At 70.7% G+C, this 54,905-nt stretch carries 56 protein-coding genes and 4 pseudogenes (1 of these 60 running past the window's edge); 20 read left to right on the top strand and 40 right to left on the bottom strand.

Annotated elements, in window-relative coordinates:
• From ACFWY5_RS34960 to ACFWY5_RS34930, 7 genes are all read right to left on the bottom strand, one after another.
• Positions 1–385: the 5' portion of a DNA-binding response regulator gene (locus ACFWY5_RS34960; protein WP_379615874.1), read on the bottom strand. The gene continues 275 nt to the left of window position 1, outside the view; 385 of the gene's 660 nt are visible here — the first part of the coding sequence; it begins with the start codon at positions 383–385; the stop codon falls past the left edge of the window.
• Positions 355–1,476, bottom strand: a complete 1,122-nt coding sequence (locus tag ACFWY5_RS34955; protein WP_379637015.1) for a hypothetical protein — start codon at positions 1,474–1,476, stop codon at positions 355–357. Before ACFWY5_RS34955 ends, ACFWY5_RS34960 begins: the two co-directional genes overlap by 31 nt.
• Positions 1,469–2,545 carry a sensor histidine kinase gene (locus tag ACFWY5_RS34950; RefSeq protein ID WP_379637013.1) on the bottom strand — a complete coding sequence of 359 codons (1,077 nt, stop codon included), beginning with the start codon at positions 2,543–2,545 and terminating at the stop codon, positions 1,469–1,471. The genes ACFWY5_RS34955 and ACFWY5_RS34950 overlap by 8 nt, the downstream gene beginning before the upstream one ends.
• Before the next feature lie 277 nt (positions 2,546–2,822).
• The gene (locus ACFWY5_RS34945; protein ID WP_379637011.1) at positions 2,823–3,929 is read right to left on the bottom strand and encodes a winged helix DNA-binding domain-containing protein; all 1,107 of its coding nucleotides are present in this window, start codon (positions 3,927–3,929) and stop codon (positions 2,823–2,825) included.
• Between the two features lie 81 nt (positions 3,930–4,010).
• A complete protein-coding gene (locus ACFWY5_RS34940; protein WP_379637009.1) occupies positions 4,011–4,319 on the bottom strand; it encodes an Atu4866 domain-containing protein in 309 nt (102 codons plus the stop codon).
• A 32-nt stretch (positions 4,320–4,351) separates the two neighbouring features.
• Positions 4,352–5,278 (bottom strand): amidohydrolase family protein, encoded by a 927-nt coding sequence (locus ACFWY5_RS34935; RefSeq protein WP_379637007.1) that lies wholly within the window; start codon positions 5,276–5,278, stop codon positions 4,352–4,354.
• 166 nt (positions 5,279–5,444) lie between these two features.
• Entirely contained in the window at positions 5,445–6,290 is an 846-nt protein-coding gene (locus ACFWY5_RS34930; protein ID WP_379637005.1) for a helix-turn-helix transcriptional regulator, read from the bottom strand.
• 129 nt (positions 6,291–6,419) lie between these two features.
• Between ACFWY5_RS34930 and ACFWY5_RS34925 the strand changes: the two genes are divergently transcribed.
• From ACFWY5_RS34925 to ACFWY5_RS34910, 4 genes are all read left to right on the top strand, one after another.
• On the top strand, positions 6,420–7,247 hold the full coding sequence (locus ACFWY5_RS34925) for a helix-turn-helix domain-containing protein (protein ID WP_379637003.1): 828 nt from the start codon (positions 6,420–6,422) through the stop codon (positions 7,245–7,247).
• A gap of 163 nt (positions 7,248–7,410) precedes the next feature.
• Positions 7,411–8,040, top strand: coding sequence for a helix-turn-helix domain-containing protein (locus ACFWY5_RS34920; protein ID WP_379637001.1), 630 nt, complete (start codon positions 7,411–7,413; stop codon positions 8,038–8,040).
• A 156-nt stretch (positions 8,041–8,196) separates the two neighbouring features.
• Positions 8,197–8,415, top strand: coding sequence for a hypothetical protein (locus ACFWY5_RS34915; protein WP_379615856.1), 219 nt, complete (start codon positions 8,197–8,199; stop codon positions 8,413–8,415).
• A gap of 13 nt (positions 8,416–8,428) precedes the next feature.
• The gene (locus ACFWY5_RS34910) at positions 8,429–8,695 is read left to right on the top strand and encodes a hypothetical protein (protein ID WP_379636999.1); all 267 of its coding nucleotides are present in this window, start codon (positions 8,429–8,431) and stop codon (positions 8,693–8,695) included.
• Positions 8,696–8,743: 48 nt separating this feature from the next.
• Here ACFWY5_RS34910 and ACFWY5_RS34905 read toward each other — a convergent pair whose 3' ends face one another.
• Positions 8,744–9,352 carry a TetR/AcrR family transcriptional regulator gene (locus ACFWY5_RS34905; protein ID WP_379615852.1) on the bottom strand — a complete coding sequence of 203 codons (609 nt, stop codon included), beginning with the start codon at positions 9,350–9,352 and terminating at the stop codon, positions 8,744–8,746.
• A gap of 122 nt (positions 9,353–9,474) precedes the next feature.
• Here ACFWY5_RS34905 and ACFWY5_RS34900 point away from each other — a divergent pair, with 122 nt between their 5' ends.
• A complete protein-coding gene (locus ACFWY5_RS34900) occupies positions 9,475–10,131 on the top strand; it encodes a hypothetical protein (protein ID WP_379636997.1) in 657 nt (218 codons plus the stop codon).
• 44 nt (positions 10,132–10,175) lie between these two features.
• Positions 10,176–10,793: a stage II sporulation protein M gene (locus tag ACFWY5_RS34895; RefSeq protein WP_379636993.1), complete on the top strand. Its 618-nt coding sequence runs from the start codon at positions 10,176–10,178 to the stop codon at positions 10,791–10,793.
• A 40-nt stretch (positions 10,794–10,833) separates the two neighbouring features.
• On the opposite strand, the gene ACFWY5_RS34890 is transcribed toward ACFWY5_RS34895, so the two are convergent.
• Both ACFWY5_RS34890 and ACFWY5_RS34885 read right to left on the bottom strand, forming a co-directional pair.
• Positions 10,834–11,325, bottom strand: coding sequence for an SRPBCC family protein (locus tag ACFWY5_RS34890; RefSeq protein WP_379636991.1), 492 nt, complete (start codon positions 11,323–11,325; stop codon positions 10,834–10,836).
• A 115-nt stretch (positions 11,326–11,440) separates the two neighbouring features.
• A complete protein-coding gene (locus ACFWY5_RS34885; RefSeq protein WP_379636989.1) occupies positions 11,441–12,457 on the bottom strand; it encodes an alcohol dehydrogenase in 1,017 nt (338 codons plus the stop codon).
• Between the two features lie 168 nt (positions 12,458–12,625).
• On the opposite strand from ACFWY5_RS34885, the gene ACFWY5_RS34880 reads away from it, so the two are divergent.
• Positions 12,626–13,312: a TetR/AcrR family transcriptional regulator gene (locus ACFWY5_RS34880; RefSeq protein ID WP_379636987.1), complete on the top strand. Its 687-nt coding sequence runs from the start codon at positions 12,626–12,628 to the stop codon at positions 13,310–13,312.
• 1 nt (position 13,313) lies between these two features.
• Here the strand turns inward: ACFWY5_RS34880 and ACFWY5_RS34875 are convergent, their stop codons facing one another.
• The 10 genes from ACFWY5_RS34875 to ACFWY5_RS34830 are packed head-to-tail and all read right to left on the bottom strand — an operon-like array spanning position 13,314 to position 24,337.
• A complete protein-coding gene (locus ACFWY5_RS34875; protein ID WP_379636985.1) occupies positions 13,314–14,009 on the bottom strand; it encodes a class II aldolase/adducin family protein in 696 nt (231 codons plus the stop codon).
• Entirely contained in the window at positions 14,006–14,758 is a 753-nt protein-coding gene (locus tag ACFWY5_RS34870; RefSeq protein ID WP_379636983.1) for an SDR family NAD(P)-dependent oxidoreductase, read from the bottom strand. The genes ACFWY5_RS34875 and ACFWY5_RS34870 overlap by 4 nt, the downstream gene beginning before the upstream one ends.
• Positions 14,755–15,036: a hypothetical protein gene (locus ACFWY5_RS34865; RefSeq protein WP_379615836.1), complete on the bottom strand. Its 282-nt coding sequence runs from the start codon at positions 15,034–15,036 to the stop codon at positions 14,755–14,757. Before ACFWY5_RS34865 ends, ACFWY5_RS34870 begins: the two co-directional genes overlap by 4 nt.
• Complete coding sequence (locus ACFWY5_RS34860; protein ID WP_379636981.1) at positions 15,033–17,027, bottom strand: hydantoinase B/oxoprolinase family protein; 1,995 nt, start codon at positions 17,025–17,027, stop codon at positions 15,033–15,035. The genes ACFWY5_RS34865 and ACFWY5_RS34860 overlap by 4 nt, the downstream gene beginning before the upstream one ends.
• Positions 17,027–19,132 (bottom strand): hydantoinase/oxoprolinase family protein, encoded by a 2,106-nt coding sequence (locus tag ACFWY5_RS34855; protein WP_379636979.1) that lies wholly within the window; start codon positions 19,130–19,132, stop codon positions 17,027–17,029. The genes ACFWY5_RS34860 and ACFWY5_RS34855 overlap by 1 nt, the downstream gene beginning before the upstream one ends.
• Positions 19,133–19,148: 16 nt before the next feature.
• Positions 19,149–20,612 (bottom strand): aldehyde dehydrogenase family protein, encoded by a 1,464-nt coding sequence (locus tag ACFWY5_RS34850; RefSeq protein ID WP_379636977.1) that lies wholly within the window; start codon positions 20,610–20,612, stop codon positions 19,149–19,151.
• Entirely contained in the window at positions 20,605–21,816 is a 1,212-nt protein-coding gene (locus tag ACFWY5_RS34845) for an FAD-dependent monooxygenase (protein WP_379615828.1), read from the bottom strand. The genes ACFWY5_RS34850 and ACFWY5_RS34845 overlap by 8 nt, the downstream gene beginning before the upstream one ends.
• Positions 21,817–21,828: 12 nt before the next feature.
• Complete coding sequence (locus ACFWY5_RS34840; RefSeq protein ID WP_379615826.1) at positions 21,829–22,395, bottom strand: maleylpyruvate isomerase N-terminal domain-containing protein; 567 nt, start codon at positions 22,393–22,395, stop codon at positions 21,829–21,831.
• On the bottom strand, positions 22,392–23,222 hold the full coding sequence (locus tag ACFWY5_RS34835) for a fumarylacetoacetate hydrolase family protein (RefSeq protein ID WP_379636975.1): 831 nt from the start codon (positions 23,220–23,222) through the stop codon (positions 22,392–22,394). Before ACFWY5_RS34835 ends, ACFWY5_RS34840 begins: the two co-directional genes overlap by 4 nt.
• A complete protein-coding gene (locus ACFWY5_RS34830) occupies positions 23,219–24,337 on the bottom strand; it encodes a cupin domain-containing protein (protein WP_379615822.1) in 1,119 nt (372 codons plus the stop codon). The genes ACFWY5_RS34835 and ACFWY5_RS34830 overlap by 4 nt, the downstream gene beginning before the upstream one ends.
• Before the next feature lie 48 nt (positions 24,338–24,385).
• Here ACFWY5_RS34830 and ACFWY5_RS34825 point away from each other — a divergent pair, with 48 nt between their 5' ends.
• From ACFWY5_RS34825 to ACFWY5_RS34810, 4 genes are all read left to right on the top strand, one after another.
• On the top strand, positions 24,386–25,180 hold the full coding sequence (locus ACFWY5_RS34825) for an IclR family transcriptional regulator (RefSeq protein ID WP_379636973.1): 795 nt from the start codon (positions 24,386–24,388) through the stop codon (positions 25,178–25,180).
• 50 nt (positions 25,181–25,230) lie between these two features.
• Positions 25,231–25,644: an NUDIX domain-containing protein gene (locus ACFWY5_RS34820; RefSeq protein ID WP_379636971.1), complete on the top strand. Its 414-nt coding sequence runs from the start codon at positions 25,231–25,233 to the stop codon at positions 25,642–25,644.
• Positions 25,645–25,650: 6 nt separating this feature from the next.
• Positions 25,651–25,821, top strand: coding sequence for a hypothetical protein (locus ACFWY5_RS34815; RefSeq protein ID WP_379636969.1), 171 nt, complete (start codon positions 25,651–25,653; stop codon positions 25,819–25,821).
• Between the two features lie 104 nt (positions 25,822–25,925).
• Positions 25,926–28,706, top strand: a complete 2,781-nt coding sequence (locus ACFWY5_RS34810) for a BTAD domain-containing putative transcriptional regulator (RefSeq protein WP_379636967.1) — start codon at positions 25,926–25,928, stop codon at positions 28,704–28,706.
• Positions 28,707–28,837: 131 nt separating this feature from the next.
• On the opposite strand, the gene ACFWY5_RS34805 is transcribed toward ACFWY5_RS34810, so the two are convergent.
• Genes ACFWY5_RS34805 through ACFWY5_RS34795 form a run of 3 tightly spaced genes read right to left on the bottom strand, consistent with a single transcriptional unit; the run spans position 28,838 to position 31,908 of the window.
• Entirely contained in the window at positions 28,838–30,628 is a 1,791-nt protein-coding gene (locus ACFWY5_RS34805) for an FtsX-like permease family protein (protein ID WP_379615810.1), read from the bottom strand.
• A gap of 6 nt (positions 30,629–30,634) precedes the next feature.
• Positions 30,635–31,375: an ABC transporter ATP-binding protein gene (locus ACFWY5_RS34800; protein ID WP_379615808.1), complete on the bottom strand. Its 741-nt coding sequence runs from the start codon at positions 31,373–31,375 to the stop codon at positions 30,635–30,637.
• A complete protein-coding gene (locus ACFWY5_RS34795) occupies positions 31,372–31,908 on the bottom strand; it encodes a PadR family transcriptional regulator (RefSeq protein WP_379615806.1) in 537 nt (178 codons plus the stop codon). Before ACFWY5_RS34795 ends, ACFWY5_RS34800 begins: the two co-directional genes overlap by 4 nt.
• Before the next feature lie 275 nt (positions 31,909–32,183).
• Here ACFWY5_RS34795 and ACFWY5_RS34790 point away from each other — a divergent pair, with 275 nt between their 5' ends.
• Both ACFWY5_RS34790 and ACFWY5_RS34785 read left to right on the top strand, forming a co-directional pair.
• On the top strand, positions 32,184–32,861 hold the full coding sequence (locus ACFWY5_RS34790) for a TetR/AcrR family transcriptional regulator (RefSeq protein WP_379636965.1): 678 nt from the start codon (positions 32,184–32,186) through the stop codon (positions 32,859–32,861).
• A 68-nt stretch (positions 32,862–32,929) separates the two neighbouring features.
• Complete coding sequence (locus ACFWY5_RS34785; RefSeq protein WP_379636963.1) at positions 32,930–33,739, top strand: alpha/beta fold hydrolase; 810 nt, start codon at positions 32,930–32,932, stop codon at positions 33,737–33,739.
• Positions 33,740–34,020: 281 nt separating this feature from the next.
• On the opposite strand, the gene ACFWY5_RS34780 is transcribed toward ACFWY5_RS34785, so the two are convergent.
• Positions 34,021–35,259 carry a serine hydrolase domain-containing protein gene (locus ACFWY5_RS34780; protein WP_379625859.1) on the bottom strand — a complete coding sequence of 413 codons (1,239 nt, stop codon included), beginning with the start codon at positions 35,257–35,259 and terminating at the stop codon, positions 34,021–34,023.
• A 42-nt stretch (positions 35,260–35,301) separates the two neighbouring features.
• Positions 35,302–35,583: a hypothetical protein gene (locus tag ACFWY5_RS34775; protein ID WP_379636961.1), complete on the bottom strand. Its 282-nt coding sequence runs from the start codon at positions 35,581–35,583 to the stop codon at positions 35,302–35,304.
• Positions 35,584–35,868: 285 nt separating this feature from the next.
• Between ACFWY5_RS34775 and ACFWY5_RS34770 the strand changes: the two genes are divergently transcribed.
• Positions 35,869–36,597 (top strand): helix-turn-helix domain-containing protein, encoded by a 729-nt coding sequence (locus tag ACFWY5_RS34770; protein WP_379636959.1) that lies wholly within the window; start codon positions 35,869–35,871, stop codon positions 36,595–36,597.
• A gap of 182 nt (positions 36,598–36,779) precedes the next feature.
• Here the strand turns inward: ACFWY5_RS34770 and ACFWY5_RS34765 are convergent.
• The 4 genes and pseudogenes from ACFWY5_RS34765 to ACFWY5_RS34750 form a co-directional block, all read right to left on the bottom strand.
• A pseudogene (locus ACFWY5_RS34765) lies at positions 36,780–37,223 on the bottom strand (cation:proton antiporter); the annotation flags it as partial.
• 59 nt (positions 37,224–37,282) lie between these two features.
• Positions 37,283–37,768: a GbsR/MarR family transcriptional regulator gene (locus tag ACFWY5_RS34760; protein WP_379636957.1), complete on the bottom strand. Its 486-nt coding sequence runs from the start codon at positions 37,766–37,768 to the stop codon at positions 37,283–37,285.
• 338 nt (positions 37,769–38,106) lie between these two features.
• On the bottom strand, positions 38,107–38,523 hold the full coding sequence (locus ACFWY5_RS34755; RefSeq protein ID WP_379636955.1) for a hypothetical protein: 417 nt from the start codon (positions 38,521–38,523) through the stop codon (positions 38,107–38,109).
• Positions 38,520–38,615: pseudogene (locus ACFWY5_RS34750) on the bottom strand (response regulator transcription factor); the annotation flags it as partial. The pseudogene ACFWY5_RS34750 and the gene ACFWY5_RS34755, both read right to left, overlap by 4 nt.
• A gap of 175 nt (positions 38,616–38,790) precedes the next feature.
• Here ACFWY5_RS34750 and ACFWY5_RS34745 point away from each other — a divergent pair.
• Together ACFWY5_RS34745 and ACFWY5_RS34740 are read left to right on the top strand one after the other, a co-directional pair.
• Positions 38,791–40,116 carry a S41 family peptidase gene (locus ACFWY5_RS34745; RefSeq protein WP_379636953.1) on the top strand — a complete coding sequence of 442 codons (1,326 nt, stop codon included), beginning with the start codon at positions 38,791–38,793 and terminating at the stop codon, positions 40,114–40,116.
• Positions 40,117–40,228: 112 nt separating this feature from the next.
• Positions 40,229–40,648 (top strand): annotated as a pseudogene (locus ACFWY5_RS34740) (MarC family protein); the annotation flags it as partial.
• A gap of 21 nt (positions 40,649–40,669) precedes the next feature.
• Here ACFWY5_RS34740 and ACFWY5_RS34735 read toward each other — a convergent pair.
• From ACFWY5_RS34735 to ACFWY5_RS34715, 5 genes are all read right to left on the bottom strand, one after another.
• A complete protein-coding gene (locus tag ACFWY5_RS34735; protein WP_379636951.1) occupies positions 40,670–41,218 on the bottom strand; it encodes a hypothetical protein in 549 nt (182 codons plus the stop codon).
• Positions 41,219–41,425: 207 nt separating this feature from the next.
• Positions 41,426–42,229 (bottom strand): hypothetical protein, encoded by an 804-nt coding sequence (locus ACFWY5_RS34730; RefSeq protein WP_379636949.1) that lies wholly within the window; start codon positions 42,227–42,229, stop codon positions 41,426–41,428.
• Between the two features lie 27 nt (positions 42,230–42,256).
• Positions 42,257–42,430: a hypothetical protein gene (locus tag ACFWY5_RS34725; RefSeq protein WP_379636947.1), complete on the bottom strand. Its 174-nt coding sequence runs from the start codon at positions 42,428–42,430 to the stop codon at positions 42,257–42,259.
• Positions 42,431–42,584: 154 nt separating this feature from the next.
• Positions 42,585–43,553, bottom strand: a complete 969-nt coding sequence (locus tag ACFWY5_RS34720; RefSeq protein ID WP_379636945.1) for a DUF1648 domain-containing protein — start codon at positions 43,551–43,553, stop codon at positions 42,585–42,587.
• Positions 43,554–43,849: 296 nt separating this feature from the next.
• Positions 43,850–44,131 (bottom strand): hypothetical protein, encoded by a 282-nt coding sequence (locus tag ACFWY5_RS34715; protein WP_379636943.1) that lies wholly within the window; start codon positions 44,129–44,131, stop codon positions 43,850–43,852.
• A gap of 243 nt (positions 44,132–44,374) precedes the next feature.
• Between ACFWY5_RS34715 and ACFWY5_RS34710 the strand changes: the two genes are divergently transcribed.
• From ACFWY5_RS34710 to ACFWY5_RS34700, 3 genes are all read left to right on the top strand, one after another.
• Positions 44,375–45,565: an NAD(P)/FAD-dependent oxidoreductase gene (locus ACFWY5_RS34710; protein WP_379636941.1), complete on the top strand. Its 1,191-nt coding sequence runs from the start codon at positions 44,375–44,377 to the stop codon at positions 45,563–45,565.
• Positions 45,566–46,068: 503 nt separating this feature from the next.
• Entirely contained in the window at positions 46,069–46,569 is a 501-nt protein-coding gene (locus tag ACFWY5_RS34705) for a hypothetical protein (RefSeq protein WP_379636939.1), read from the top strand.
• Between the two features lie 151 nt (positions 46,570–46,720).
• Complete coding sequence (locus ACFWY5_RS34700; protein ID WP_379637168.1) at positions 46,721–47,287, top strand: DUF6603 domain-containing protein; 567 nt, start codon at positions 46,721–46,723, stop codon at positions 47,285–47,287.
• A gap of 32 nt (positions 47,288–47,319) precedes the next feature.
• On the opposite strand, the gene ACFWY5_RS34695 is transcribed toward ACFWY5_RS34700, so the two are convergent.
• The 5 genes and pseudogenes from ACFWY5_RS34695 to ACFWY5_RS34675 all read right to left on the bottom strand — a co-directional run bounded on the left by ACFWY5_RS34695 (position 47,320) and on the right by ACFWY5_RS34675 (position 53,156).
• Complete coding sequence (locus tag ACFWY5_RS34695; RefSeq protein WP_379636938.1) at positions 47,320–48,267, bottom strand: adenosine deaminase; 948 nt, start codon at positions 48,265–48,267, stop codon at positions 47,320–47,322.
• A gap of 73 nt (positions 48,268–48,340) precedes the next feature.
• Positions 48,341–49,246 (bottom strand): annotated as a pseudogene (locus ACFWY5_RS34690) (RNA polymerase sigma factor); the annotation flags it as partial.
• A 308-nt stretch (positions 49,247–49,554) separates the two neighbouring features.
• Positions 49,555–50,640, bottom strand: a complete 1,086-nt coding sequence (locus ACFWY5_RS34685) for a winged helix DNA-binding domain-containing protein (protein WP_379625829.1) — start codon at positions 50,638–50,640, stop codon at positions 49,555–49,557.
• Positions 50,641–50,671: 31 nt separating this feature from the next.
• Positions 50,672–52,087: a wax ester/triacylglycerol synthase family O-acyltransferase gene (locus ACFWY5_RS34680; RefSeq protein ID WP_379625827.1), complete on the bottom strand. Its 1,416-nt coding sequence runs from the start codon at positions 52,085–52,087 to the stop codon at positions 50,672–50,674.
• 25 nt (positions 52,088–52,112) lie between these two features.
• Positions 52,113–53,156, bottom strand: coding sequence for a winged helix DNA-binding domain-containing protein (locus ACFWY5_RS34675; RefSeq protein WP_379636937.1), 1,044 nt, complete (start codon positions 53,154–53,156; stop codon positions 52,113–52,115).
• A gap of 9 nt (positions 53,157–53,165) precedes the next feature.
• Here ACFWY5_RS34675 and ACFWY5_RS34670 point away from each other — a divergent pair, with 9 nt between their 5' ends.
• On the top strand, positions 53,166–54,395 hold the full coding sequence (locus tag ACFWY5_RS34670; protein ID WP_379636935.1) for a cysteine desulfurase-like protein: 1,230 nt from the start codon (positions 53,166–53,168) through the stop codon (positions 54,393–54,395).
• Here ACFWY5_RS34670 and ACFWY5_RS34665 read toward each other — a convergent pair.
• On the bottom strand, positions 54,367–54,905 hold a 539-nt coding region (locus ACFWY5_RS34665), incomplete at its 5' end, for an alpha/beta fold hydrolase (RefSeq protein ID WP_379636933.1). The genes ACFWY5_RS34670 and ACFWY5_RS34665 overlap by 29 nt on opposite strands.

The raw sequence follows: 54,905 nt of genomic DNA, 5'->3' as shown, positions 1-54,905 counted from the left end.
ACGGCCGCCCGTGGGCGGCGGCGACCGTGGCCGCGACCAGATGCTCCTTGCCCTCGGCCTTGGTCAGAAACGTGAAAGCGCCGAGGTCCAAGCAGGTCAGCGCGGTGTTCTCGTCCTCGCGCATGGTGTATACGATGACCTGCCTGCCGTCGTCGGCAAGGCGCCTCAGCTCGTCGTAGGCCGGCTGCGGCCCGGAAAGCTGGAGATCGAACACGACGACCGCGGCGGAGTCGCCCGGCGGCGTCCAGGCGACCTCCGCACCGGCTCCGGCGGCGACCACGTCGATCGGCGGCGTCGCCGCGGCGAACCATGCCTGTGCCCCGGCCACCACCACCGGATGGTCCTCGACCAGAGTCACCGTGATCGCCAGCTCGTCTCCACCCACGCTCGACCCTCCGATTCCACATGATGAACCTGTACTCGCCCCGGCCGGTGAGCCGGCCGCGCGTAATCCTTCGCGTCGCCGACGGCGCTGACCCGGACCCGGTCAGACGCGCGGACCAGGGTGACCCGCGCGTCGGCGGTGACCGCGGCCAGCATGGCCGACACCGGCTCGATCAGCTCGCGCCTGACCTCCTTCGGCGGTGTCCGGGGCGCGCCCCGGACGGCGAACCGCACCGCGACCCCGCGGCGCTCGGCGACCGCGATCACCGCCCGCAGTTCGTGCGCCAGCGGATCGGGCACGTCGTCGCTCTCGGCGAACAGCCGGCGCATCTTGGCCGCTTCGTGCACGCTCCGACGCCGGACGTCCGGATCGCCGGGATCGAGCGAGCCGTATCCGAGCCCGGCCAGCAGCGGGACCAGCGTGGGCAGCAGCGCCGCGTACCGCTGCCGGTGATCGCGGTGCCGGTGCTCGGCCGCCTCCTCCTCCGTCCGGATCAGCTCCTCCTGCGCCGCGGCTTTCCGCGCCCGCACGGAGATCCGCTGTACGGCGTGGCCCAGCAGCCCGAGCGCCAGCTGGAACCCGTACACCGACACCGCGGCCACGGCCATCGCCGCCCAGGTCCTGAGGTCGGGCATCCCGGGCGCCGCCATCTTGACCACGGTCAGGCCAAGGACCGTGGCGAGGAACGCGGCCAGGAAGCGCAGGCGAAGGTCGAACAGCAGCAGCACGCCGTGCCAGCCGGTCAGCCCGAAGTACCAGTCGGCCGGCTCCAGGTGGCTGCCCGGCGGAGCGGATCCGGCCGCCGCGGCGGCGGCGAGCAGCGCCAGGCCCACCCCGGCCGCGCGGGCCCCGTGCGGGATACGCCCGCCGCGGGCCAGGAAGACGGCGGCGCCGGCGGCCACGACAACGAACAGGACGAATGCCGTGACCTGCGGCCAGAGCAGGCTGTAGCGGGAGCCGTTCCGCAAGAGCTCAGGCAGGGACAGGCTGAACTGCACGGTCACCGCGACCGCCAGCACGGAGATCCGCACGCCGCGCAGCAGCCGATCTTCGATCTGCGTGGCGAGCCGGTCGATGCTCTCCTCAGCCATCGCCCTCCACCGGCCACATCCAGCGGAGCGTGGTGCCCTCGCCGACCCGCGAGATCACCGTCGCCCGGCCACCGGCGTCGGCCATCCGGCCCACGATCGAACCGGAGATGCCGCGCCGGTGCGGCCCCACGTCATCGGGTACGAAGCCGCGGCCACGGTCACGCACCTCGACGATCACCGTGCCGTGCTCGTCTAGTCCGGCGCGCAACGACGCCTCCGCGACGCCCGCGTGCCGCGCCACGTTGGTCAGCGCCTCGCGGACGCCGTGAAAGATCGCGAGCGCGGGCCGGGCGGGCAGCGGCGGCATGGCGTCGGGCCTGCCCCGGACCAGAACGTCGTCGTGACGTGCCGCGGTGGTGAGAAGGGCCGCCAGGTCGACTGGGCCGGCGCCCGCCTCGGGTACGCCGGCGATCGCCTCCAGGTCGTGGCGTGCCCGCTCGGCCACCTCCGCTTCGCCGTACCCCTCGGCGACCATCAACAGCGTCGTGCTCGCGGTGTCGTGCAGCGTCACCAGGTACTCACGCTCGGCCGCCCGCCTGGCCGCCGCGACGGCGGCCTGCCTGCGGCGGGCGGCGATCCGCGCGCTCAACCGGTCCGCCACCCGCGCCTGAGACCTGACCAGCAGATAGGACAACCGTGACAGGATGATCTCGACCAGCACCCGCACGCCCGGCAACACGGCCGGCGCCCACACGCCGGACTGCGCGGCGAATCCCGCGACGTAGGACCCGAGCCCCAGCATGGCCAGCGCGATGCCGACCCGCGGCCTGCTCGGCCACTCATACGACGAGGTCACGGCGGTGATCGAGATCAGCGCCAGCGTCCACCCACCGGCGTACCCCGGACCGGCCAGCGCCTGCGCGGCCCCGATCGCGACGAGTACCACCGCATCCATCGCGATGACACCCCCGGCCCATCCCGGGGTACGGCGCCCAAGGGCGACCAGGCGGAAGACGGACCAGGCGAGCACGACCGCCGCCACCGCGAGCGCCAGCGGCCGTCGTTCGGCCGGTACCTCCAGCACCCCGAACACCGCGCAGGCGGCGCTCACCGCCGAGCGCAGCCACACCGCGTACCGGATCGCCGTCCGGTTCAGCTCCCGCTCGGCCGGACCCGCCTGCCCGGCCGGTGACTCATCCCCGCGCCCCGGCTTCCCGCCCGGACGCGGTCCACGCAGGACCCCGATGCGGCGATACCCCCACTTCTCACCAAATAACCGAACATCACCCGTGTGTGGCAGCCTACCGACGCCACAGCAACGTCTCGAAGGCCCGCTCCATGCGGCAGGCGCCACCCTGTGTTGTGGTGGTACGGCAGGGTGCCGGCCGATCGCTGCGGGACCGGGCTCACAGCAGTCTCGCCGAGACGACGGCGCGTGCGCCCAGGAACGCGCCCAGCTCGTCGGCCGCGGCCTGCAGCGCGGCGCGCTCAGCGGCGTCGAACGGCCGGTACAGCACCGCCTCGACCATGACGGCGCCGCCCCGAACCGTGCGCTTCCACCGGCCGGCCACCTGCGTGTCGACCACGACGACGCCGTTCGGCAAGGCCGGCCTGTCCGGTGCCGCCGGCGTCAGGCCGCCGAGGTCGAGCAGGTACTTGCTCTGCCGGTAGCCGACGATGTACTCGTCGTAGGCCTGCAGCAGCCGCACCTCCGGGGACGCGGCAGGCACGGGGTCGTGGCCCGGCGCGGACCAGTAGGTGACGCCGTCGGCGTCGGTGCTTTCCAGCGCCTCGCCGACCAGCGACAGCCCGGTCGCGATGTCGGCGCGCGTGAGGCTCGACCACCACGCCAGGTCCTTCGCCGTCGCCGGACCGTGGCTGGCGAAGAACCGGCGCACCAACTCGGCCAGCGCCGCCTCACGCTCCAGGCTCGCCGCCCGCGGAGCCCGCTCCTCGAACAGCGCGTACGTATGCAGCGCGCCCCGCAGCGGACCGCTGCAGATCACCCGCTCCAGCTCGGCGTGGATGAGGATGTAGCCGAGCCGGAATCCCCGCGCGACGATGCCGTGGCGGGCGAGCAACGCCGCGATCTCCGTGCGGGTCAGATGGTTCCCGCCGGCGACGGCATCGGCGATCAGGTCCGCGGTACGGCGCAGCAACGGGCCGTCGAGCTCGCCTCGCCGGTAGGCATAGCCGTTGAGCGCGTGCACCCGCGGCGCCGTCAGCTCCAGCAGCCAGCGCAGGTCGGCGCGGGCCACGAAGTGCCACGTCGGCCGCAACACGTGCGTCCGCAGGATCGCCCCGTCATCGAACGCGCGATCGAGGTCCGCGTCGGTGACACCGGGACCGAGCCGCTGAGCGACCGCCCACTTCGCCGGGTGGTAATCCTGCGCCTGCAACGCCCCGAACCAGCCGACCACCTCGGCAGGCCCGGCGAAGGCGGCGGGCCGTACCCCACCCAGACCGACCGAACAGATGCGGCGACAGGCCAGCCCAAGCCCCTCCACCGTCACGACCGCCCTCCGACACACCTGCACCCCACCGCCTGCCCAGCATCGCACCCTATGCCTTCCGTCGGGCGGCCGGAACGTGGGTCAGCTCTCCCGGTACAGCACCAGGTGTTCGTGGTAGAGCACGTTGTCGCGTACGTCACCGGTGGCGGTGAAGCCCAGGTCGTCGTGGTAGTCGATGTGGGTGCCGGTCACGGTGTAGCGGCCGGTGTAGGCGCGCTTGCGACCGTCTCGTTCCTCTTCGTAGCGGCCGTTGGGAAGAAGCTCCTGGCGAATGCGGCCGTCGGCGGTGACCCACATGCCGACGTAGGGGTGAGGGGCGCTCTGGCCGGAGGCGGCGCAGGCGAGCAGCGTGACGACCAGTCCGAGGAGGTGTAGGGACATCTTGAACATGGGTGGAGATCCTTGAGGTGAAGGGCCGTCGGTCAGTGAAGGGTGAGGACGCGGTCGCGTGAGGCGCGCACGTCCTTGCGCAGTTCGGTCAGGTCGATGTCGAGTACGGCCCCGCCCCACTTGCGGACCTGGCCGGCGATGAAGACGACGTCGATGTTGCGCGGGTCGGAGCCGAGCACGAGGGTGCCGATCGGGTCGTTGAGCGGCATGTTGTTGAGGTCGTCCGCGCGGACGACGAGCACGTCGGCCTGCTTGCCCGGGGTGAGGGAGCCGGTGACGTCGCCGAGGCCGATGCTCCTGGCTCCCTGCAGGGTGGCGAGGTCGAGCACGTCGTGCACGCCGATGCGGGTGGGCCGCTCGCCGGTGCCGTGGGCGGCGTTGACGGCCCGCATGCGCTGGATGGCGTGCAGGGCGCGCATCTGGGTGAACATGCCGTCCCAGTCGCCGAAATGCGGGCGCATCGACGCGTGTACGCCGCGGATGCCGGTGTCGATCAGCGCCCGGATGGCCGCGTCGGAATGGGCGGCGGTGCGGGAGTTGTGGGAGAAGTCCAGCATGGTGGTGATGCCGCTGTCGATGGCGGTCAGCGCGGCCAGCTTGGTGCCGATGTACATGTCCTTCGGCTGGTACGCCGGGGCGATCCCGGCCAGGGTGGAGGTCACGTACTCACCGAGGTCGTTGACGTCGGGCATGATCCGGCGTAGCTGCGCCTCCCAGGCGTGCCGGTGGGTGTCGACGAAGCCGGGCGCCAGGACGGCACCGGCCACGTCGACGACCAGAGCGTCCTCGGCCGGGAGATCAGGGCCGACGGCGGCGATCCGGTCGTCTTCGATGAGCAGGTCGGCGCGGGGCAGGACGCCGAGGCCGGGGTCCATGGTGACGATGGCGGCACCGGTGAGCAGGATGCGGCGTGCGGGGTCGCCGTCGCGGCGCCGTAGTTCGTCCAGGTTCGTGGTCATGTTCAGGTCCTTCGAGAGCGCAGGATGGTGACCTCGGTAAGGAGCTTGCCGAGGTCGGCGAGGTGGAAGAAGGCCGTGAACTTCCTGGGAGCGGCGCACCCAGGAACCGTGCGCGGACGTCGAAAAGGCCGGAGCGGTGGCTTCGGCCTCGTCGTTGTGCCGATCGTTAGCTTCTGGCCTCCAGGGCGACAGCATGGTCCGTCCGCGCCCGGAGGCGCTCGAACGCGGCGGCGGTCGTGGAGGCGGGCTCGGCCTGGTAGACGACGAGTTGCTGGTGGGGGGCGCCGTTGACGGTGAAGGCCGAGAACTGGATGTGCAGGTCGCCGACGCGCGGGTGGCGCAGGTGTTTGCCCTCCTCGGTTTTGGGCTTCACGTCGTGCCGGCTCCACAGGCCGGCGAACTCCCGGCTCGCGGCCGACAACTCGTGCACGACCTCGCCGAGCCGTACCGACTCTGGATCGTGGCCGTAGGCCGCGCGCAGCTCAGCCGCGCACGCGTGCGCCGCCCGCTCCCAATCCTGGTAGAAGTCGCGTCCGGCCGGGTCCAGGAAGACCATGCGGGCCAGGTTGTCAGCTACGGCGAAGCCTTCGTGCAACGCGGCGGCCATGGTGTTGCACGCCAGGATGTCCAGCGCCGGGCCCAGCACGAACGCCGGGGCGGTGGTCCAGATGTCCATGAGCTGGGCCAGCTGGGGGCTGATGGAGGTGCTTTGGCCCCGGCTCCAGGCGCGGGCCGCCGGCGGCTGCAGCAGCCGCCACAGGTGCGCGGTGGCCGCCGGGTCAAGCAGGAGCGCTCGGGCCACGGCCTCGACCACCTGCGGAGACGGGCTGGACTCGCGTCCCTGCTCCAGCCGTACGTAGTAGTCGGCGCTCATCCCCGCCAGCATCGCCACCTCTTCGCGACGCAGGCCCTTGACCCTCCGGCGCCCGTACTCGGGCAGGCCCACATCCTCGGGTTTGCGCGCTTCCCGGCGCGCACGCAGGAAGTCGCCCAAGGGCGTGCCGCTGCTCATCCGACCACCTGGATCCCATTCCGACGTCCATTGCACGCCACGCTACATAACGGGCGCCGGGTCAACCTGGGTGTAACTCACCCAGTCTGCGCAGGGAGACGAGGACGGCTTCGCCTTTACTCTCAACCCATGGACAGTGAGCGGAACCACCGGCTGGGAGAGTTCCTGCGCGCCCGCCGCGCGCAGGCGCAGCCCCAGCAGATCGGACTGGCCGTGGACGGCCGGCGCCGGGTACCGGGGTTGCGCCGTGAAGAGGTCGCCAGGCTCGCCGGCCTGAGCCCCGGCCACTACGCCCGGCTGGAGCAGGGACGAGGGCCCCGCCCGACACATCAGACCTTGCGGAGCCTGAGCCGGGTGCTCCGGCTGAGCGGCGATGACGCGGTCACGTTGTACCGCCTCGCCCGCCCCGTGTCTCAGCGGCGGCGGCCGGACCGCGTGGAACGGGTGAACCCGGACGTCCTCGCCCTGCTGAACGACTGGACCGTGGCTCCCGCCTACGTTCTGGGCTGGTCTCTCGACATTCTGGTGCGAAATCCGCTGGCAGCGGCCCTGCACAGCCATTTCGTCCTCGGCGACAACCTGCTGCGAATGATCTTCCTTGATCCGGCGGGCGGAGAGTTCTTCCGCGACTGGACCATCGCCGCTCGGGCCGCCGTCCAGGAACTCCGTAAGGCGGCCGACCAGGCGCCGGAAGCCCGGCAGGTACGGGAGCTGGTCGGCGAGCTGTCGATCGCCAGCCCGGATTTCCGCAGGTTGTGGGCCGAGCCCGAGCCGCGTGGAGCGATGGTGCACGGCCGCCGGTTCTTCCAGCCCCACGTCGGCGAGTTGCGCCTGAGCACCGAGGTGTTCCCGATCGTCAGCAGTCCCGGCCAGCGATTGATCGCGCACCCCGCCGAGCCGGGCTCCCGCTCCGCCGAGGCCCTGACCCTGCTGGGCACGCTGACCGTCCAGAGGTGATCGCCGGCTCGCTTCAGCCGGGCAACTACCGAATCAGCCCATGAGCGTGGGGACACCGGCGAGGCCGGGCACGATGGGCGGGCGGAGCTTCATCACGGCACTTTCCCGAAGAATTTTTGCAAAAGTACTTTGGGAAAGTGGCCGGGAGATCTACGCTTCCGTTATGGGCAGCGAAGTGGACAAGCGCGTACTGGATCCTGAGCATGATGCCGCAGCGCTGAAGGCGCTCACCCACCCCCTGCGCATTCGCCTGCTCGGGCTGCTGCGGCAGGACGGACCCGCCACCGCGAGCGAGCTCGCGGTCAGGACCGGAGAGCCATCCGCTTCCACCAGCTATCACCTGCGGGTCCTGGCGAAGTACGCGTTCGTCGCCGAGGCCGAGCACCGCGACAGGCGGGAGCGCCGGTGGCGGGCGGTGCACCTGGTGACGTCCTGGAACAACAAGGCGATGGACGCCACGCCGGAAAGCCGCGCCTTCGTCAGCTTCGCGCGCAGGCGCCAGATCGAGCACCTGGAGACGTCTCTCGTCCGGCACGAGGCCGACGTCGCCGCCGGGCGGCTCGGCCAAGAGTGGCTGGAACCATCGGGCATCACCGACCGGATGCTGCGGCTGACCCCCGAGTCTCTCGCCGAGCTGTGGCAGGTGCTCGATCGGAAAGTGGAGGAACTGACCACCCGGGACGCGGTCGACCCGCGGGCCGTGCAGGTCATCCTTCTGTCCGCCGGGGTGCCCCTCGCTCCATACACTCCCCCGCCGGGTGAGGACGCGGCCGTTCCCGCCGACACATCGTGACCGAGCCGCTGAATCGGGATGCCGCCCGTCGCCGCGCGCTCTCTTACTGCCGGCACGGCAACGTGTCGCCGATGTGGCTCCGCCGCGGCAATCGCCCAGCACCTCGCCGTACCACGTGCGGCTTCCCGTTCTGACCGAAACGGCCCCCAGGAGACCATGATGTATCCAGACCTCTACCTGTTCGTGGAAGGCGTGCGAGGCCGTGAGCTGCGCGAGGCGGCTGCCCGGCAGCGCAGGGCCCGCGCGTTCGCCTCCGCGTCGGTAGTCAGCGTTTTCGAAGAGCAACTCGGCTGGGCGCTGGTGAGAGCGGGCCTACGGCTCCTGGACCGCCACGCCTGCCGGCCGAACTGGTCACCATTCGCGCCGCACCGGTGATCCTTCAGGGGCGATGCGCCGCGGAACCCGGCGGCTCATCGCCTACCTGGCTTCGATCCCGGCTGCCATTCGTTCGACCGTCCGCTCGGCGAAGGAGCTTGATCGGAATCTCGATGCCGAAAGAGACGCTCATCAGGACGGTGATGCGAATGACGAGCAGGGAGTGACCGCCGATCTTGAGAAGTCATCGAGTGCGCCAGGCCCGACCGACACCCCCGGCCTGTCGGGGCTCGCTCCCGACCCGGAGGGCCTCAAGCAGTACCTGGCCACGCAGATCTGACTTCCGCGGCCGCTCACCCGACGAAGACGACGCCGGGCCGTCGACGGGTCAGGACGTCGCGGGGTTCAGGACCGCGTCGACGGCCATGTAGAGGGTGTCGGTCTCGGACCGCAGGATCGAGCCGTCGGAGGGCAGGGCTCGCTCCAGTGCGAGGCCGTTCAGGACGGTAAGGAGGAATTTCGCGCGCCGAGAGGTGTCGCCGGGGACGAGTGCGCCTTCCTGCGTGAGCACCGTCAGCCAGTACTCCACGCGACGTCGCCCCTCCCGTTCGAGGGCGAAATAGGCTTCCCGCACCTGCTCGGTCGGTTCCGAGGCGATGAAGTGCTCGTGGATCGTGCGGTGGGCTTCCCGGGCGCCGGCGCCGACTCCGGCGGGGGCGAGGACCTGGCGCAGGCAGTCGACGAGCCGGTCCCGGGCCGGCGCGTCCCGATCGTGGATCCGGTCTTCGGAGACGACGACGTCGTACAGACGAGTGAGCACCTCGTCCTGGAGCGCGCGCTGCGTCGGGAAGTGGAAGCGGAGGGATCCGGTGCTCACCCCCGCGCGCGCGGCGACCGCTCGCACGCTGAGCTTCGCCCCGGGATTTTCTCCGATCAGCTGCATCGCCGCCAGGAGAACCTTGTCCCGGCTGCTCAACTGCTCGTTCTGATCCGTCATCGCATGAGCCTCCGCCTCACTCGTTCACAGCACTATCACACTGTACTAGCACGCTGTGATAGCTTGGCCGTCAGAGCGACTAACACAGTGTGTTAGTCGAGTTGAGGCGACCCAAGGAGAACATGGTGAAGGCATGGCGGCGCAGCCGGGCGATCCGGCGGGTCAAGCGGGGCGACGGGCGTCCTCTTCAGCGCTTCCGCTGGTGGCAGTTGCCGTCAGGGCGCGCACTGTTCCACCTCCGGCCCTCAGCCGATGGCCGGCGAACTGGGACGTATGCCGTCGACGTGCGGCGCTGGGACAACCGGTCGGGCGGCGAGAGCACGGCACACCTGTATCTCGACGGCCGCCATCACGCCCAGTCCAGGATCCCCGCCGCGTTCCCGCTGGAGGACGGCGTCATCGAGGTCGCGACGAGCAGCTTCGGGATCAAGCGCTGCCACTACGTCACCACCACCGGCGAGGAGCACCAGCTTGTTCCCGACCCGAAATCGGGAGAGGGCAGGCGGGCCCGTCTCGAACGTGATCATCCGACGGCGAGCCGCGTGGTCGCCGCCGCCTCGGTCGTGCTGCTCGTGATCGGCCTAGGGCTGAACCTCCCGCAGATCATCGGGCCGATCTCGCAGGCGCCGCCCATCGCCGAGAACCTCGGTACCTTCACCTCCCCCATCCACCTGCCGCTCTGGCTCAACGTCACGCTCGCCCTCGGCGCCGCGCTGGCCAGCGTGGAAAGGGCGCTGCGGCTGCGCTACCACTGGCTGCTCGACGCCGGGGGCAACTGACAGGCCGGGTCCGGCACATCATCCGAGAAACGGACACGACACCCATGAACCTCCTTCTCCAGCCATTCCCGATCATCCGTGCCGACGTGCGCGCGTACCTGCTGATCAACGCCCTTGTCTACGGGGCGCTCCTCCTGGGCATGGGCCTGGCCATGATCTTCCCCGATCTCCACGCCGCGCGGACGTCCTCGTTCGTCGACGGCGGCCAGGGGGCGCTCGTCGACACCGTGATCGGTAGCCCCTGGACCTTCGGCGTGACCATCTTCCTGGTCAACGTGTTCGCGACAGCGCTACTGCTCATCGTCCTGCCGTCGCTCGTGATCCCCTTCGCGGGCCTCATGGTCTTCGTGATCAAGACGATCGACATCGGGATCATCCTGGCGCCCGTCAACCGGACATCGGCGCTGATCCTCATCCCGCACTCGCCGACCATCCTCATCGAGTTCCAGGCCTACGTCCTGGTGATGTTCGGCGCCTACCTGCTGGGCAGGTCGTGGCTCCGGCCGGCGACAGTGGGCGCCACCACGCGACGACAGGCCTATGTGCGCGGCCTGAGCCGACTCGGCCGGCTCTGGCCCACGGCGCTCGCGCTCTTCGTCATCGGCGCGGTATACGAGGCGGTCGAGATCTATTTCCTCGTACCGCTGGTGCTCGGCACCTGACCGTCCCCAGGGAACGCGCTGACCGGCGCCCGCAAGCAGATCAGTCCTTCGCTTCGCGGACGTCCTTTCCCAGCTCGGCGAACGCCTTGAAGTCCTGCATGTGCTGTAGCGACTGCTTGCGGAAGGCGCCGGGCATCAGGAGCCCCACCAGCCGCATCAGCACGCCGCTGAACCGGTACTCGCTCTCGCTCACCCAGAGCGTCGTCTCCGGACCGGCTTCGGTCAGCCGCTCGCGCGCGACGCTCCACATGCCCTCGCCGGCGATCTCGCGGTCGAAGGAGACGACGCTCCCCACCGGGATCTCGCGCAGGTCCGCCGGTTCCCGGCGCGTGATGGTCTCGATGCCCTCGAACCTCTGCCGCCCCGTCTGCATCACGACCCGCGATTTGGTACCGACCTGCCCGTGCACCCCGCTCAGCGGCTCGTGCAGCACCAGGCCCCGCAGCCACATCGGCAGGTGTGCCGGGTCGGCGAGCAACTGGACCACCTTGTCCCGCGGCAGGGCGATCTCGATCGAGACGGTGTACTTCATGGCCGTGCGCTCCAGGCTTCCAGGTGAACGGGGCATCCTCGCCGCACACAAGTCTGCCGCTTGATCACGATGGACGGAGCATGCCGTCCCGTACCGCCTCAGTTGAACACGGTCGTCAGACGGTCAGGACGTTGCGGAAGCGGGCCTTGTTCATGGTCTGGAACGCCTCCTCGGCCGACTCCAGCGGGAAGGTCTCGACGAGCGGCCTGACACCGGTGAGCGCGGCGAAGTTCATCGCGTCCTCGCTGTCCTTGGCGTGCCCGCTGTACCAGCCGTCGACCCCGCGGCGGCCGAAGACCAGCAGGTCGCCGCTGACCGGGATGGGCTGGTGGTCGTGGTCGGCGGCGATCACGACCAGCCGGCCGTTCGGGCGCAGGCCCTGGACGATGTCGCCCTGGGCGGCGGCCACGCCGACCGTGCCGAGGATGATCCGCGCGCCGCCGAGGTCGGCCAGCGCCTGCCCCGCGCTGCCCTCGTCGCTGTCGACGTACTCGTCCGCGCCCAGCTGACGGGCCAGGCTCTCCTTGTCGCGGCCGCGGTTGACGGCGATGACGCGCAGGCCCATCTTGTCGGCGTACTGCAGGGCCAGGTGACCCAGGCCGCCGACACCGTGCACGGCGACGGTGTCACCGGGGCGGACGCCGCTGTTGCGCAGCGCGTTGTAGGTGGTGACGCCGGCGCACATGAGCGGCGCGGCCTCCTGCGGGGTCAGCGCGCCGGGGACGCGGGCCAGCGCGGCCTGCGGGGCGATCATGTACTCGGCGTACCCGCCGTCGTAGCTGACGCCGACGATCATGCTCTGCTCGCAGTTGACGAAGTCGCCCTGGCGGCAGAAGTCGCAGACGAAGCAGTGCCCGCCGTGCCAGCCGACTCCGACGCGGGTGCCGGGCTGCCAGGTGGTCACGCCTTCGCCGGCGGCGTCGACGACGCCCGCGATCTCGTGGCCGGGGATGCGCGGCAGCCGCACGCCGAGCAGGCCGAAGCGGGCGACGGCGTCGCCGCCGCAGACGCCGCAGGCCTGCACCCGGACGCGAACCTGGCCGGGACCTGGCGCGGGCACCGAGGCCTCGGTGAGGGTGAACGGGGCGCCGGGCCGGGTGACCTGGACCGCGCGCATGGTGGTGGGGCTCATGAATCCATGTCCTTCTGTTCAGATGGGTCAGTTACCCGACCGAGCGGGTGATATCGGCAATACTAGCGTGCTGTTATCGCTGATACAACCGACGCTATCATGTTTTTGTTATCAGCGATAGCGCCCGTCCTCATGCCAGCGATAGCAAGAGTTTGTTACCGTTGATTCATGGTGAGGCGTGATGACATGCGGGAGCGGATCATCGCCGCGGCGGCGGACCTGCTCGCAGCAGAGGGTCAGGAGGCGGTGACGACCCGCTCGGTCAGCGCGGCCGCCGGAGTCCAGCCGCCCGCCATCTACCGGCTGTTCGGCGACATGCAGGGCCTGCTGGACACGGTCGCCGCCGACGGCTTCGCCCGCTACCTGGCCGAGAAGAAGGACCGGGCGCCCTCCGCCGACCCGATCGACGACCTGCGGGCCGGCTGGGACCTGCACGTGGAGTTCGGGTTGCGGCACCCGGCGCACTACCGGCTCATGTACCAGCAGCACGGCGCCGACGAGGCCGCCCGGCAGGCGCAGGAGATCCTGCGGGGCATCCTGCGCCGCGCCGCCGCGGCGGGCCTGCTGCGTGTGCCGGTGGAGCGCGCCGCGCAAATGGTGCACGCGAGCTCCATGGGCGTCACCCTCACCCTGATCTCGCTGCCGCCCGGAGAGCGGGACCTGACGCTGTCGGCCGCGTTGCGCGAGTCCGTCCTGGCCGCGCTCACCGTGAACGAGCCCGGCGGGCCCGAGCGCGACCCGGTCCGGCACGCCGTCGCGCTACGGGCTCTCCTGGGTGAGATGGAGGGCGGCTTCACCCCCGGCGAGCGGGCGCTGCTCGGCGAGCTGCTGGACCGGTTCGGCGAGCCCGCCTGACCTAGGCGCGACCGGGGAGCCGGCGAACCAGGTACTCCCACACCTGCTCCACGGCCGCCGGATGAAAGATGTGCTCGCGTTTGGCCACGGACTCGCCGGGATCCGACCAGGTCGGCCAGGTGCCGAAGCCCCGGGTGATCCACTGCTGGTACGCGGCGCGTTCCAGGATGATCGCGGCGACGGTGGCGTCCCGCAGGGTGGGACCGACGGTGACGATGCCGTGGTTGACCAGGAAGACAGCCGAGGCGTCTGCCAGCGTCGCGGCCACCGCCCGCCCCAGCGCGGGAGTGAGGATGAGATCGGCGGTGCCGGTGAAGCGCGGCACCCCGGGCGGGACGAAGAAGTTGGCGGCGTGGCTGACGGGCAGCAACTCCTGGCCTGCGGCGGCGAGCGCGACGGCGTAGGGCGAGTGGGTGTGCACGACGCCGCCGACGTCGGCGCGGGCCGCCATGATCTCGGTGTGGATCGGGTACTCGCTGTGCCGCGGCCCCTCCCCTTCCAGCACCTCGCCGGCCGGGCTGACCAACTGGACACGTGACGGGGTCACCTCCTCCAGGCCCCACCCGGCCGCCTTGATCCAGACGCCGCGGCCCTCGGGGTCGCGGGCGGAGGAATGGCCCCAGACCAGGTCGCCCTGGTCACCGGCGCCGAGGATGCGGGAGGACAGCGAGACAAGCTCGCGGATCTGCTCGCTCATCGGTGCACCAGCCCGCCGTTCACACTGATCGTCTGCCCGGTCAGGTAGGCGGAGCCGTCGCCGAGCAGGAACATCAGCGTGCCCGTCAGGTCGTCCGGTCCTCCGGGCCGGCGCAGTGCCTGCGCCGCGATCATCGCTTCGCGCTGGGCGGGGGTGACGGTCTCGCGGGCGACCTCGGTGTAGACGGGGCCCGGCGACAGCGTGTTGACGCGGATGCCGTACTCCCCCAGCTCGCGGGCCATCGAGTACGTCATTCCGTGCACGCCGCCCTTGCTGGCGACGTAGTGCAGATAGCCGGTACGGCCCAGCCGCACGGCGTCGGAGCCGATGTTCACGACGCTTGCCGACGCCGAGGCGCACAGCAGCGGCAGCAGCGCGGAGACCAGCAACCAGGGCCCCCGCAGGTTGACCGCCATCAGCCGGTCCCATTCCTCGTCGGTGATCTCCCAGAAGGGTTTCATCGTGATGGTGCTGAAGATGGCCGCGTTGTTGACCAGCCCGTCCACATGGCCGTAGGCGTCGGTCAGGTACGCCGCCAGCGCCTGGCAGCTCGCCCGCTCGGCGACGTCCAGCCGGTACGCGACCGCCTTGCCCGGCCCGCCGAGCGAGGAGGCGGTGGCTTCGGCGCCTTCGCGGTCGCGGTCGGCGAGCACCACGGTGGCGCCCTCCTCGACCAGGCGCCGGGCGTACGCGGCCCCGATGCCCTGGGCCGCGCCGGTGACCACGATGATCTTCTGGGCGAGGGTCATGCCAGGCTCCAGGTGCGGTAGGAGGGTTCGTCGGCGGGGACGATCTCGGTGGACAGCAGGGTGAGGCACCCCGGGCAGAACGCCTGGCGCAGCACGATCGGCCGGTCCACGAAGGCAGCGGGGTCGGCGTGCACGCCGGGCCCGGCTTCCACCGACGGCCGCTCGCGCCGCAGGGCGTGTGTCATCGGCGCGGTGACGTGGTCGCCCACGCGGGTGTCGCAGTGCCTGCACAGCACCGCCCCGGCGACGTCGGCACGCAGGTTGACGTCGAGGTTCACGCGATCGCTCCTTCCGCGAGGCCGGGCGGGATCAGCCCGGCGCGTTCGTGGCGCAGCCGCCGTCGCAGGGTGGCGGTGGCCTCGTGGTCGGCCGTACGCTCCCGGGTGAGCGCGACGCCGTAGACCTCGTTCGCCGCGCGCTCCGAGACCTTGCCGTCGCGCACGTCGGCGGCGACCCGTTCCGGTTCGCGGTGCAGCGGGTCGCCGATCCCGCCGCCGCCCTGCCAATGGGTGAAGTACACGTCGCCGGCCTCCAGATCGGTCTCCAGGTGCGGCGGCAGCGTGTCGGGCGCGCCGCCGAGCTCTTCGATGGACTGCGGGATGCGCCCGTCTGCCAGTTGCTCCCGCACGCTGGAGCCGCGGATCAGCACGTCCCACTGCGTGGCGGCCGGGTAGCCGCCCGACAGGCCCGGCGCCTGCGGCACGGACTTGCCGTTGGCGGAGACCACCAGGTGCACGCCCCCCGCCGGGGAGTCGTACGGGATGAAGCAGCTTGAGGCGCCGACGCCGCCCCGCCAGCGGCCGGGCCCGCCCGAGTCGGCTTCCTCGCGCCGCCACAGGTACAACATGGGGAAGCTGAACTCGTTGATCTCGACGTCGGCGATGCGGCCCATCGGGATGCAGTTCTCGCCGCCGGTGTCAACGCCGTCACCGTCGATCCTGGCGCCCAGCCCGCCGGCCATGGAGTCGCACAGCATGGTGGCGAAGCCGTTGCCGCGCTGGTCGACCCCGGCCAGCAGGGCCAGGTCGAAGGTGCCCGAGCACACGCTCATCGCCGACCTGCTCAGCTCCGGGTGGGTGCCCAGCATGGCGGCGACCGTCTCGGAGACGGCGTTCTGGGTGGCCCACGCGGAGTTCACCGACCCCTTGCCGATGCCCGCGGGGAAGGTGCAGTTGTTGATCGTGCCCGGTTCGCTGACGATGTCGGCGCAGCGCAGGATTCCGCCCGGTGACCAGGGCAGGTCCGGGCAGAGCATGGTCAGCATGATCGGCAGGATGCCGCCGCGCAGCCCGGCCAGGGTGCAGTTGATGATGCCGTCCACCTGGGGGTCGGTGCCGGAGAAGTCGAAGACGAGCCGGTCGTCGCGCTTGGTCATCCCCACGACGATCTTGTGGATGCCGCGGTCGCCGGCGCGGGCGCCGTCCTGGTGCGCGACCGCCGACCAGGTGCCGTCGGGCAGGTCACGCAGTTTGGCGCGCAGCCGGGTCTCGGCGTCGTTCATCATCTTCTTCATCACGGCCTTGACCGTGTCGGGCCCGTACTTGGCGATCAGCGCGGTGATCCGGTCGTGCGCGACGTTGTTGGCGCCGATCTTGGCGCGCAGGTCCAGGCCGACCAGCTTGGGCACGCGCGAGCGGCGCAGGTACATGTCCTCGATGTCGGAGCGCAGCCGCCGCCCCTCCACGATCTTCACCGGCGGGATCGGCAGCGACTCCCAGAACACGTCGTGACCCTCGACGGACCAGCTGCCCGGTGACACCCCGCCGAGGTCGACCTGGTGGGCGACGACGCTGGTCCAGCAGAACAGCTCGCCCTCGTGGAAGACCGGGGCGAGCACGGTGACGTCGTTCTGGTGCAGGCCGCCGCCGATCCACGGGTCGTTGAGCAGGAACTGGTCGCCCGGCCCGATGCCGGGGTTGACCGAGCGGTTGCGCAGAGTCCAGCGCACCGCCATGTCCAGGGCGGAGCCGAGTTGCATGTTGTACAGGCCGACCTGGACGGTCTCACCACTCTCGTCCATGATCCCGGTGCCGAAGTCGTTGCAGTCGGTCACCACGACGGAGCCGGACATGCGCTTGACCGCCTCGCCCATGTCGTCGGTGATGGCGACCAGGCGATGCCGGATCACCTCGTAGGTCAGCGCGTCGACCCGATCGGGCGCGTCGTCGCCGACCGTGTGCAGGGTGAGCTCGCCGAAGGTGTCCGTGTCGTCGAGCGGCCGGTCGGTCTGCGCGAAGCGCTCGGAACCGGAGACGGGGATGATGGGCATCAGAGGTCTCCCTTGAAACGGATCACGAGGTTGCCGAGCCGGTCGACGGTGGCGTGTGTGCCAGGAGGCAGGGCGACCGTGGTGGTGGGCGCCTCCACGACCGCCGGTCCGCTGATCCGGTGGCCGGTGCCCAGCGAGCCGTAGTCGTAGATCGTCGCGGGCTCGCGTCCGGCGCGGATGTCCAGGAACACCTCGCGTACGCCGCTGGGCTCGGGGCGTTCCCCGGCGGGTTCCGGGTGGTCGGGCAGGGTCGGCGCGATGGGCAGCGTGCCGACGGCGCGCACGCGGTAGGTGATGAGTTGCAGGCCGGCGTCGGGGAATCCGGTGCCCTCGCCGTACAGGGCCTCATAGCGGGTTTCGAAGGCGGCGCCGGTCCGCTCGACCTGCTCGGCGGTGAGGGTGCCGCCCGGCACGGGCGTGGACACCTCGGCCAGCTGCATGGTGTATCGGATGTCGGCTTCCCGCTCGTAGGCGATGGCGGAGAAGGTCAGTCCCTGTTCGGACAGGCGCTGTTCCAGTTCGGCTTCGAGCGAGGCGTACACCGCGCTGGCCGTCGCCGGATCGACCGGCATGGGCGCGGGCTTGGAGCGTTCCGCGGTGAGGACGATGTCGGAGGCGGCCAGGCCGAAGGCGGAGAACACCGCGGCCGTCGAGCCGAGCGGCACCACGACCTCCCTGACGCCGAGGTCCCTGGAGTAGCTCGCGCAGTGCATCGGGCCCGCGCCGCCGAAGGCGTACAGGGTGAACTCCCGAGGGTCCTGCCCGGAGTTGACCACCACCTTGCGGACCAGGTCGGCGGTCTGCGCGTTCTGGATCGCGTAGATCGCGGCCGCGGCCTCCTCGACCGACATCTCCAGTGGCGTGGCCACCGCCTTGTCGATGGCCTCGCGAGCCAGCTCCACCTCCAGCCGCTTGCGCCCGCCGAGGAAGTTGTCCGGGTTGATGATGCCCAGCACCAGGTCGGCGTCGGTGACCGTCGGCTCCCAGCCGCCCTCGCCGTAACAGGCGGGGCCGGGGCGTGCCCCGGCACTGCGCGGGCCGACGCGCAGGTTGCCGCCCGGATCGACCCAGGCGATGGCGCCGCCGCCGGCGCCGATGGTGTGCACGTCCACCATCGGGGTGCTGATCGTGTACTGGTTGAGCACCGTGCCGGCCGTGGTCACCGGCTTGCCGTCCACGACGAGCCCGACCAGGAACGTGGTGCCGCCCATGTCGGTGGAGATGACCTTGCGGGTGCCCAGCGCTCCGGCCATCCGGGTGCAGCCGACGACGCCGCCGGTGAGCACCGAGCCGATGGTGGTGATGCCGTGTGCGGGAGCGTCCTTCGCCGTCACACATCCGCCGGAGCCCTGCATGACCAGCAGCGCCCCGGTCAGCCCGCGGCGGCGCAGCTCGGCTTCGAGGGGTTCGAGGTAGGCGCCGAGTCTCGGCCCGACCTGGGTGTTCATGATGGTGGTGACGCTGCGCGAGTACTCCCGGATGCGGGGGCTGACATCGCTCGACAGCGCCACGTACAGGCCGGGGGCCTCCTCGTGGATCAGCTCGCGCACCCGCCGCTCGTGCGCGGGCTCGCGGAACGACCACAGGAACGACACGGCGATCGCCTCCACGCCGCCGGCGACGAGCTCGCGCACCGCCTCGCGTACGCCCCGCTCGTCCAGCGGCACGACCACGGCGCCCTTGTAGTCGATACGGCCGTCGATCTCCTTGATCCGGTGGCGCGGCACCAGCGCGGCCGGCTTGGCGGTGCGCGCCATGTGCTGGATCTCGTCCGCGCCCAGGCCGGCGTAGCGTCCTTCGAGATTCATGATGCTGATGGAGTCGGCGTGCCCTCGGGTGGTCAGGAAGCCGACGTCGGCGACGTCGCCGGTGACCAGCGCGTTCAGGGTCGAGGTGGTGCCGTGCACGATGTATTCGGTCTGCGCCAGCAACTCGGCGACACTGATGCCGAGCTCGGCGGCCAGTTCGTCGATGGCGTTGAGGAAGCCCTCGGCGAAGTCGGGCGGCGTGGACGGGGTCTTGGCGGCGGCCAGCCGGTTGTGCTGGTCGGCGGCGAACGCGTCGGTGAACGTGCCGCCGGTGTCGATGCCTATGACGTACGGCATGGATGCTCCTGAGAGGTCAGAACAGGACGTTGATGGCCTTGAGCTCGGTGTAGCTGAGCAGCTCTTCGAGGCTTTCCTCCCGGCCGACGCCGGAGCCCTTGACGCCGCCGAAGGGCACATTGGGGAAGTGCCGGGAAGAGCCGTTGATCCACACGAAACCCGCTTCGAAGGCCCGCGCGACGCGGTGCGCGCGGCCGACGTCGGAGGTCCAGACGCTGGCGGTGAGCCCGTAGGGCACGTCGTTGGCGATCCGCACGGCCTCGGCCTCATCCTCGAACGGGATGACCGACAGCAGCGGCCCGAAGACCTCCTCCCGCGCGATGCGCGAGCGCGGATCCACGCCGGTGAACACGGTGGGGGCGACGAACAGACCGTGGTCGAGGCCGGGCGGCCTGCCGCCGCCGGTGACGACCGTGGCGCCTTCTCCCCTGGCGAGGTCGATGTAGGCCAGCGACTTGTCGTACTGGGCCCGGTTGATCATCGTGCCCTGCTCGGTCTTCTCGTCGAACGGGCTGCCGATCGTGCGTCCTTCGATGATCCGCACCACCCGCTCGACCACGTCGTCGTGGACCTCGCGCTGGACCAGCAACCGCGAGTTGGATCCGCACGACTGGCCGGACCAGGTGAAGTTCATGCCGGCGACCGCGCCTTCCGCGGCCGCTCGCAGGTCGGCGTCGCCGAAGACGACCATCGCGTTCTTGCCGCCCAGCTCCAGGGTGACGTCCTTGACCCCCGTCTCAGCGGCGGCACGCTGGATGGCCCGCCCGGTCGGCTCGGAGCCGATGAAGCCGATCCGGCGCACGTGGGGGTGCCGTACCAAAGCGTCGGGCACGGCCGGGCCGTCGCCGAGGACCACCGACAGCACTCCGGGAGGGAAGATGCCGGCCGCCAGCTCGGCCAGGCGCAACGCGGACAGCGGAGCCGCCTCTGGCGGTTTGAGTATCGTCGGATTGCCCGCGACCAGCGGTGCGGCGATCTTGCAGGCGAACATGAGCGGGTGGTTGTAGGGCACGATGCGGGCGACCACGCCGGCCGGTTCCCTGACGGTGACGTGCAGCGCGGTGCTCGCGGGCACGGAGGTGCCCTTCAGCTCCAGCGCGAGCCCGGCGAACAGGCGAAGCTGCGACAGGGCCGTCACGACGTCGGCGCGGGAGTTGGTGATCGGCGAGCCGGCGTCGGCGGTGTCCAGCAGCGCCAGTTCCTCGCCGTGCGCCTCGATCGCGTCGGCCAGCGCCAGTACCAGCCGCGCCCGCTCGGCCGCGGGGGTGTCCCGCCACTGCGCGCGGGCGTCGTGGGCGGCTCGCACGGCCGCGTCCACGTCGCGGGCGTCGCCGTCGGGCACGTGGGCGATGACGCTTTCGGTGTACGGGCTCACCCGCGCGTAGGTGCGTCCGCCGGAGGCCGGGGTGAGCTTGCCGCCCACCAAGTGCTTCCACTCCCGTTCCACGAGCCCGGCGGCCTCGGGTGGCAGGTCAGGCATGGGTGTTCTCCTTCGATGCGGCCGGCCCTGGCGGGCCGTACAACCAGTCGGTGTCGCTGAAGTCCCCCGCGTCCCGGCGGGAGAACAGGGCGTTGCGCAGGTCGCGGGCGAGCCCGTCGACGTGCCAGATGTCGCCCCACACACGGGCGGCGCGCTGCACGCGAGCGGTACGCGGGATGCGTTCGCCGGCGTAGGCCCGCAGCGCCTTCTCGACGGCGGCGCCCTCGTCGCTGCCCGGCGGCAGGTGCCGGCCGATGGCGCCGGCCAGCGCCGCGGCGTCCTCGATCGCCTGGCAGGCCCCCTGCGCGAGGTACTGCAGCATGGGGTGGGCGGCGTCGCCGAGCAGCACGGTGCGGCCGATGATCCAGTCGTCGATCGGCTCGCGGTCGGACATGGGCCAGCGGCGATCGCGCCACAGCGCCGGAACGGCCGCGCGCACCCGGTCACAGGTGACGGCGAACGTCTCGTCCAGTTCCTCCGGAGTGCCCCAGTCCGTTTCTCCCGCGGCGAAGCGCTCGCTGCGGAACACCGCGACCTGGTTGTACATGCGGCCACCGCGCAGCGGGTACTGCACGAGGTGCAATCCGGGACCGAACCACACCACGACGTCGGTCAGCGGGCCGCGCGCGCCGGCCTCCTCGATCGGTACGGCGCCGCGGTAGGCGACATAGCCGGAGCAGACGGGCTCGTCGCCGCCAAGCGGAGCCCGTAGCCCCGAGCGCAGCCCGTCGGCGGCCACGGTGAGCGTGCCGCGATACACGCTGCCGTCGGCGCAATTCACCGTGACACCGTGAGGGTGGTCGGTGACGCCGCTGACCTGCCGGTCGGTTTCCAGCACCACTCCGTGCTCGCGGCAGGCGGCCAGCAGGATGTCCAGCAGGTCGCTCCGGTGCAGGACGACGTACGGGCCGCCGTAGCGTTCGCGGAAGCGCTCGCCGAGGTCGAGGTGGGTGAGCCGCTCGCCGGTGAGCGCGTCGTTGAAGACGAGCCGCTCCGGCAGCACGCCGGCCTCCACGACCCGGTCGAGGACACCGAGCCGGTCCAGGACGCGAGTGGCGTTCGGGGCGAGCTGAAGTCCCGCGCCGATCTCGGCGAACTTCGCGGAACGCTCCAGGACGCGTACCCGGCGGCCGGCCCGCGCGCACGCCAGCGCGGTCGTGAGGCCGCCGATGCCGCCTCCGGCGATGAGAATCTCGTGTGCCATCAGTCTCCTCCGCTACAGCCAGGCGCCGAGGGACGGAGCCCGATGGGAGCGGCCGGTGAGCCACGACGCCAGGGCCGCGGTCTCGTCCCGCGTGGTGACCACGTCGGCCACCAGCGCGGTGGTGAAGTCCTCCGGCAGGTCCGGAAAGCCGACTCCGGCGTCCAGGTCGACCGTGTGCACCATGACCTCGCGGGCGCGCAGCCACGCGATCTCGGCAGCGGGCACGCCGCGGCCCCGCGCGGTGACGACGGTGCGGGCCAGCGCGTCCGCGCTCAGGGCGCCGAAGTCGGCGGCGAGGTTCGCGGCGGAGGCGCGGGCCAGCTCGCGCAGGCGGGCCGGTGACAGCCGCGCGCCGTCCTCGATCTCGGCGTCGCGCCGGCCGTCGGCGTACATCGGCGTGGGCTCGCCGGTGCGGGCCCAGGACGCGAGCCGGCGCAACGCCTCGGCGTTGAAGTGCACGTGCGCGACGACGTGGGCGCGGCTCCAGCCCGGCAGCAGCGACGGCGCGGCGAACGCGGTGTCCGGCAGCCCGTCCACGGTGGCGGCGAACAGCTCGGTGCCCTCTTGCATCCACCTCATGGCGTACGCACCCGGTTGCTCAGGCGGCCGATCCCGGCGATCTCGGTGACCAGGTGCGCGCCGTCCGTGAGGTAGCGGGCGGGTGTGCGCGCGTGCCCGACGCCGCCGGGGGTGCCGGTGGCGATCACGTCACCGGGCCGCAGCGTGAGTATCGAGGAGACGTAGCTGATCAGCTCCACCGGGGAGAACACCAGGTCGGAGGTGTCGGCCCGCTGCGTCACCGCGCCGTCCACGAGGCACGTGATCGCCAGCGCGGGCGTGACTCCGCCGGGCAGCTCGTCCGGGGTGACCAGTACCGGGCCGAACGGCGTGGTGTCCTCGAAGGTCTTGCCCTGCAGCCATTCGGGCGTGCGGAACTGCCAGTCGCGGGCGGTCACGTCGTTGAGCACGCTGAACCCGGCGATCGCCGCCGCCGCCTGCGCGGCGTCGGCCCGCCGTACCGGCCGGCCGATGACGACGGCCAGCTCGGCCTCCCAGTCGAGCGCGGCCGATTCCGGCGGCAGCTCGATGTCGTCGTCCGCCCCGACCAGCGCCTCGGCGAACTTGGCGAACAGGGTCGGATACTGCGGCAGGTCACGGCCCATCTCCTTGATGTGGGTGCGGTAGTTCAGCCCCACGCAGACGATCTTGCCCGGCCGGGGTACGACAGGCGCGAACGTGAGCCCGTCGGCGCGGCGGGCCGGTCCGTCCGCGGCGGCCGCCGCCTCGCGCCAGCCGGGACGCAGCAGCAGTTCGCCGACGTCCGCGGCGTCCAGGCCGACGTAGTGGTCGCCGTCGAGGCGCACCGCGCGTGTCCCGTCCTCGGCACGGATGGTCGCCAGCCTCATCGGGCGCTCCCTTCGACGCGCACGCGCTGCTGACCGAGCCGTTCGAAGATCGGTGTGTCGCTGAACCGGAACAGGTCCGCGCCGGAGTCCGTCCTGATCGTCAGCGGCTGCCACGACGGGACCACGAAGAGGTCTCCGCGGGCCGCCGTCCACGCGGCGTCACCGACGCGGACGCTCACCTCTCCGGTGAACACCTGGAACACCGACGAGCCGACCTCCCGGCGGGTCGCGGTCGTGGCTCCGGGACGCAGGCGGTGGAACTCCGCCCGGATGGTCGGCATCACGTCCCCGCCGCTCGTCGGGTTGGTGAACCGCACCGCCGCGTGCCCCGGCTCCACCACGCCCGGGTGGCCCTCGTCCTCAAGGGTGAGCTGGTCGGCGAGCGCGCGGTCGGTGTGCTCCCAGCGGTAGGCCGCGATCGGAGAACTGGTGGTGCGCTCCCCCGCCGACGACACCGGCCGCAGACCGGGATGGGCCCACAGGCGTTCGGACCGCGACAGGGCCGGGGTCTCCCGCTCGGTGACCGTGTCCGGGCCCGGCTCGAAGAACGCCGAGCCGGTGTGGTGGACGAACGGGATGTCCAGGCCGTCGAGCCACGCCATCGGCACGTCGCTGACGTTGTGGTGCCCGTGGAAGCGCCAGCCGGGGGTGAGCAGGAAGTCACCGCGCCGCATGGCGACAGGATCGCCGTCGACGACCGTCCACACGCCCTCGCCCTCCACGACGAAGCGGAAGGCGTGCTGCGTGTGGCGGTGCACCGGTGCGTCCTCACCCGGGCACAGGTACTGGATCGCCGCCCACAACGTCGGGGTCGCGTACGGCGCGCCGCCCAGCCCCGGGTTGGCCAGCGCGATCGCACGCCGCTCGCCGCCGCGCCCGACCGGCACCAGCTCACCGGCCCGGGCGGCCAGCGGCAGCAGGGTGGCCCAGCGCCACAGGTGCGCGCGCGCCGCCGGTGCGGGTTGCGTGGGCATCAGGTCACCGATCTCGGTCCACAGCGGCACCAGCAGCTCGTCCTCGAACCGGTGATACAGCGTGTCCAGCTCGGCGGTCCGCACCGGCTGACCGGGGCCGTCGGAAGACTTGATGCGCACCGGACTCTCCGTGGGTGTCATGCCTCACACTATGGATACATTCCGCTGTGAGGGATAACATTTTCTGTTGTGAAGAATAAGCCGGCGTACGCGATCGATTCCGTCGACCACGCGCTGCTGCTCGCGCAGACCCTCCAGCAGGAGGGCCAGTTGCGCGTGACCGACGCGGCGGAACGGCTCGGCGTCTCCCCCTCCACCGCCCACCGCCTGCTGGCGATGCTCGTCTACCGCGACTTCGCCGAGCAGACCGCGGACCGCAAATACATCCCCGGCCGCATGCTCCGCCCCGCCCGGCCGAGCGAGGCGCCCCTCGCCCTGCTGCGCCGTGTCGCCCTGCCGCACCTGCGCGCCCTGACCGACCGGCTCGGCGAGTCGACCAACCTGGTGGTGCTCGTCGGCGCGGAAGTGCGTTTCATCAGCACGGTCGAGTGCACCCGGCCGCTGCGGGTCGGCGACCGCGTCGGGCAGTCCCTGCCCGCGCACCTGGCCTCGGGCGGCAAGGCCATGCTCGCCGCGCTGCCGTCCGAGGAGCTCGAGTCGCTGTACGGCGGCGCCGGCGTCGACCTGGCCCGGTTGCGCCGCGAACTGGGCCTGGTACGCAAGCGCGGCTTCGCGGTCAACGACCAGCTCACCGAGACCGGGGTCACCGCCATCGGCGCCCCCGTACGTGATGGGTCCGGCCGGACGACGGCCGCGATCAGCGTGGCGATGCCGACCGCCCGCTTCGACCGCACCCGCCTCCATGGCTGGGTCACCGAACTGTCCACCACAGCGACCCTGATCGAACGCGACTTCACCGCCGACGCCGAACCGCTCGGGCGCGGGATCGAGCCCCCTCCTGGTCGAGGATCGCCCATACCGTGAGACGGGACGTGCCTTGTCTGCGGCAGATCCGCATGGGTCAGAATGTGCCGATGACGATCTCCGCTGACGACTCCGGTCCGGTCCGGATCGTGACGGCCGTTCTTCGCGACGGCGATCGGGTGTTGCTGTGTCATCGAAGCGCCGGACGCCGCTGGTATCCCGACGTGTGGGACCTGCCGGGCGGCCATGTCGAGGAGGGCGAGGATCCGAAAGAGAGCCTTGTCCGCGAGCTTCGGGAGGAGTTGGGAATCACGGCGTCGGAGCCGTCAGGACCGCCGGTGCATGAGATCCGGACCGCGACGTTCGACATGCGGATCTGGTTGATCGACAGGTGGACCGGAACACCCGTCAACGCCGCGCCGGACGAGCATGACGCTGTGGCGTGGTTCGAGACGTCCGACCTTGACAGCCTGCGTCTCGCCCATGAGTCGTATCTCTCGATGCTCCACGCACTCGGTTCATGATGGCGCGTGGCCAAGCCGCTCGCCGCGATGGCGGAGATGATGAAGCTGATCGAGCTGGCCGACCTCGTCGGACCGGATCACGACTTCAACTGGCTACCGATGACCTACGGCTGGGGGCGGCGGCTGCTGAACGCGGCCACCGACCCCGACCTGACCATCAACGGCTGGCGAAAGTAGAGCTCGCGTTCAGGAGGTTCAGTCTGGGAGATCGTGTGGAATGTCGTCATTCGGGTGGACGGTAGGGTGATCGTTCTTGTCGTGAAGGATGTCGGGGGGCAGGCATGGGCGATGACCTGCGGTTTTCGTTGCTTGGCCCGGTGCGGGCCTGGCGTGGTGGCCGGGAGTTGGGGCTTGGGTCGCCGCAGCAGCGCCTGGTGCTGGCCGTACTCCTGCTCGCCGAAGGCAGGGCGGTCGGCGGTGAGCAGCTCATGGACGCGGTCTGGGGTCAAGCGCGCCCGCGTACCGCGGTCCATGTGCTGCGTACCTACATCTCGCGGTTGCGTGCGGTGCTGCCGGCCGACGTGGTGGTGTCCGTTGGCGATGGTTATGCGGTGCGGGCGGGCACGTGTGACGTCGCCGAACTGCGGATGTTGTACGGCGAAGGCCGCTATGCCGAGGCACTGGCCCTTTGGCAGGGCGAGCCGCTGGCCGGACTCGGCGGCGACTACGCAGAGGCCCAGCGCGCCCGCCTGACCGAGCAGCGGCTGGCCGCCCTCGAACACCGCCTCGGCCAGGACCTCGACGAAGGCAAGCACGCGGAGGTGGTCGTCGAACTGAGCGCGCTTGCCGCTGAGCACCCGACCAGGGAGCGTCTGCGCGGCCTGCTCATGCTGGCCCTCTATCGCGCCGGGCGGCAGGCGGAGGCCATCGGCGTCTACACCGACACCCGCACTTTGCTGGCCGACGAGCTCGGCGTGGACCCCTCGCCCGAGCTGGCTGAGCTCTACCAGCAGATCATCAGCGCCGACCCGGCTCTCGGCCGGGCGCCCGCCCGGCCGAGAACCGCCGCCGCGCCGGCCGCCCGGCAGGTGCCGCGTCAGCTGCCCGCTGACGTGGCCGACTTCACCGGTCGCGAGAGCGAGGTGGAGGCGATGGCGGCGGCGTTGCGCCCCCGGCAGACCTCGGCGCTGGCGGTCTGCGCGGTGGCGGGTGCGGGCGGGGTGGGCAAGACCGCGCTGGCCGTGCACGTGGCGCACCGGCTGGCCGGGGACTACCCGGACGGGCAGTTGTTCGTCGATCTGCGCGGCTCGGGCAGCCGGCCGCTGGAGCCCGATCTGGTGCTCGGTTCGTTTCTGCGCGCGCTGGGTCTGGAGGAGGCGCCGGAGGAGCCGGACGAGCGGGCGGCGCTGTATCGCTCGATACTCGCCGACCGGCGGATGCTCGTGGTGCTCGACAACGCGGCCGGGGCCGGCCAGGTACGGCCGTTGCTGCCCGGCTCGGCCACCTGCGGGGTGCTGGTGACCAGCCGGGCCCGGCTGACCGGGCTGAGCGGCGTACGCCAGGTGGACCTGGAGGTGCTCGGACCGGTGGCCGCGTTGCGGCTGTTCACCAGGATCGTGGGCGAGCAGCGGGCCACGGCCGAGCGGGGCGCGGCGATGGATCTGGTCGCGGCCTGCGGGTTCTTGCCGCTGGCGATCAGGATCGCGGCCGCCCGGCTGGCCGCGCGGCCCGGCTGGAGCGTGGCCGGCATGCGCGACCGGCTCTCCGACGAGCGGCGCAGGCTGTCCGAACTGCGCGCCGGCGATCTGGCGATCGAGGCCACGTTCGCGCTGGGTTATGAGCAGCTCGACGAGGCGCACGCGCGGGCCTTCCGGCTGCTGGCCGTACCGGATATGGCGGATGTGCCGCTGCGTGCCGCGGTCGCGCTGCTGGATCTGCCCGAGCAGGAGGCGGAGGCGGTCTGCGAGGCGCTGGTCGACGTCAGCATGCTCGAGTCGCTCTCGCCCGGCCGCTACCGCTTCCACGATCTGCTGCGCGTGTTCGCCAGGAGCCGGGTCGATCCCGACGCCGACGCGGCGCTCGACCGGCTGCTCGATTACTCCGCCGCCGCCGTCGCCGGCCGCTTCCGCTCGCTGTTCCCCGGCGACCGGCGCGCCGACCTGCTGCCCACCGGCGAGGTCCACGACGCCTTCGATCCCGCCGAGACCGACGCCCTGCTGTCCGTCGTACGGCAGGCCGCCACGCGCAAGCACGCCGACCGCTACCGGCTGGCCTGGATCGTGGACATGCTGACCGACGTCGCACCGGAGTCGGTGGCCTTTCAGCACACCCTCGACCTCCTGGTCGCGCGGGCCGGAGACGAGCCGCGGGCCGAGGGCCTGGCCCGCTACCTCCGCTCGACCCTGTCCTCCGCCGACCGCCAGGCGCGCCGGTCCGACGCCCTGGCGGCCATCGATCTGGCCCAGGACGACCAGTACGTGACGGCCGTCGCCACCGTCTCACTCGGCGCCCAGGTCTACGACGACGGCGACTACCGGGCCTCGGTCGAGCTCATCAGGCGGGGCCTGGACATCTTCGCCGACAGAGGCGACAGGGGCGCCCAGGCTCTCTGGCTCGGCCTGCTGGCCCGCTCGCTCGCCGCCGCGGACGAGCCCCGCCAGGCCGTGGAGGCGGCCAGATCGGCCTACCGCGTCCACGCCGAGCTCGGCGGCGGCGCTCCGCGGCACCCGTGGGCGCCCTACCAGCTCGCGGTCACGCTGCAGGCCGTAGGCTCGCTCGACGAGGCGCTGCGCATGTACGAGGCCGCGGTCACGGGCTTCGGTGAGATCGGCGAGCTCGACTGGATCGGCACGGCCACCACCCGCATGGCCGACATCCACCTCACCCTGGGAGATCACGCCCGCGCCCTCGAACTCGCCGAGCAGGGCCTGGTCGCGCTGCGGGAAGTCGACGACGAGCACTGGCAGGGCAAGGCCCTGATGATCCTCGGCCAGGCCCTCACCGCCGCCGGCCAGCGGGAACGCGGTCACGCCTGCTACACCGAAGCGCTGGAGATCTTCGACCGCCTCTGCCTGCCGGAGGCCGAAGACGCGCGCAGCCTGCTGGCCGAAGTGAACGCCTAGCGGTGACTTTGCGGCACTGCGGCTGGACGCCCTCACCTGGTGGCCGGAGCGTGGTCGGTGAAGGAGCCTGCGGGCCTTTTCAGGGTGCGGCACACCTGGTGGGAGAGTTCGCCGCGCACCTGCCCGGCCGATCACGCCGTGTCGGCGCGCAGGACGGGTACCACGGGACGGCGGGCCGCCATGTGGGCGGGCAGGGCGGTGAGTGCCGCGGTCACCAGGAGAGTGGCCAGCGCGGCGACGAGCATCCAGGGCAACGGCGCCAGGGTCGCGTTCCTGGGGCTGAATTCGGAGAACACGCCGATGCCCAGCGGGACACCCACGGCAGCGCCGGGCAGGCAGGGCAGGAGCTGGGCGATGGACAACCCCGCGGAGACCTGCCCGGGGGTGGCACCGAGCGTACGCGCGACTGCCAGGCTTGGCCGGGCTTCCATCGCCGTGGTCCAGGTGAACGCGATGATGTTCACCACGGCCATCGCGATCAGCAGGGCGGAGACCGCGATCATCAGGTGGCCGGAATTCTCGGCTCGCAGGTTGGGCAGGGCATTGGAGCCGTTGAGGCCGTAACCCCTCGATGACTGGACGGACAGGGAGAGCAGGCCGGTGAGCGCGATCAGCGTGGTGGCGGTCGAGCACGCCTGCAGCACCACCCGGCCCGGCCGGCGGGCGATCAGCCTGAGGCCGAGCAGGAACGGCGTGGGCAGCAGCGCGGACAGCGCGGTCAGCCGGGGACGGTGGCGGGGCCGGTGAACGGCCTCGGCCAGGGCGGCCACGGTCGCGGTGCGCAAGGCACGCAGCGTGGGGCGCAGCGCCGACAGCACGGCCACCACCACGGCCAGGACGGTCGTCGTGACGATGACGGCGCCGGTCGGCCCGCCGATGTCGCCGATCCTGCTGGCGGTGGGGCTGGCTATGGCGGGTACCGTCAGGCGCGCGATCGCCAGCCCCAGCACGTCGGCCAGCAGCGCCACGGCCAGGTATTCGGTGAGCAGGACGGCACCGATCAGAGCGGGGGTGGCGCCGACGGCCTTGAGCAGCCCGGCCCGCCGGGTCTGCTGGACGGCGCGTCCCGCGGCCAGTGCCGCCACCCCGGTGACGGCCAGGAAGCTGAGCAGCCAGCTGCCGAGGACCAGGATCGGCTGGGCGCCCCTGAGAATGACGGCGTCCTGCTCGGCCTTGAACTGCCAGGAGTGGAAGTTGATCCGGACCGTGGGGTCGCGGTGGGCCTCGCGAAATGCCGTGGTGGCGGCGGGATCGCGCAGTTTGAGATCCAGGGCCAGGGACACCGGGAGATCTTGGGACGACGCCAGCGCCCGCGCGTCTGATCGGGTCATCCAGGCCAGGCCGCTGTAGTCGCTCGCGCCGCCGTACGGGCCGATCTGCGCCGCCCAGGGGTAGATGGAGGTGGCCGCGGTGACGGCGATCCCGACGACGGGGTACGGCCGGCCGGCGATGGTCACCCGGTCCCCGACACCGACGCCCAGCGCGGTGGCGAAGCCGCGTTCGAGGACGGTGCCGCCGGGGCGTACCCACTGACCCGAGGTCACCAGCGGCCGGTCGACCGCGCCCGGCTTGGCGGCGAAGCCGTGCACCACCACGGGCGAGGACGTGGAGTCGCGCAGGGTCAGGTCGGCGTACACGATGCGATAGGGGCCGTGGTGGGCGACCACGTCAGGGGAGTCCGCCAGCGCGGCCAAGGCCGAGGTGACGGCGGGGCCGGTGACGCCGGACAGTGCGACCACGTCGGGTCCGGCGGTGGCCGCGCGGGTCTGCTCGTACAGCGTCTGGCTGGTCCCGCCCAGGGAGAGGCCCAGAGCCAGGGTGGCGGTGGCGGTGGTCACCGCGAACAAGAGCATCGCGGCGTGGGACGGGTGCCGGCGAACGTCGGCGAGTACCAGGCGTACGACGAGCACGATGGTGCCCATGCTGTTTCAGCCCTCCAGCTCGATCAGGCCGCCGAGCCCGTGCGGGTGGGAGCCGGCGAAGCTGGTGTCGTCGACGAACATCCCGTCGCGCATCGAGATCAGCCGGTCCGCGTTGGCGGCGACGCGCTCGTCATGCGTGACGATCACGAGGGTCTGTCCCGCGGAGCGCAGTTCCTCGAAGATCCGCAGCACGTCGAGGGTGGCGGCGGTGTCGAGGTTGCCGGTCGGCTCGTCGGCCAGGACGACCAGCGGGTCGTTGGCCATCGCGCGGGCGATGGCCACCCGCTGACGCTGCCCGCCCGACAGCTCGGAAGGCAGGTGCCGGGCGCGCGCCGTGAGCCCGACCCGTTCGAGCAGAGCGCTCGCGCGCCCCCTGGCCTGCCGCGGCGAACGGCCGGCCAGCAGCGCGGGCAGCTCCACGTTCTCCGCCGCCGACAGCTCCTCCACCAGGTGGAAGGCCTGGAAGATGAACCCCACCGACCGGCGCCGCATGCGCGCCAGAGCTCGCTCGCTCAAGGAGTCGATGCGCCGCCCGGCCAGCCACACCTCCCCGCGGGACGGCCGTTCCAGGCCGCCGAGCAGGTGCAGCAGGGTCGACTTCCCGCAGCCGCTCGGCCCCATCACCGCCAGCATCTGCCCCTCGGGCACCTCCAGATCGACCTCGTCCACCGCCCGGACCCGGCTCTCCCCTTGACCATGCTCCTTCACCAGGTCACGGACCTGGACCACGGCACCCGACTCGTTCACGCCTCACCCTCGACTCTGTCATCGGCCCTGGACCAGGTCCGCTCGCACGCTTCCAGCCACCGCAGGTCCGCCTGCAGCCGCAGCACGATCCCCTCCAGGAGTAGCACGGCCATCGACCCCGCCGGCTCGGCCAGAATCGTGTGCTGCGCCTCGCGCAGGCGGCGCAGCAGCTCGCGGCGCTGCGCCGCCACCAGCTCGATCGGGTCGGCGAGCCGGGCCGCGGCCGCCGCGACGAGCTTGAGGTGGAACTCCGCCTGGTCCGGCTTGGGCCAGCCCACCTCGGCCAGCCACGCCGCCACCCGTTGCTGACCGGCCGGTGTCAGCGCGTAGACCTTGCGCTCGGGCCGCTCGGGCAGGCCGTCCTCACGCTCGCAGACGACGAGCCCGGCCTTCGCCAGCCGGGACAGGGTCACGTAGATCTGGCCGGGGTTCATCGACTCGCTCAGCGGGCCCAGGCACTGGCGCAGCCGGGCGCGCAGGCCGTACCCGTGTGACGGCTCCTTGGCGAGCATCGCCAGCACTGCGTCTTGCACGGCACCCCCTAACGGTTAGCCAATAGATAGCGGTTAGCCATGCAAGGTGTCAAAACGGTCGACGCCTTTGCGGTACGGCACATGACGGTTTCCGTTTGCGGGCTCACGTCTGAACCGACCGCCCGCAACCAGTCCATCAGCCCGCGAGATCCAAGATGGCGTTGCCGAGTATGTAGTGGTCGCCATCGCTCGCGCCTCCAAGTCTGGTACGGTACCGTACCGTACCAACGGTGGGGCGAGTCGTCCCCCGTTTCCGATCGGCGGAGGAGATGCCCATGGCCAGCCCAGCGGAGCTCAGGTCGGCCGGCAAACGTCAGGCGATCATCGAGGCCGCGCGGTCGGTGTTCCTCGCGGGCGGTTTCGCCGGGGCCAGTGTGGATGAGGTGGCGGCGCTCGCCTCCACCTCCAAACGAACCGTCTACGGGCTCTTCGGTGACAAGAAGGGGCTGTTCACCGCGGTGATCACCGAGGACATCGAGGCCGCAGAACACCGCTCGCACGACAGCGTCGAGGCGCTGGCGGCCAGTCAGGACCTCGCCACGGATCTGCGCGCCTTCGCCCGCCGGCACGTCGTGAACGTCATCCAGCCGCACATCATGAGGCTGCGCCGGCTCATCATCGGCGAGGCCGAGCGCTTCCCCGACCTGGCCGGCACCTGGTACGCCAACGGCCCCGGACGCGGCCACGCCACCCTGGCACAGGTGTTCACCACCCTGGCCGAGCGCGGCCTGCTGAAAGCGGACGACCCGCCACTGGCCGCCCAGCACTTCAACTGGCTGATCCTTTCGATCCCGCTGAACCAGGCCATGTTCCACACGGGCGACGACCAGCTCACCCCCGCCGACCTCAAGCACTACGCCGACGAGGGAACCCGGGTGTTCCTGGCCGCCTACGGCGTGAGCCGGCCCAGCAGGCCGGCCGGAACGTTGGGCGCCGGCGACCGTTCGCAGTGACAGCGCTCCTGATCAGTGCCTCCCCATGTCCCGAACCCCATCAAACCCGGAGGATCATGATGACCAAGGTGATCTCGGCAGACGGCACACCCATCGCCTACCAGCGCTTCGGCGGCAACGGCCTGCCGCTCATCCTGATCACCGCGGCGCTGTGCGACCGCACCGCGGCCACCGCGCTGGCCGAGCAGCTCGCGCCCGAGCTGCCCGCGATCGCCTACGACCGGCGAGGGCGCGGCGACAGCGGCGGCATCGCCGGTTGGAGCGTCCAGCGGGAGATCGAGGACCTCGCCGCCCTCATCGACGGAGCCGGTGGCAGCGCCGCCGTCTACGGCCATTCCTCCGGAGCGGCCCTCGCCCTGCACGCGGCCACCGCCGGCCTGCCCATCACCAAGCTCATCCTGCACGAGCCACCCTTCACCCCCGCCAACGACGGCGAAGACCAGCGCGAACGGCAGGCCGCCGAAGAGCGGGCAGGACGCGAACAGGCCGAAACCATCCGCGCCCTGCTCGCCCAGGACCGCAAAGCCGAGGCCATCGCCGCGTTCCTGACGCCCACCGGGATGCCGCGGCAGATGGTCGAGCAGATGAGCCACGACCCCGCCGTGCAGGCCGTCGCCCACACCCTGCCGCACGACCCGTTCGAGGTGGTCAGCGCGAGCAGCAGAGGCGGCGCCACCCCGGCAGAACAGGCCGCCACCGTGGCCATCCCCACCCTGCTGCTGTGCGGCGGCGACAGCTTCCCATGGATGATCGAAACCGGCGCCCAGCTCGCCACCGCCATGCCCGACGGACATCACCAGGTCATGCCCGGCCAGCCCCACGTCGCCGCACCGCACGTGCTGGCGCCACTGCTGACCGGCTTCCTGCTCACCACATGAGCCTCGACAGCGCTCGCCGCCGGCAGCATCCGGTTTCTGCTGGAGCTTCTCTTCGCCCTCGACCGTCGCCCCCGCCCTTACAACAAGCCGCAGGTGCCGACCTGATCGTGTAGGGGTTGCGGTGTCTTGACGCCGCACCTCGACATAGCCGGCACCGGAGGTTCCCCCGCCGTGTCGGCTCGGACAAAGGCCCCCGCGCCGACACCAGTCCCCGTTACGCCGAACCGCGAGCCGCACGTGGTGGCGTCGAAGGCCGGAGCGATCTCGACCAGGTAGGTGGGTCAGTTGTCGATGGCCTGGTAGAGGGTGGTCCAGAAGTCGTGGATGGCCATGGCCGAGTCGGGGGTGGACATGCCGGTCTGGGTGAGCAGGATGCCGACGAGGTCGTTGCCGGGGTCGGCGTAGGTGGTGGTGCCGGCTCCGCCGTCCCAGCCGAACTGGCCGACGGGCGCGTAGTCGCTGCGGTAGGTGCGCACCGCCATCCCGAAGCCCCACCCGCCGTGCTGTCCCAGGCCGTAACCCATGTGGAGGTTGTCGCGGGCCCAGGCCATTCGGGCGGCCTGCTGCGCGGGCGGGAGTTGGTTGGTGGTCATCAGCTCGACGGCGGGCCGGGACAGGATCTGCCGGCCGTCGTGCGTGCCGCCGTTGAGCAGCATCCGGTAGTAGGCGTGGTAGTCGTCTGCGGTGGAGTCCAGCCCGCCGCCGCTGGACGGGAACGCCGGAGGCCGGCTGTGGTGTCCGCCTTCGGCCGGGTCTTCCACATTGAACGCGCCGGTCTGCCAGTCGGGGGCGTACAGCGGCGGGAACCGGTGGATCTTGTCGGCGGGCACGTGGAAGCCGGTGTCGGTCATGCCCAGCGGCTCGAAGATGCGCTCGCGCAGGAACGTCTCGAACGGCTGTCCGGTGACCCGGGCGACCAGCACGCCGAGCACGTCGTCGCTGAGGTTGTACAGCCACCGCTCGCCGGGCTGGTGCATCAGCGGGAGCGTGCCCAGGCGGCGCATCCACTCGTCGGGGTCCGAGCCCGGCAGCAGCCATCCGTCCTCCTGGCCGTAGACCCCCCGCTCGAAGAACGCGCCCATGATCGGGGCTGTCTTCGCCGCCATGTCCAGTCCGAGTCCGCAGGTGGAGGTGAGCAGGTCGCGTACGGTGATCGGCCGCCGCGCCGGCACGGTCTCTTCCAGCGGGCCGTCGGGCCGCGTCAGCACCTGCCGGTCGGCGAGTTCGGGCAACCACGCGTCCACCGTGTCGTCCAGCCGCAGCCGGCACTCATCCAGCAGGACCATCGTCGCCGACACCGCGACCGGCTTGGACGTGGAGGCCATCCGGAAGATGGTGTCGCGGCGCATCGGCGCGCCACCGTCATGGCGCATCGTCCCGATCGTTTCGACGTGTGTCTCCTCGCCTCGGCTGACCAGGGCGACGAGTCCGGGAATCTTCCCGGACTCGACATGCCCGGCCAGCACCTCGCGCAGTCTGTCCAGCCCGGTCTTGGAGAAGCCGCTGTTGCTGTGTCCCATCACAAATGTCCTTACTTCCAGAGTCCCGGCGTCCGACGGTCCTCAGCCGGCGGCGCGCTCGATGGCGTCGGTCAATCGCTTCCGCGCACGGGCTGGGACGTAGCCGCCGTCGGTGTAGTTTCGGGCGAACGCCTCGGCGAACTTCACCGGGTTCCGGCCGACGATCTCGCGGATCGGCGTTCCGGCTGCCGCGGCCTGTTCGAACAGGGCGGCGAGGTCTTCGAACCTTGAGGCGTCGCTGTCGGCGTCGGTCGGCACGAAGTGCATCAGGTGCCGCTGAATCGCTTCGACCGTGGTGCGACCGCCGAATGTGGTGTTGGACATGGTGATCTGCCTCCTGCGTGGAGTCGTTCGAGCCGTTGTGTGGGGAAGCTGCAGATCCTCCACCGGGCCGACTGTTCATGCATTGCTGAACGTCTGTGACGGTACATTGCATTCATAAATGAGTCAACACTCTCGGGAAGTCAATTAGCCTGCTCAAAAGCACTCAATGAGCCAGTACTGCAATGAGCATGACACTGATTGCAATGGATGATCAAGAATTGTGTTGCAATGAACTGCGAATGAATGCATACTGTGCGCACGTCGGCAGATGGGAGACGAGCACCGATGCCCGGAGACAGGCTCACCGATGAGGACCGCCGGCACATCGCCACGGGACTGGCCGAAGGGCTCGGATACACCGAGATCGGCCGGCGTCTCGGGCGGCCGGGCTCAACCATCATGCGGGAGGTCACCCGCAACGGCGGACCCGACGACTACCGCGCGCAGCGGGCACAGGAGGCCACCCGGCAGCGTGCGCGCCGGCACCGGCAGCCCAAGCCTCCGGCGCCGCCGATTGGCGACAGCAGCCACGGGCGCGACCCCCAGGCGGTCCAGGACGTCACGCAATCCTTCGCCACGCTCCTTGAGCAGCAGGGGATGCCCCGGATGGCGGCCAGGGCACTGGCCTGCCTGCACGTCACGGATTCCGGCAACCTCACCGCCGCCGACCTGGTCCAGCGGCTTCAGGTCAGCCCCGCGTCGATCTCACAGACCATCACCCTCCTGGAGCAGCAGGGACTCATCAAGCGGGAACGAACTCCCGGCGGGCGCCGCGAACGCTACGTCGTCGACGACGACCTCTGGGTCCGCTCCACCCTCGCGGCCCTTCAGATGAACGAGACCCTGGCCGCCACCTCGCAGCGCGCGGCGGAGATCCTCGGGACCGCGACCCCGGCCGGCGCCCGCTTCGCCACCTCCGCCGACTTCCTGCTCCTGGTGAACGCGACCCTCGGACAGGTCATGGAGCAGTGGCAACAGAACCAGGACGAACGGAACGCCGGACACCGGTCATGATCTCTCGCGGCTTTCATCGTCATACGAAGCCGTCGCCTACTCCTCGGCGTAGCGCAGGTCCTGCCGGTCCAGGTAGCGCTGGAGGCGGCGGCGGGTGTCCTCGCCGACCTCGCCGATGGCATACAACCGGCCGAGTGCTGCGCTCTGCACGGCGAGCACAGCGCCGCGGCCAGCGTCTGGCTGGGCAGTTGCAGCCCGATGAGGCTGAAGACCACGCTCTGCAGCACAAAGATCAAGGTCCCGTAGACGGCGGTGAGCTGCAGCCGGATTCCTGAGTTGGTGAGCTCGTGGTGCTTGACGCCGAGGATCACCGAGGCCATCACCACCGCGGTCACGCCCGAGCCGTGTACGGCCTCGGCCAGCACGTAGGCCAGGTAGGCGGTGACCAAGGCGATGACGCTCTCCAGGACGGGATCCTCGGTGCGCCGCCGGACGAAGGACACGCCGGCCGCAACCACGGCGCCGACCACGGCTCCGCCGCCGGCCAGGCGGCCGAAGTCGATCGCGACCCCGCTCCATCCGGCCGCGCTGCCCGCCACGGCCGTAGCGACCGCGATCCGGAACAGGCGTTTGAGCTCGGGCCAGGACAGCTCCTCGCCGGCCGCGTACAGCAACGGCGGCAGCACCACGAGGCTGCCGACCAGACTTCCCGGCGTTCCAGGTGCGTTAATTTACCAAAAATCCGTCAACGAGCGTCACGGGCGGCCGGCCGACGTCGCTGGTGCTGGTGCCAGCGCTGCAGCAGGTCGGGCAGCTCGGCCAGCAGGAACTCATAGAAGTCGCGCATCTGGGTGAGCCGCCGGTGGGCGGGATCCTCGGCGTTGGTGACCGCGATCCCGGACCGGGCCGCGCCGAGCATGGTCTCGATGACCGTGTTCTGGCTGGTGAACAAGATGGCCCAGGCGTCCTCGCGCAGCCGGTAGTGCTCGCGGCGGCTGCCCGGGGCCGGCAGGCGTTCGATCAGCCCGACCGACAGCAACGACTTCACCGCGCCGGAGACCGAGCCCGCGCTGGCCTCCAACCGGTCGGCGATCTCACCCGCGGTGACACTCTCCTGGTCGGTGAACAGGAAGACCGCCAGGGTCCGCGCCGCCATCCGCTGCAGCCCACCCTCGATCAACGTCAGGGCCAGCCGTTCCGCCGCCTGCCACTCTTCGAACCTGTCGTTCACGTACGCCTCCCTCTCACGAGACAGGCTATCGAAAAACTGACCCTTTAGAAATTTCTGAAATATCGCTATATTCTGTGTATCGGCCTCTCCTCCGGGAGGGGACTCGATGATGTGCCGGGAAGCCTGGTCGGCGAGCAGCGTTCGCCGACCCCAGGAGCCGACCCGATGACCTTCCTCAGTCGTTTGTACGGCGAGCGCCCCGCCCTTGCCCACCGACGTCCCGGCCGCCGACGGTATGCGGCTTACAAAGGAAACCCCATGAAGGCGGCCGCGTGCTCGCCCCGGGCCCCGCCGACGCGCGGCTGCAGTACATCGACGTACGTGACCTGGCCGACTGGCTACTGCGCGCGGCCGAGCGCGGCCTGGGCGGCGCCTACACCGCCATCGGCAGACCCCGCGCCCTCACGACCAAGAAACTCCTGGCCGCCACCCTGGACGTCACCGGCTTCGCCACGGAACTGGTCTGGGCGCCCGCCGGTCTCATGCGGCGCGAAGGGCTGACACTCGGCCTCTACCTGCCCGACGGCTCGGTGCCGAGCGGCATGCACGACGCCAACCAGCTCGGGCAACTGCGGCAGCGGCGGCCGATCGCCCGGCACCCCCCGCGTCGGCTCCACCGCTCCCTCGGGCAGCCGGGCGATCCGCGCGTCCAGCGTGTGGCGCGGCAGGAGGTTGACCGTGACCAGCAACACGATCGAGGTCAGCAGGAACAGCCCGGAGTAGAACTCCGTGAGCCGAACCCGGATCGTCGTCACAGCAGGTATCCGGCACCGGGAACCGTCTGGACGCACGGCGGGTTGCCCAGCTTGGCCCGCTGGCGGCTGACCAGGACCCGGACCACCGTGTGCATCTGCGACCCCGTCGTACGCCACGTCGACGGCCATGGGTGGCGACGCCGGCACCACGAGATCGGCCGGGTCGCGTTCGTCCTCGGCCACCAGCGTGCCGACGTTCGTCCCCGAACAGGGGTAACAAGGGCGTTAACGATCCGTTCACGACCGTGCAACCCGCCTCCGGCCACCATGGCGGCCATGATCAAAACCCTCTGCGCCGCTATCCTGATGGCGGCCTGTTCCATGTCCGCACCGGCCACCACGTCAGGCGAGCGCTGCACCGCCGCCACCGCGCCACCTCCGAAATCGGCGCCGCCGACCTCGGTGAACACACTCCGGCAGGCGTACTTCTGCGTGCTGGACAACTACTACAGCGGTCCGGTCATGGAGCCGAAGGCACTGCTGAAGAGCGCCTTCGCCGCCTACACCCAGGACCTGATGCGGCGCGACGCCGATCGGGCCGACCTCCGGCTGCCCGAGCTGACCGGGAATCGCGCCACCGACTGGGCCGCCTTCGCGAAAGTCCTCGGCGCCGGTGACGTGTCCGCGCTGCGCGCCGCGATCACCGCAATGGTTGCCGGACTGCACGACAACCACGCCCGCTGGGTCAGGCCGACTCCCTCATCGGACGGCGGGCCGACCGGAACGGGCATCGTGGGCATATCAGCCCGGCAGGGCCAGCAACTCGACCCGGCGGCCAAGCCGCCGTTGTTCATCACCAGCGTCCTGCCCGGCAGCCCCGCCGCCAAGGCCGGCATCAGACCAGGTGACATCATCGTCAAGGCCAACGGCGTACCGGCGTTCATCGGGACCACCGTGAACCAGAGCATCGTCCAAGCCTTCGCCACCAACCCGGTCAAGCTCACGCTCAGGCGCCCCACGACGGGACGGACCCGTACCATCGACCTCAGGGAGGGGCCCATCACGAGGCGGCCTCCGGCAGTGACATCGAAGACGCTTCCCGGCGGCGCCGTCTACGTCCAGCTGCCCGGATTCTTCGACGGCGCCGCCGACCAGGTCATCGCCAAGCTGCAGGGTAAGCCGAAAGCGGTGGTCCTCGATCTGCGCGGCAACGGCGGCGGGTCGCCCCGCGAGGTGACGCGGCTGCTCGGCGCGTTCGCGCACGGCAAGGTCACCAGCTACTTCTGCCCGCTCAAGGGCGACTGCGTGCCCAACCGGACCGACGACACCGTCGCGTTGCTCGGCTCGCGCCTCATCGTCCTCACCGACCGGGGATGCGCCTCGGCCTGCGAGGACTTCAGCGCGGCCGTCAAGGACAACAACCTGGGCACCCTCATCGGAACCCGCACCGCCGGAGCCGTCTCGGGCCCCGCCGAAGGCTACCTCCTCAACGACGGCAGCATCCTGCTGCTGCCCAAGGTCCGGCACCTCGGGCCCGCCCGCGAAACCATCGACACGATCGGCGTGCCGGTCGACCACTACGCCCCCATGACCGCCCTCGACCTGGCCACCGAGCGCGACCCGGGCGTGGCCAAGGCACTGACGCTCCTGTGACGGGCGACGGGGCTGCCTACGCGGCGCCACGGACTCGCCTCGTGGCCTTGCCGATCTGGCAGCGCGTACCTAACCTCTCAGGACAGAACAGCTAGCCCTCAACGTCGCCGTCTTCGTACTGACCGCCCTCTGGATAGGCGAGCCACTCCTCAAACTGCTGGGCATCAGCACCGCCGCGCTCACCACCACCGGCGGCATCGCGCTGGCCTACGCCGCCATCCCGCTGATGCGCGGCAAGGCCGGGGCGGTCGAAGAACCGAGCGAACCCGACGACGAAGCCCCCGGCCCCCCGCCCGATATCAAGTCCATCCTGTTCACTCCGGTGACGGACCCCGACATCACCCGCCCCCGAACCGGAGCTGACCGACCTGATTCTCGGCTACCTCACTGGGACAGGCACCGCCTCACAGCACGCGAAGCAGCGGATCCACGCCAAGCCTGCCCCGGAACGTGTCCAGGTCGAGACGCTGCCGGCCGTGGGACTTCCACAAGGAGGCGCAGGTCAGAGCAGGATTCGGTGGATGAGCGGTGAGGAGACGGCTCGGGGTGCGGCTCACCCATCGGCCGCGCGTTCTGCCGCAAGCTCGCGAGCCACCTCCAGCCCATCGCTCGCCGCCACCAGGCGTTCTCCGGAGGAGACCCGCACTTCCCGTTCCAGAATGGCGATGGCCTCCGGTGAGTACTCACCCACCTTGCGCAGCAGCAGAGTCAGATATCTGAAGGTCTCCCCATCGGCCGCCGCGGCCGCGGGACCGATCATCGGCAGGCTCGCCATCACCGTTTGCCGACAATAGCTCTCCAGGTCCGTCTCGGACCCGTCCACAAGTACCTTCTTCCCGTATCCAGCTCCCCCGAAGATGACGTTGAGCATGAGCCAGCCGAATTCGGAAACAGATCCGCGAAGTCTCAGTTCCTCAAGAATCCGGTCCGCTACCGGGGCAGCGGCCGTCTCGAGGTCGCCTTGATTCACAACGGCTGTGTAGATGCGATCGAATGCCGCATCTCGCTCGGCCGCGGCTCCGGTCAGTAGCCTCTCCAGGGTTGCCGGGATCTCCTCCGACCCCCCTGCGGACGTTCGCACCGTTGACCAGTCCCATGTCATTAGTCTCGCCCTCTCGCCCCCACCGGGGGGGTTGGCTCCACAAGCTGATCCGTAGCATGAGTCTCAGCGCGGAAGCCACCAGCCATAACCGCTTCTTCCCAACGACCCCGTTGCCGGTCACGCAGGCCACCCAGCCAATGATCATGATAGACGGAAGGGCTCGAAGCACGCAGGTCGGCGATACCACAGATGGCGACTTCGGGCCATCTACGGAGAGTGTGGCCGGGCAGGCTCCCGCTCCGAGGGCAGGCCGGGGCCGCCTCGCCCTGGCACAGGCACCTGGGAGAGCAGAGCCAGCGCCCCCGCGATCAGGTGGGGCCAGCCGAACAGCCCCCAAGGGCTGGAGCAGTCGAGCGGCGCGGACGACAGCAACCAGGCGACCGGGTGGAACAAGGCGGGCACCAGCAGCGCCAGTCCGACGAACGGCGCGCTCGGATGCGGGGCCAGCACGGCCCCGATGGCAGCCAGGCCGACCCAGATGTAGAGGGCCTCGGCAGTGTCGAGATGTAAGGCGGTCAGAGCCCAGGTGCCCTTCAGGTCCGCCCAGCAGCCGACGATGCCGTCGGAGGAGAAGTTCCTGGCCAAGGCCCGGCCGAGTACCAGGAGCACGACGGCGCTCCAGACGGCCGCCCGCGGTCTCGGCAGTTGGGGGCCGGGGCGGGTCCGCAGCAGGGCGGTGGCGGCGACCGCGTGGCAGGCCAGCACGATCCACACGCTGCTCTTCTGGCCGCAGGGGGTGGTGTCAGGGAGGACAAGGGTCAGCGCGTTGAGCACCAACGTCACCGCAGCGCAGATCGCACCGGCTTTCGGGAACCGACGAGGCGCCCAGAGCGCGAGGAACGCCAGCACGATGGGCAGCAGCGTCGATGCGTATCCGGCGGTCAGCCAGACGACGATCTCCAGCGGGCTCGGCTCCATCACCTCGTACGCGAAGTAGCCGCAGTCTTCGAGCATCAGGATGGATAAGAACTGCGGTGCGGTGGCGGCCAAGATGGCCAGGGCACGAAACATGGGCGGCCTCTCGCGCCAGGCGGATGATCACGGGAGAGAGTACCGGAAGGGGCGCCGATCAGCGCCGACGGATGGTCTGACCACCGCGGCCACCTGGGCGGCGAAGTCCTCGCCGGCGAACAGCACACTGACATGCTCGTGGGGGCCAGGCAGCTGCGCGGCTCCGGCGCCCAGGCGTTCGAGCAGCGCCAGTTGTTCCACCCGGCCACCGTGGCAGCCGGGACGTCATGGACGGGAAGATCACTCACGGCTCCCGGGGGCCGGCTTCGCCGAGTCGGTTGCCCCGGGGTGGCCGGATTACGGCCTGGGGTGGTGGATCGACGCCGACAGTTCAGCCCAGACGGCGCCCAGAGGATCAGGCCGTCTGTTTCGACACCAGGGCGTTGATGAGGGAGGCGCCGCGTTCGGCGTCGTCGATGCTGACCGCGAGCTGGCCGCCGGAGCGGTAGTCGATGACCAGGCAGTCACCACCCCGAAGCATGATCGTCGAGCCGCGCAGGCCCCAGCCGCCAACGGACGAGGGGCTGCGTCGCTCAGCCCAGGCGCGCTCGATCACCGACAGGGCGATACGCCGCTGTGGCCAGGCAAGAGGCCCGAACCCGATCACGACGCCATGCGACGTAACCCTGACCCGCACGGACGACAGCCCTACTCCAAGCAGGGTCACGCTGATGAGGCTCAACATGAGCACCGCCACGAGCTCTGCGGCATCGCCGAGCATCCAGACGGCGAGGGCCGCGGAGACGACTGTCAAGATCACGGACGCGGCCAGGAGGGCCCTGTTGGTCGTCCGGGCGACCCAGACGATCCGCTGGCCGGACAGCAGGGTGTACTTCGGCGGCTCACTGGCCGGCGCAGGACGTGGGTCCGGGGAGCCTCGCCCGAGCCAGGCCGCCAGCAGTCCCACCCCCAACGGCAGGACGAGGACGAGAAGGATCAGGAAGCCGGGCATTCGGGCCTGCCGCCACGTGGGTACGTCGAGGTTGGCGAGGAGAGTGCTCAGGTTGATCAGCAGGGCGAAGGGGGCGACCCCGAACAGGGCTCCCCACCACAGCATCCGCCCCTTCCTGGTGGACAACACCTTGCCGTGCAGCGCGGTGGCGACCAGAAGCAGCCACGGCAGCACCCAGAGCAGGACGAGATCCAGCATGAACGTGCGATCGGCAAGGAACGCGTAGCGATCGGGGGCCCCGTTGAGCCCCCAATGGGTGGCGATCGGGTCGGGTAGGCGGTCATGGACCAACCAGGGCGTGATCGGCGCAATCGAGCCGACGAGAACGCCCCAGGGGAGCGCGACGAGTAAGGCAAGACGTCGTGCGGTCAAGGCAATCCTCCATCCTGCGGACTAACGGGGTTGGGGCGTCGCGGACTCGTGCGGGGCGGCGAGCAGGAAGGCGCGCGGCGGGGAGCAGCGGCTGCGCGCGCTCGTCGGCGGCTCTGACTCCCCACCCGCGACGGAAAATCCACGAGCCCCTCGACGCGCGGGGCATACAAGACGGCCTTGGCGCGGACATGGATCAGGGAGGCCGAGAATAAGCAACATGGTGCTAGCAACATTAGCATCATTGGGAGTGGTGTCATCAGGCGGTGGCCAGTGTCGTTCCGAGCTCGTGAGACGGCTCAGCTCATGCGCCGGCCGACGAAGACCCGGGTGCTGGACGGGTCCGGCAGCGGGGAGCCGTAGCCGGAGGATTCCTCGGCACGGGGTGATGACGAACCGGCATGAGGCAGAGCCATCAGCGTGCCCACGCTGGCCAGGCAGGCCAGGCCGCCGAACAGCCACCGGTTCCAGCTCGTGGTGAGCAGGTTGGTCGGTGCTCCGGCCGCGACTCCGGCGATGGGACCGGCCGCGATGACGATCAGGCGGCCGCGAACGCGGGGCGGGTCCGGGGCAGTGGCCACGCCTGTCATCGTCTCAGGAACACACTGACCTGTTTCGGCTGAGCACTGACTCCCGCAACATCGCCGCAACAAGGGACGCGCCAGGCACGGACCGGGTGGCGTCCGGAGCACGTCGACGCGGTCAAAATTTCCATAGGCGTATAGATCCTTCTTTCGGCTAGCCTCGCCGTACTCCCTGGATCCGGGAAGCTCACCTTTCACCTTTGCGCACACGCTGAGCTGCGCCGGGACACAGGAGAACAGATGATGGCTGACCGCTGCGACATCGCCGTGATCGGCGGCGGTGTCATGGGGCTCGCGCTGGCGGTGCACCTGCTCGAAGCAGGCGCCGGTGACGTCTGGCTCATGGAACGCGACGGGATCGGCGAGGGAACCACCGCCGCCGGCGGCGGGTTCCTCGGCGACTGGACGCCGTACGAACAGGAGAGCGCCGCCGCCGACTACGGCCGCGCCTTCTACGCCCGCCTGCACGAGGAGGGCGACGGCATCGGCTACCGGGCCGACGGCATGGTGTACGTGGCCGCCGACGAAGCGACATGGCAGGAGCTCACCGCCTGGCAGGCGGGCCGGCCGGTGCCACCCGCCGAGGTCGAACGCCTGACCGGCGGCACGATACGCGCGGACGGCCTGCACGGTGGGCTGCTGGACACCGTCGGCGGCCAGGTCCACGCGCCGAAGGTGGCCGCGGCGCTGGCACGGCGCTTCCGCGCCGCCGGCGGCCGGCTCGAGACCCGGCGCCCGGTCACCGCGATCTCCACCACCAAGGGGCGGGTACGCGCGGTCGAGACGGCCACCGGGGCCGTCGCCTGCGGCGCGGTGGTCGTCGCCGCCGGCGTCTGGAGCGGCGCGCTCACTCGTGACCTGGGCTTCTTCCTGCCCGTAGCCCCACAGGTCACCTCGCGGGTGACCACCGAACCGCTGGACATTCCCGGCACACTCCCCCTGATCTTCCTGGCTGGCCTGGTTCCCGGCGACGGCACCCTGCTGTGGGTACGCGAGCACGAGGGCGGCCTGCTGTGGGGCGGGACGTACTCGACCTTCCCCCGCGACGTACTGATCGACGCGGACGTCCCCGACCGCCTGGACGAGTTGCCCATCGACGGCGTTCTGGAGATCCTGCGGATCGCCGGCGCGGGCGAGTCCGTGATGCCGGCCCTGGCGCGGCGGTCGAGGCTGAGGATCAAGCACGGCGCCCCCTGCTACACCCCCGATTCCCGGGCGCTGATCGGCCCGGTCCCCGGTGTGGAGGGCGCCTATGTGCTCGCCGGCGACAACGAGGCCGGCATCACCTACGGCCCGGGGTACGGCAAGGCCCTGGCCGACCACATCACCCACGGCACGCCCCTGGACCACTGGCGCCCTGACCGTTTCGGCGACCGGTTCACCACCCAGGGGCAGGTCGCGGCCGCCCTTCACGCGGCGACACCTTCCTGATCCCACCCGCGCGACCACCCGGCCCGCCTACCGCTGCCGCGACCTCGCGCCGTACCGGCCCGCGTGGAAGCTCCCGTCCAGGCGGCTTCCCCGGCCGGGGCCGCGAAGAGGGTTGCCAGACCAGCGCGAGCATGACGCCCCGACACCGCGAACGCCGCTGGTGACCAGGTCGAGGTCCAGGCCATGGGGTGACAGCGGGGCGCGTACCGTGTCCGCCAAGGTCGTGGTGCGGGCGGCGGCCTAACCCGCGAAGACGCTCTCGCGGGCGGGCTCCGGCACGCACGCTCGATAGGATCCGCTCTTCCAGCACAGCTACGCTCCGAGCGTGTCGTCGTGGCCATCGCGACACGCCAGAAGATACTCACCTGACGGTCACCGGCAACGGCTCCCGGCGGGGTCGACCGTGGATGAACCGCGGCTGACACCGTCGTTGACGGCGCTGTGCCGTTGTGATCGACCCTGAAGACACGTTTGTTGGTACGGCCTGTGCTTACTCTTTCCTCATGTCTGCCACAGAGAGCGTTTCCAAGGCCTCTTTCTCAGGTGCGTTGTTGCCGATCTCCCAGCCTCGGCCGATGGTGGTTCTGCCGTCCGCGATCTGGGCGGATGGGGAGTGGACGCGCATCAAGCTGGGATACCGGGCTCGTGGCATGGATGAGAAATGGAACATCTTCATGGAGAATGACGTGCTGTTCCTGCACCGTAGCTGGACTGGTCATGGAATCTATGAGGTCTCTTTTGCCGCGGTCGAGGGTGGCGGCCGGCGTATTGCCGAGGGTGTGGTGGAATCCGATCCGGAGCGCCACCGGACTGGCACGGACACGGTCGACCACGAGTATGACGGCCTCATGGTGGAACTGGTGATCCGTACGATCCTGCTGGGTAAGGCCGCGCCCGAGCTGTTCGAGAAGTTCGGGGAGTTGGCCAGGCAAAGAACAGGGCGTTCCGATCTTCCTACCGGTGCGCTTCGGCATCACGCGCTGGGTGTCCGCACCGAGAATTGATGGGGCGGCGGCGTCTCCACCACCGTGGTGCCCTACCCGGCCTGCCCGGTAAACGCCATGATCGCCAGACCCTCCCACGTCATGAAGCGGCTACAACATTGAGTAGTGATATGACTACTCACAGTACGAGGGGAGGCATGCGTGGCCGGAGATCTCGCAGCCGCCGAAGCACAGGCCACCGCCCTGGGGGCCGCTCCCCCGGCCGAACCGCTCCGCCGACCTCGCGCTCATCCTCTCGCTGCGTGACCCGAAGGTGATCCTTCTCGGCCGCATGCGCATGGCCGTGCCCTCGCCGCAGCTCCCGCTGATCGACCTGTGCGCGGAGGTGTACGGCGAGTTCAGCGGCGACCGGGTCCTGGTCATCGCCACCCTGACCGGTTCCCGCTTCGGCTTCTTCGGCGTCAGCGGCGAGGTCGGGGTTCTGCTGCGCTTCGGGGACGGGGCGAGCTTCGCCCTGGTGGCCGGCGGGTTCCATCCGCGTTACGCGCCACCGGCCGAGCTCGCGGGGCTGCGACGTCTCACCGCCGGATTCGTGGATTCCGTACCTGCCGCGTACTCAGGGGGTACGCGCGGGTGGAGCTGGTGCGTGGGGCGCTGTCGCGCTTCGGCTGTGCCGCGCCCGAGCGACGGATCGTACGAGCTGTGGACCACCCGCCGTGTCAGCGTCGGCCGGGGCGAAGGGCGCAGCGGCCTGGCGTTCGATTCGGCGGTTCGGTGACGGGGTCCGGGCGAGGGTACGGCTGGCCGCGGTTACTCGGCTGCGGTCAGCCAGGTGGTGATGTCGGTGTTCAGGCGGTGCTTGAGGGCGGCCGGGGCGAAGGAGGCGTTCACCGCGTTTCTGGCGAGACCGGCCAGGACGGCGTCGCCGTACCCGAACACCTCGCGCAGGCGCTCGTACTCGGCGGCCAGGTCCGTCTCCCCGTCGGTGTTGATCGTCACCGTCAGGCCGGCGTCGAGGAGGCGGGGCAGGGGGTGTTCGGGGAGGGAGGGGACCAGTTTGAGCAGGACGTTCGAGCTCGGGCAGACCTCCAGCGCGATGCCGGCGGCGGCCACCCGCGCGGTGAGGTCCGGGTCGTCCAGGATGCGGATGCCGTGGCCGAGGCGGGCGGTGCGGCCGGGGCCCAGGGCGGCGCGGATGCTGTCCGGGCCCGCGGACTCGCCGGCGTGGTGGACCAGGCGGAGGCCGGAGGCGTGGGCGGCGTCGATGACCTCGGTGAAGGGGGCCAGCGGGTACTCCTCGTCGCCGGCCAGGCCGATGGCGACGACCTCGGGGTGGCTTTGGGCAAGTTTGAGGGTTTTCCAGAGGCGTTCGACGGGGCGGCGGCGGGAGTGGTCGAGGATCACCCGGCACTCGATGCCGTACCGGCGGCCCTCGGCCAGGCCCTCCAGGACGGACTCCAGTGGCATCTCCGGGCGGCCGAGCCGTTCGCCGTGGGCGGCCGCGGTGAAGCTCACCTCCGCGTAACGGGTTCCCTGGGCCGCCTCGTCCTCGCAGAACTCCCTGGCTATGCGGCGGAAGTGCTCGGGTTCGACCAGGCGCTGCCTGACCTGGGCACGGTGGTCGGCGAAGTCGCGGAAGGTGGCGAACGGGCCGCCGCGCCCGGCGGGGCCGCCGAGCTCCTCCGAGGTTCCGGGGCGGACCGTGCTCTCCAGGTGTACGTGCAGGTGTGCCTTGGGCAGCGCGCGCAGGTCTCTCACCGCACGGACCCTAACCGACCGCCCACCTGGGAAGCAGCCCATTTTCCGCCCCGGCCGTCGGCAGGCGGCCGAGCTAGCTGAGGTAGTCGCGCAGGGCCAGGGCGCGGGAGGGGTGGCGGAGTTTGGACATGGTCTTGGACTCGATCTGGCGGATGCGCTCGCGGGTCACCCCGTACACCTTGCCGATCTCGTCGAGGGTCATGGGCTTGCCGTCGGCCAGGCCGTACCGCATGGTGATGACGCCCGCCTCGCGCTCGGTCAGGTCGTCCAGCAGCGACCGGAGCTGCTGCTGCATGAGCGTGAACGAGACCGCGTCGGCCGGTGAGACCGCCTCGGTGTCCTCGATGAGGTCGCCGAACTCGCTGTCGCCCTCCTCACCGAGCGGGAGGTGCAGGGAGATGGGCTCGCGGCTGTACGACTGGACCTCGACCACGCGCTCGGGCGTGATCTCGACCTCGGGGGCGAGTTCTTCCGGCGTGGGCTCGCGGCCGAGTTCGATCTGCATGCGCCGCTGGACCCGGGCGACCTTGTTGATCAGTTCGACCATGTGCACGGGGATGCGGATGGTACGGGCCTGGTCGGCCATGGCACGGGTGATGGCCTGCTTGATCCACCAGGTGGCGTAGGTGGAGAACTTGAAGCCCAGGCGGTAGTCGAACTTCTCGATGGTGCGGATGAGGCCGAGGTTGCCCTCCTGGATGAGGTCGAGGAAGAGCATGCCGCGGCCGGTGTAGCGCTTGGCGATGGAGACGACCAGGCGCAGGTTGGCCTCCAGCATGCGCTCCTTGGCGCGCAGGCCGTCCTCGGCGACCCATTCCAGGTCGGCCCGCAGGTCGAGGGGGAGGTCGGTCTCGGTGTCGAGCCGTTCGCGGGCGAACAGGCCGGCCTCGATGCGCTTGGCCAGCTCGATCTCCTGCTCGGCGGTGAGCAGGGGGACGCGGCCGATCTCCTTCAGGTACGCCTTGACCGAGTCGCCGGTGCCCGGGGCGCTGTCGTCCAGGACGGGAAGCTCTGCTACTTCGGACAAGACGCTCTCCTCGCTTCGGTGGGCCGGCTTCGTCGGTGACGCGGTGACTAGAGGCAAGAGGGACCCTTCTCCAAACTTAGGACGCGCCCAACTTTAGGTCGACACGAGCATAGTGTCAACCTAAAATAAGGACCGACCTAAAATTTTTAGATGGGGATGCTGAGGTGAGGCTGCCTCTTTCACGCTACCCAACGCCGGGGCGAACAAAGCTCCATCAGCTGAGGCTCTTGACATAAACGACGGTTTCGGCGATGGGGGACCTAGATCGGCATCGAGGTTCCGGGGGCCCGCCACTCGATCGCCCCGCCCTCGTGACCGGCGAAGGCCAGCAGGCGCGCGCCCTCCTCGGCCAGCTCGGCCCGAGCCGCCTCCGGCAGCGGCGAGAAGGGCACCATGACCAGGGCTCCGTCCTTGAAGTCCCACATACCGCCGGTGGTTCCGTCGACGAGGAAGGTGGGGTAGATGATCGAGCCGACGCAGATCGCCTTGCGCTGCTCGTCGGTCATCATGCGGCGCCGGTCGGCGAAGGCCACCATGAGGTTGTCGAACCAGGGCAGGAACCGCACCGGCGCCGGGGTGTCGGCCGGGACCAGCGGCGCCTCCGGCAGGTCATAGAGAACTTTGCCGGAAATATCGCGATACTTTGCCAGGTCCATCGCCTCCATCACCGGCTTCAGCCTGGTCAGGCCCGACCACGCCTGGACGTCCATCACGCCGGCCGGGCCGTAGGCGGCCAGATACCGCGTCACCAGACGCTCCACCGGCGGCGACGACTCCAGCGCGCGGCCCAGCCACTCCTCCGCCAGCGTGAACGGCGTGGCCCCGCCCCGGTTCCAGGTCCCGTTCGGCGGCGTGTGGATGATCGGCAGCAACGACTGCGCCGACCAGCCCAGCCCGGACGGCTCCACCTCCGGCCAGCGCACGGCCAGCAGGTCGCGTAGCTGCGGCCGGGTCAGCGTCTGCCCGGTCAGGTGCTCGCGGGCCAGCTTGACCAGTTCCTCCAGATCCACCTCCCGCATGGACTTGCCGAAGGCGGCCTGCCGCGCCCGGCTCATCGGGACCTGCATCAGCGGCCGCAGCCAGAGGTAGTCGTCGGAGACGGCCAGGTGCTGGGTGGCGCGGAGCATGGTGCCGCGCACGACCTGCTTGCCGTACAGCAGGGAGGTCAGGTCGTCCTGGGTGAAGGAGACCAGGCGCGACCACAGCCCGATGTACGGCGCGTTGGCCTCCTGGCCCTGCACGGCGACCAGGCGTTCGACGGCCGACCGCGCGTCCAGGCCGGCGCGCTCCAGCAGCAGCTGCCGGTGCAACGTGGTGCGGTTGAGTACCTTCTGGCTCAGCTCCATGGACCCAACCTAGAACTCAATGCGGAAAGGTTCATTCCGCGTTGAGCAGCTCGTCGAGGGCATCGCGCAGGTATCCGGTCAGCTCCCACGGGTCCGGCACCATCTGCCGGTCGGTGATGACGCCGATGTCCAGCGAGCCGTCGTAGGAGAAGGCGGTGATGTTGATCCCGCCGCTCACGTCGGTGATCACCGAGACCGGGTAGTGGGTCAGCAGCCGCGCCCCGCACACGTACAGGGGAAACTGCGGGCCCGGCACGTTCGAGATCGCCACGTTGATCGGCGGCGCCGTCTGCCCCACCAGCCCGAACGCCGAACGCGAGGCCAGCCCCATGAGCGCGGCGGGCATCGACTCGCTGAACTCCCGCAGCCAGCGCGCGGGCGCGAGCGAGAACCTGTCCTTGATCCGCCGCATCGAGTCACGGACGTGCCGCAGCCGTTCCAGGGGATCTTCCACGTGTACGGCCAGCGGCGCCGTCATGATCGCCACCTGGTTACCGGGCCCCTCCTCCCCCGCCGAGCGCAGCGAGAACGGCACCCCGGCGGCCAGCGGCATCCGCGGCACCCCGCCGTGGGCGTCCAGCCAGCGCCGCAGGGCGCCCGCGCACACCGCCATGACCACGTCGTTGACGGTGACGCCGTTCGCCTTGCGGACCAGCTTGATCTCGTCCAGCGGCAGGGAGACGAAGGCGAAGCGCCGGTGGGCGGAGACCGGCCCGCTGAACGGCGTGCGGGGCGCGGGCAGCGAGGGCAGTTCGGGCAGCGTCCCCGATCCGGCCAGGCGGCGCGCCAGCCCCGAGACCAGCCGGCTGCCGGGGATCCACGACACCACCGGGATCTCGTCCAGGTGCGGCAGTGCCCGCGCGGCGAAACGCACCGCCTGAGCCGGGTTGGCGCTCATTCTGATGAGTGCCCGGCCGACCATTTCCAGCCCGTCGGGCGCGGGTTCGTCCCGGTCGGGGGCGGTCTGGGGCGGCGGGGCGGGCACCGGCGTGAGATCGAGTAAGGCGGCCAGCACGTCGGCGCCGCCCACGCCGTCCACGGCCGCGTGATGGATCTTGGTGTAGAGCCCCATGCGACCGCCCGACAGGCCGTGGATCAGGTAGATCTCCCACAGCGGGTGACCGCGGTCCAGGCGGCGTGGATGCAGGCGGGAGACCTGGTCGGCGAGCTGGCGTTCGTCGCCCGGCGGCGGCAGGCCGATCTCGCGCACGTGGTAGTCGAGGTCGAGGTCGTCCTCCTGCACCCAGTACGGATGGTCCAGCCCGAACGGCACCGGCGCGAGCTTGCGGCGCAGCGCCGCCACGTACGGCAGTCGCTGCTCCAGCAGGGCCTGCAGATCCGAGCGGTTGAGGTCGCCCTCGAGGATGGCCAGCCCGGCGATGTTGGGCACGTTGGTGGCGGTCTCGAAATGCAGGAACTGGGCGTCCAGGGCGGTCAGCTGTGGCACAGGTCACACCTCCGCCCCGAACCAATCAGACTTGCTCCACGACTTCAAGTGCGGGGGCGTCGGGTTCGGCGAAGGCCAGCAGCCGCAGGGCCTCCTCCTCCAGTTTCTCCCGCGGGACCGGCGTGAACGGCGAGAGCAGCAGCGTCGCCTTGCGGGCCGTGCGCTTGATCTGCCAGGTACCGGCCACGAAGCCGTCGGACAGGTAGACCGCGCGCACCCGCAGGTTCTTGGTGGTGACGGGGAAGGCGGGGTCGACGACCCTACTGCGGTCGGCGTGGCCGAGGAGCAGGGTGTCGAAGTCGGGCAGGAAGCGCACCGGCGCCTCCGCCCCGCCGCCGGGCAGCGGGGCGCCGGGCAGGTCGAACAGCTCTCTGCCGCGTTCGTCACGCAGGCGGTCGAGCGGCATGCCGTACAGGATGGGCTTGAGGCCGCCGAGCCCCGACCAGGCCTGGACGTCGGCGACGGTGGCGGGGCCGAATGCGGCCAGATGCCGGGTGACGAGGTCCTCCTTGGCGGCCGGCGTGAGCGTGAGGCCGGGCAGGCCGAACGCGGCGTCGCGCGGGAAGCCCCACGGGTCGCCGGTCGGGGCCATGGTGAGCGGCATGAGCATGCGCACCGCGTAGCCGAGCGCCCGGTCGTTGACGTCGGGGAAGAGCGTCTGGAGGCGGGGCCGGATCTCGTTGAAGGTCAGCGGCCCGTCCTCGGCCAGCATCTTCTCCGCCGCCTCGATCACGCCGTCGACGGCGACGTCCGGGAAGCGGCTGGTGAACGCGCCGGAGAGCACCTCGTCCAGCAGCGGGCGGAAGGCGGCGAAGTCGGCCGCGGTCACCAGGTGGAGCGTGCCACGCCACAGGGTGGCGCGCACCAGCGTGCGCGCGTGCAGCGCCGCGCGCAGGTCCGCGCGCTCGAAGCGGGCGAGCCTGGCCCACGCTCCCAGGTACGGCGGCCGCGGCTCCTGGGCCTGCAGCCCGCCCACGCGCCCGACCACCTCGCCCACCGTCCCGTCGAACGGCGTGAGCAGGTGCTGTCGTGCCAGCGTGGCCCGGTTGAGATCCCTCAGCGTGAGCATGAAGACATCATGGCCTTTCCCCCCAGACAAGATGCAACCACGACGTACTCCCCCGAAACGGTACGCGCCGCCTACCCCTCCCTCTCCGACGGCCACGCCTACCTCGACGGCGCGGCCGGAACCCAGACCCCGCGGCCCGTCATCGACGCCATCGCCGGCGCCTACCGGGCGGGGCTGTCCAACGTGGGCGGGACCTTCCCCGCCAGCCACCGTGCCGACGAGATCGTGGCCGCCTGCCGCGCCGCCGTGGCCGACCTGGTCGGCGGCGTGCCGCACGGGGTGATCCTGGGCGCCAACATGACCACGCTCACCTACCGGCTGGCCCGGGTGCTGACCGGGCCGGGCGACGAGGTCGTGGTCTCCCGCCTGGACCACGACGCGAACGTGCGGCCGTGGACCCAGACGGGCGCGCGGGTGCGCTGGGCCGAGATCGACCCGGTGACCGGTGAGCTGCCTGTTGACCAGTTCGCCGAGCTGGTGGGCCCGCGTACGCGGCTGGTCGCGGTCAGCGCGGCCAGCAACATCCTGGGCACCCGCCCTGACGTGGCGGCCATCTGCGAGATCGCGCACGCGGCCGGGGCGCTGACGTACGTGGACGGGGTGCACGCCACCGCGCACGGCCCGGTCGACGTGCACGCGCTCGGCGCCGACTTCTACGCCACCAGCGCCTACAAGTGGTCGGGCCCGCACGTCGGCGCGGTGATCGCCGATCCGGTGGCGCTGGAGTCGCTGCACCCGGACAAGCTGCTGCCCTCGCCCGACACCGTTCCCGAACGGTTCGAGCTGGGCACGGCCGCGCTGGCCGACCTCGCCGGCGTGACGGCGGCCGTGGACCACCTGGCGGGCCTGCTGCCGAGCTCGGGCGGCCGGCGCGAGCGGCTGCTGGCCTCGATGGCCGCCGCGGAGGAGCACGAGCTGGGGCTGTTCGCCGAGATGCTGGCGGGCCTGGAGACGATGCCGCACGTCACGCTGTACGGCAAGCCCGCCCGCCGTACCGCCACCGCCTACTTCACGGTGGCGGGGCTGGCGCCCCTGCGGGTGGCCGAGCACCTGGCCGCCCGCGGGGTCAACGTGTGGAGCGGCCACAACTACGCCTGGGAGCTGACCGGCGCGCTGGGTGTGCGCGACTCGGGCGGGGCGGTGCGCGCCGGGCTGGTGCACTACAACGACCGCTCCGACGTGGAGCGGCTGCTGGAGGGGGTGGCCGAGCTCAGATCCAGCCCTCCAGCGAGGCCATGAAGCCGGGCAGGTCGTCGCGGTGGACGCAGTGGCCGGCGCCCTTGACGGTGCGGACCTCGAAGCCGCGGCGCTCCAGCTCGGCGGCGAGTTCGGCGTTGATGGTGAAGCTGGGGTCGGCCACCTGCACCAGCGAGGGCACGACGGGCCGCTCGGGCACGTAGTCGCCCCTGACGCCGTCGAAGAAGGCCGGGTCGAACAACGCGAACCCGGCCAGCTCGGCGTCGATGTCGGCCTGCGACCAGCGCGGGTTCATGGTCCTGACGCTGTCCTGGGTGGCGGTGGCGACCATTTTGCGCATGAAGGCGGTGGCCTCGGCGGGCACGGCGTCGAGGGCGAAGCCGGGATCGGAGTAGATCGCCTTCTTGGGTCGCAGCCGCTCGGCGGCCAGCGACAGCGACAGGCCGCCGAGCGAGTGGCAGATGGCCACGTCGGCGCCGCCAGGGAGGTTCTCGGCCAGGTCGTCGCCGCGCATCTCCGGCCGGTACTCGCCGCGCGGGCTGGCGCCGTGAC

This window comes from Nonomuraea sp. NPDC059007 (assembly GCF_042740555.1).
GTDB lineage: Bacteria > Actinomycetota > Actinomycetes > Streptosporangiales > Streptosporangiaceae > Nonomuraea.
This window is presented reverse-complemented; position numbering and strand designations above follow the sequence as displayed.

Excerpts from the sequence above, each read along its gene's own strand:
- ACFWY5_RS34955 (WP_379637015.1), bottom strand. The coding sequence starts at position 1,476 with ATGGCTGAGGAGAGCATCGACCGGCTCGCCACGCAGATCGAAGATCGG.
- ACFWY5_RS34940 (WP_379637009.1), bottom strand. The coding sequence starts at position 4,319 with ATGTTCAAGATGTCCCTACACCTCCTCGGACTGGTCGTCACGCTGCTC.
- ACFWY5_RS34935 (WP_379637007.1), bottom strand. The coding sequence starts at position 5,278 with ATGACCACGAACCTGGACGAACTACGGCGCCGCGACGGCGACCCCGCA.
- ACFWY5_RS34930 (WP_379637005.1), bottom strand. The coding sequence starts at position 6,290 with ATGAGCAGCGGCACGCCCTTGGGCGACTTCCTGCGTGCGCGCCGGGAA.
- ACFWY5_RS34925 (WP_379637003.1), top strand. The coding sequence starts at position 6,420 with ATGGACAGTGAGCGGAACCACCGGCTGGGAGAGTTCCTGCGCGCCCGC.
- ACFWY5_RS34920 (WP_379637001.1), top strand. The coding sequence starts at position 7,411 with ATGGGCAGCGAAGTGGACAAGCGCGTACTGGATCCTGAGCATGATGCC.
- ACFWY5_RS34915 (WP_379615856.1), top strand. The coding sequence starts at position 8,197 with ATGATGTATCCAGACCTCTACCTGTTCGTGGAAGGCGTGCGAGGCCGT.
- ACFWY5_RS34910 (WP_379636999.1), top strand. The coding sequence starts at position 8,429 with ATGCGCCGCGGAACCCGGCGGCTCATCGCCTACCTGGCTTCGATCCCG.
- ACFWY5_RS34905 (WP_379615852.1), bottom strand. The coding sequence starts at position 9,352 with ATGACGGATCAGAACGAGCAGTTGAGCAGCCGGGACAAGGTTCTCCTG.
- ACFWY5_RS34900 (WP_379636997.1), top strand. The coding sequence starts at position 9,475 with ATGGTGAAGGCATGGCGGCGCAGCCGGGCGATCCGGCGGGTCAAGCGG.
- ACFWY5_RS34895 (WP_379636993.1), top strand. The coding sequence starts at position 10,176 with ATGAACCTCCTTCTCCAGCCATTCCCGATCATCCGTGCCGACGTGCGC.
- ACFWY5_RS34890 (WP_379636991.1), bottom strand. The coding sequence starts at position 11,325 with ATGAAGTACACCGTCTCGATCGAGATCGCCCTGCCGCGGGACAAGGTG.
- ACFWY5_RS34885 (WP_379636989.1), bottom strand. The coding sequence starts at position 12,457 with ATGAGCCCCACCACCATGCGCGCGGTCCAGGTCACCCGGCCCGGCGCC.
- ACFWY5_RS34880 (WP_379636987.1), top strand. The coding sequence starts at position 12,626 with ATGGTGAGGCGTGATGACATGCGGGAGCGGATCATCGCCGCGGCGGCG.
- ACFWY5_RS34875 (WP_379636985.1), bottom strand. The coding sequence starts at position 14,009 with ATGAGCGAGCAGATCCGCGAGCTTGTCTCGCTGTCCTCCCGCATCCTC.
- ACFWY5_RS34870 (WP_379636983.1), bottom strand. The coding sequence starts at position 14,758 with ATGACCCTCGCCCAGAAGATCATCGTGGTCACCGGCGCGGCCCAGGGC.
- ACFWY5_RS34860 (WP_379636981.1), bottom strand. The coding sequence starts at position 17,027 with ATGCCCATCATCCCCGTCTCCGGTTCCGAGCGCTTCGCGCAGACCGAC.
- ACFWY5_RS34855 (WP_379636979.1), bottom strand. The coding sequence starts at position 19,132 with ATGCCGTACGTCATAGGCATCGACACCGGCGGCACGTTCACCGACGCG.
- ACFWY5_RS34850 (WP_379636977.1), bottom strand. The coding sequence starts at position 20,612 with ATGCCTGACCTGCCACCCGAGGCCGCCGGGCTCGTGGAACGGGAGTGG.
- ACFWY5_RS34845 (WP_379615828.1), bottom strand. The coding sequence starts at position 21,816 with ATGGCACACGAGATTCTCATCGCCGGAGGCGGCATCGGCGGCCTCACG.
- ACFWY5_RS34840 (WP_379615826.1), bottom strand. The coding sequence starts at position 22,395 with ATGAGGTGGATGCAAGAGGGCACCGAGCTGTTCGCCGCCACCGTGGAC.
- ACFWY5_RS34835 (WP_379636975.1), bottom strand. The coding sequence starts at position 23,222 with ATGAGGCTGGCGACCATCCGTGCCGAGGACGGGACACGCGCGGTGCGC.
- ACFWY5_RS34830 (WP_379615822.1), bottom strand. The coding sequence starts at position 24,337 with ATGACACCCACGGAGAGTCCGGTGCGCATCAAGTCTTCCGACGGCCCC.
- ACFWY5_RS34820 (WP_379636971.1), top strand. The coding sequence starts at position 25,231 with ATGACGATCTCCGCTGACGACTCCGGTCCGGTCCGGATCGTGACGGCC.
- ACFWY5_RS34810 (WP_379636967.1), top strand. The coding sequence starts at position 25,926 with ATGGGCGATGACCTGCGGTTTTCGTTGCTTGGCCCGGTGCGGGCCTGG.
- ACFWY5_RS34805 (WP_379615810.1), bottom strand. The coding sequence starts at position 30,628 with ATGGGCACCATCGTGCTCGTCGTACGCCTGGTACTCGCCGACGTTCGC.
- ACFWY5_RS34790 (WP_379636965.1), top strand. The coding sequence starts at position 32,184 with ATGGCCAGCCCAGCGGAGCTCAGGTCGGCCGGCAAACGTCAGGCGATC.
- ACFWY5_RS34780 (WP_379625859.1), bottom strand. The coding sequence starts at position 35,259 with ATGGGACACAGCAACAGCGGCTTCTCCAAGACCGGGCTGGACAGACTG.
- ACFWY5_RS34775 (WP_379636961.1), bottom strand. The coding sequence starts at position 35,583 with ATGTCCAACACCACATTCGGCGGTCGCACCACGGTCGAAGCGATTCAG.
- ACFWY5_RS34770 (WP_379636959.1), top strand. The coding sequence starts at position 35,869 with ATGCCCGGAGACAGGCTCACCGATGAGGACCGCCGGCACATCGCCACG.
- ACFWY5_RS34745 (WP_379636953.1), top strand. The coding sequence starts at position 38,791 with ATGGCGGCCATGATCAAAACCCTCTGCGCCGCTATCCTGATGGCGGCC.
- ACFWY5_RS34735 (WP_379636951.1), bottom strand. The coding sequence starts at position 41,218 with ATGACATGGGACTGGTCAACGGTGCGAACGTCCGCAGGGGGGTCGGAG.
- ACFWY5_RS34730 (WP_379636949.1), bottom strand. The coding sequence starts at position 42,229 with ATGTTTCGTGCCCTGGCCATCTTGGCCGCCACCGCACCGCAGTTCTTA.
- ACFWY5_RS34710 (WP_379636941.1), top strand. The coding sequence starts at position 44,375 with ATGATGGCTGACCGCTGCGACATCGCCGTGATCGGCGGCGGTGTCATG.
- ACFWY5_RS34705 (WP_379636939.1), top strand. The coding sequence starts at position 46,069 with ATGTCTGCCACAGAGAGCGTTTCCAAGGCCTCTTTCTCAGGTGCGTTG.
- ACFWY5_RS34685 (WP_379625829.1), bottom strand. The coding sequence starts at position 50,640 with ATGGAGCTGAGCCAGAAGGTACTCAACCGCACCACGTTGCACCGGCAG.
- ACFWY5_RS34675 (WP_379636937.1), bottom strand. The coding sequence starts at position 53,156 with ATGCTCACGCTGAGGGATCTCAACCGGGCCACGCTGGCACGACAGCAC.
- ACFWY5_RS34670 (WP_379636935.1), top strand. The coding sequence starts at position 53,166 with ATGGCCTTTCCCCCCAGACAAGATGCAACCACGACGTACTCCCCCGAA.